Below are 57,671 nucleotides of genomic sequence, written 5' to 3' on the forward strand. Positions count from 1 at the left end.
TTCTAATAATAACTTATCAAATTCATCAGCTTTTGATTTTGCCAATCCTTCAATAGTGTCTTTTATTCTGAAATTCTCTTCTACTATATTCCAAATTTCTTTTGCAACTCTAATTTCTTTTTCATGCTTATTTAATTCTAATTGTTGCTCTACTTCTTCTTTCTTTTTATTAATAAGCTGAATTACTACATCTCCTACACTTTTTATTACCACTCCTATTACTCCAACAACTGCTGCAATAACAACTGGTCCTATTTGATTTAATAATACATCTGTCATTTTAATTACCTCTTTCTTTCTATAATTTATTTTAATTTTATTTTTTAATATCTCTAAGTTGTATTAAGGCATCTTTAAGCTTATCTGGAACTGGAGCTCCTAATGCTACACCATTTTCTAATAGACTTATACCTTCATTTGCAATGTAAAAATAGCAAGTTATTGTTCTAAATACCCAAGTTCCTGTATTTAAAAGTCTATCTAACATTACTGATAATATTAATATAAAAAATATCATAGCTTTTCTTGCTATTCCTTTAAAGCCTATATCACTACTTAACTCCTTATTTATATACCCCTTTAATACACCACTTATATAATCAAGTATAATTACTACTACTAATATCCTTAACGGGGTGTCCCATGCACCAATGAGCCAAGTAAACACTGTAGCTAATGTGATTACTAGCCATTTGAAACAATCAAATATTTTCTCCATTCATCAATCCTTCTTTCTTAATTTTCAACATAAAAATAGAGCTAACATTAAGTTAACTCTATTTAAGATTAGAAATCATACCTGGCATTATGTAATCAACTGTTATATCATATTGAATCTTCATTGTATTAGCTGATGTTTTAGTAACTGGAGAAGATAATTTACAATGAGAACCCCATGGAATTAACGTATATACATATAAACTTTTAGTCCAACCACCATTAGTCGAACCATTTCCTAGTATAAATATTTCCCCAGTTTTAGAATAAAAAAATTGATGGTTTATGTTAGATATTGATTTTAATAAACTAGGACTTTTTTCTTTTAAAACACCATTTTCAATTTTAAATACTTTTGCTATTCCAGTTGTTGAAGAAAAAATGTATTTTTCACCATTTATATATGCTAATGATAATTGAGCACAAGAAGAATAATTTTTATTATCTTTTGTTGATAGAGCTAAGACTTCACTAATTATCTCTCCACTATTGTTTATTGAACATATATAAGTTTCATAAATAATTTCTTTTTTTTCATTTGTTTTCTTAATCTTATAACTTAAATACAAATATTCATTATCCCCAGTAAAAAAATCATATCTATTATCCAAATATTGATAATTTGTATAATATGAAGTGTCATAATAACCTATAGCTCCGTTGCTACTAGATAAGTTTAAAATATTGCTATTAGCAAATTTATTTTTTATGGTTATTGTATCTTTATAACTTCCATCAAGATTATATCTACTTATAGTATAATCACTTTCTATTCTCCAAAACATTCCACATGCATAAATTATATATGCTGCTTTATTTTTTCTTTCTTCTGTAACATTTAATGTTATGTATTCTTTCGTCCATTCTGCAAAACTTAATTTAGCTATTTTATCCCAATGCTGTGTTTTGCCATCATCTTTATAATAAAGACATTGCATATATAAATGTGTATCAGAACTTGAAAGAGTTCCAATATCTCCTTGGTAACTGCTATCATCCTTATAATTATAATTTTCCTCATTAGAAAGAATTAATGAAGAAATGCTAACCTTTTGTCCCCTGTAATCATCTGGATTATAGTTATCATAAGGATTTGGAACTAGGTAGATATTATCAAAAGTACCGTTCCCTTTATCTGTTCCAAAGTCCCAAACAATATGCCTTGTTACACTTTTTGTTTTAGTGCCACCATCAAATTTATTTTCAATATTCGTAGTTTCATTTTGATTAAATATCCCTCTTTTTAAATCATTATATGAATTATTATCATTATACCTTGCATATCCAACCATGTCTCCAAATACAATTGGATTTTTATCATCATTTTCTGGAGCTTCTGGATCATTAGTAAGCATTAGCCAATTTATATATCCACTATACCATTTATATGTATCACTAAGGCTTGAATAATCTAATCCTAATCTATTGTCATTATAAATGAATCCTCTAAATATATGATTATAAAAAGCTGCTGAAAAAGGTATTTTACTTACAACGTTATGCTTCTCAACTTCTTGTACCATTTCACCAGTATCTTTATCAAATAGTTGTATCTTGTATTTTCCGTTTATATTTATACTTGGCTCTTGAAAATTAATAGAATCTTTCATTTTATCACCTGCCTATAAGTTTGTTTTATAATCTAGTTTTATTTGTTTTATAATTATATTTTCTTCTAAGCTTCCTCGCTTCATATACCATGCTAACTTTATCTTTCTTGTATCAGATATTAACTTTAATTGCTCTTCTGTTAAATTGTTTAAAGTATTTAAGTTTATTCCTTTAGTAGATATAGAAATGTTATCTAAGTTTATAGGTAACCATTTAGAATTTTCAAAAGTAATCCATGAGTTACCATCATCTTTAGAAAAAATAAATTTCAATATACTATTTTGTCCAAGTGTAGCATCGACATTTATATCTTTTATATATTGGATATAGTTTTTATCAAAAATAATACTATTTTTCATAGTTACTATTTCACCGTGTGGAGTACCTTTTTCAAATAAATCTAATTTAATTTCATTTGGATTATCTGTATATAATAAAATCTTAGGTTTATTACTTTGAAAGACTGTTCTATTTTTAATAATTTGATTTAGTTCTAATTTACTCAATCCATAATTAAAAAAATCTTCTTTAACTGGTTCTTTAGCTTCTATTATAGTTAATTCTTTATCTTTAAAGCCTTTTATTGAATCTCCATCTTTTATTAAAAACAATTCCTTATAAGGTATTTTATATCTAATCTGAAATATTTCTCCCCTGTCTCTGTTATATCCATTACTGCTATCTTTTGAATATTTGAAAGTTATCTTATGCTCTCCAAGCTTTAAATCTTCAACTAATGTTTGTTTATCTTGAGAACCACTTATACATACCTTTTGAACATCATCTATGAATATATAGAATTTATCATAATTGCTTTCTGAACTAACACCATAATCTATCTCTATTTTATTAGTAGTTAAGTTAAATTCTAATGTAGTAGTAGAGCTATTTCCTATGTGATTACTAACAAGAACTTTTTGGTTATCAAAGTCTACAATTTGCCAGTTTTTAATATTAAAAAAAGGACTTCCAGAAAAGTCCTCAATATACATTCCATTTTCAATTTTACTCATTATTTAACCTCACCAAATATATTTTCCATAGTAATACTATCAGTCATTTCTACCTCATAAATATCATTAACTTTTATAAAGCTAGTAGTATTTTGTAATGTTTTAATAGTCATACCAGTATTATCAACAGCTATAGTATTATGATCATATTCATAGTTTAATTTAGAGTAATCATTAATATCTGATATGTATCCAAATTCAACTATTCCAATATTAATCTTATCAGTAATATTTCCAAATGATTCACTTGTATAGCTTACTTTGTCATTAGCTTCTACATTAATAACATTCTCAAGAGTAACTGATACTTTATCAGTTAAATTACTTTGTAATGAATAGAAATCATCATATTTAATTTCTTCTTTAACCTCTGCATGAGGATATTCATCAGATAATGCTCCTGAAAGTTTATCTCCATAGATTGTTATTTGTCCCTGCTCTCTTTTAATAGTCATATTGCCACTTGCTTTAAGCATTATACTTAACCCATGTCCATTTGAACTCTTTAACTGAATCAATGGAATAGTAAAAGATAGCAATCCAAATTCATTAACTTTAATTTTTGGCATAAATCCTAATGTATTAGAATCTAAAGTTACTTTACATTCAAGAGTTCCAGTCCCCTCAACCTGTATTGCTACATTTAACAAAAGATTAGTAGATCCATTAAGAGAGAATCCTATAAAAGCAAATTGCCCCCATGCAGGTATTACATTAACATCATTATTATTACAATAATAGTACATACCATTTTCAGCTTCTTTTATTTTATTTTGAAGCCTTTGAACTTCTCTATTAGCTGTTTTAGAAATCTTTTTATTTAGCTTTGCTTCTGTTGTAGATTTAAGTCCACCAGAATAAGAAAGTTTATTAGTAGCAACAAATGATATATATTCTTTATTATTAATATCTGTTACTTTAATAGAATCCCCTACCTCTAATGAAAAATCTCCCTGCCAATCTGATTTAAATCCTGTATAAGTAAAATCTTTATATATTTCTAAAATACTTGAAGCAACCTGTTTAACTTCATCCTTACTATTTGAATCTAACATTGGAATATCCAGTTCTAACTTATTGCCACCTAATTTTCCTACGCTAAATCCATTTAAATCAATAAAAGAAACTTTTTCATAATTACTGGTTGTTGTAGTTTTTATATAATTACTAGGATTTATTTCTATATCTGTTGGCTGAATAGTTGTTATATCTAATAAGCCATTTCTTATTACAGCAAACCCACCAACTATAATTGCAATATCTCTTAAAACCTGTCTATAATTAATATCCTCTGGTCTAGCTTTAATTATTAAGTCAGAATTATTATATTTACCACTAGATAGTCTTTCTGTGAGCTTTAAATTAAACACCTTACTTATATCACTTATTATTGTATGTATTGTCATAGGATATTGTAGTGTTGTTTTATAAGGTACATCCATATCAATAAAACTATCATAACATTCAAGTTTTATTTTCTTTCCAGTTTCCTTTACTTCAAATACTTTATATTCTCCATATTCAACATATTCAAAACTTGTATTATCTAATTCAATTCCAAAGATTAATTTAAATTTTAAATTCTTAAATTTAAAATCTGTGTACTGGTTAAAGTAATTGCTTAATTCAATATCAACACTAGTTGCTATTGCTCCACCAAGTTTAAATTCTTCTCCGCTTAGAATAGATTCATTTATAGAAATAGAAATAATATCAGTGTCAGTTATAGTTAATTTTTCATTTTCAAATATAATCTTACTACATACAACCCTACTATTTTTTCTTATAGCTGCTTTATAATCATTAGATACATCTCTCATAAACTTCACCTATTTCTCGATGAAATTCATCTTTAAGCCTTTCCAACGAATTTCTCCATTTAAATAAGATAATGCTGGTGTGGTTCTATCACCAACGTAAAAATTTTTGGTTAACATTCTACCCTCCATTGGATCTGGATAAGTAACTTCAAAAAATATATCCTTAACAGCTTTAAGCAACTCAGAACATTCCTCTACTCCTAATGTTCCCCATTCACAATTAAGTTTTCTTTTCGTTGCTATTCTATCTCGCAACATTTCACCTCTTGCATTTCTATTAGTTTCACCATCTATATCATTTAAGCTAACTTCAAATACTTTAGGAGTGGCTATTTCCACTCCATTTACAATTAACATAAAACCACTCCTATATACTTATATATTTAATATTTGTTTTCCAGTTTGTCTTTCTAATCTTCTAAATGCTTTTATTATTAAGTCACCTATCTTATCATCTCCAACTTTTAATTCTAAGATTAAATCTCCACCACTATTATTCCCACTATTTACTTGCATTAAGTTTACTAATGAATTAGCTAATAAAGCTCCTACTTTATCAGTCCATCCAGTATTATTTTCAAGTGGTACTACTGCTTCTTGACCTGCTTCACCAATCATTGCTAATGTTGCTGAATTTACAACACCACCTTTTGCAAGGTATGGAACTTTAGGTAAATTAACACCAAAATGTGTTCCTCCAACCATTGGTACACCCTCTGGTATGTCTACACTTATTTTATTAAGTGCACCTATTGCACTATTAACTAAACCAATTACTCCATTAAGTGGTGCTTTAATAACAGAACCTAAACCATTCATAATTCCACCCAAAATATCAACAACACCTTGCCAAGCTAATCTCCAATTTCCAGTAAACACACCTCTAATAAATGATATTATACCGTTAAATATTCTCTTTATAGCATTCCAAATGTTGTTTATATTTCTACTTAATGCATTAAGTGGTTCACCTAAAAACCCTATTTTTTTAGTCCAATCTATACTAAATATAGATGATAACCAGGTGTTAAATGATGAAAATACAGTCTTTATATTTATAAAAGTTACTTTTATAAAAGATTTAAAATCATTATATTTACTTTCAATACTTTTAATAGAATTTGAAATAGAATTAACGATACTATCAACTATTGATACTACTATATTTGAAATTGTAGATAAAGCAAAATGTATTGAATCTCTTATAGCACTTAATACTAAGGAAATAGTGCCCCTTATAGTTTGCAATATAGCAGTTATATATGAACTTATATAATCTATAATTCCACATACTATTCCTTTAATAACTTCCCATATACCACCGAATATTTCTTTTACTCCTTCCCAAGCTCTTGACCAATTGCCAGTGAAAATACCTATTAAGAAGTCTATTATTCCGCTTAGTATATCTATAATACCACCAAGAATCTGTGCTATTCTTCCTACAAATGAAATTACTAAAGATACTATTGTTTCAATTATAGGAGCTAAAACCGGAACAACATTAGTTACTATCCAGTTAATTAATGGAACTATTACATTTTGCCATAATAAAGTTAAAGCATCTGCTATCTTTCCTATTAACTCTAACAATTTATTTATAGTTGGTTGAATATTTGTTGTCCAAACAGTAGCGAATTGAGTTGCTAATGTTTGAAGCAGTGGTGCAATATAAGTATTATAAGCATCAAGTATAGTACTAACTATTGAACTTAATCCTGCTGCTATGGCATCAAACATAGGTTTTAAGTGTTCGTCATATACTGAACTCATCTTATCAAAGGTATCTTTAACAGCATTGTTTAAAGTTGATAAAATAGTACTTAAAGGTGCTAGTGTATTTTCTATTGCAACTTTAAATTTATCAGCATTATCTATAATAGGCTGAGCAATACAATTAATTATATCTCTACCAAATTTCGATGCTATTTCCATGCTTCCTAAAAAGGCATTACTAAATATACCAATAATATCTGCTGTGCATTGTTTAGCTGTATCTCCTCTAAACACTTCAAAAATATTAGCTATAGAAACAACTAAATCTCCCATTATTTTTAATGTTTCTGATTCTACATTAAAAATTGAAATTATTTTTTTCTTAATATAATCTCCATCTTGTTGTAGATACTTATCTATTCCACCTAATAAATTTTCTGCTATAGTTGTTCCTATACTTACAGTACTACCAGCTAATTTTCCCCAATACAAAAAGATTGAATTAATATAATTATTAGCTGCTCCAATTACTTTTGGATCCAAAAATATATTTTTTAGACTTTCTTTTATACCTTTTATATGTCCATTTATTCTTTTTATGCTATTTTCAAAGTCATCACCTAATCCTATTTTGAAGCCTTCGTTAAATAAATTTTTTAATTCATTTAATTTTGCAATTAACCCGTTAGTAGAACCAGTTGCTTTATTAGTTTCATCTGATATTTTATTTAATCCTGAGGGAGAACTAATAGGACCTCCACCACCATCTGAGCTAGGTTCTTTCTTTTGTAGTTTATTGATTTCATCAAAACCCATTAAATTATTTAATTTCTTAGCTTTTTTACCTGTCTTATCTAGTTCTTTATTGTACTGTCCTTGTGCCTTAGCTCCATTCAATGCATTAGTACTTAATCCCTTCATACTATCTTTAGGAATTATTGGTTTTCTAGTGTTTTGACCAAATAATGTTTGCATGAAATTAGCAATATGTCCTGTTACTGTTCTTAATTCCATTGCAAAGTTTGTTAATATAGGTAACACTACATTTAATATAGGTAAAAATGCATTACCTATATTTAAAGCAACATCTTTTAATACTGCAACTAACTGTTGTAAGCTACTATTAGTATTATTAAATACCTCTCCACCAAACTTTTTAGTTGTTTGTTCTAATATTGCAAACAGTCTAATCTGTTGTTGGGTTTGAAAATCTAATTGATCCCATGACTTTCCATTAGCAAATCTTTTAAAAGCATCTGTAGATTGTAGCATAGCTACATTTACGTTAATACCTAAATCCTCAATCGCCTCTGTATTACCTAAAAGACCTGACCTTATTCTTTCCATAACATCACTCATGGTTCTTCCAGTTCCACTAGCTATAATACTAGATGCTTTTAATAAATCTGTTGTATACTTAAATGTTTGCTGAGTATCAGAAGTAAAACCACTAACTAGATTAGAATAAACAGCACCATAATTTAATGCATCTGATTTACTCATATTAAAAGCTAGAGCACTATCACTTGCCCATTTCAAAAATTGTTGAGAACTTTCTCCCATAGTTCTCTGAATTTGTTGAATAGCACTCTCTACTTTTAAAGCCATTGTAGTTGAGCTTTTAATATATTGAGCTAATTTAGATAATCCGTAACCAATAGATATTCCTGCAAATAAATTTTTAAAACTATTTCTTACACTATTTGTTTCTCTATTAACTACATTTGACATTCTTGTAATCTCTCTATTTACTCTTGCAACTTCTTGCCTTACTCCTTCTGTTTGAGCTTCTATAACAACTTGAAGCCTTTCTAAAGTCATTCCACCGCCTTCGCTCAATCTTATTCCTCCTTCCTTTTAAAACTTAAATTATGTCTTAAAGCAAAATCTTTCATTCTAGCTTTATTTAACTCTAATTCTTTTAATTTTTTCTTTTCATCTAGTAACTCTTTTTCAGTTTTAAATAGACTTGGGAATAAATCTTCTGGAGTGGATATTTTAGTATCTTTATTAAATAAAGAACTCATATATTCACCTATCTGTCTAGCTAGAATAGAATTTAAAACTATCTTTGTTTTTAAATCAGCTTCTCTTTTCTTCTCTTCAAGTTCTTGTTTTCTATAAGCACTCTCCATTAAATCGAATATTTCTTGTAGTGTAGAATCCCAAAATAAAGAAGGAGTATATCCTAAATCTAAAAACTTAGGATATAGCTCCTTAATTAAATCTGTATAACTTTCTATTCGTTCATTTTTTCTTGAACTTCCTGTTGTTTCTCTTCCATCTGTTCTGTCTGTGCTTCCGTAAAAAAACCACTTACTTTATAAACATCCATAATTACATTACTAAAGAATTCTAACTGGCTTCCACCTTCATCAATGTATTTATCAAACATATCTTGTACATCTTTATATTTTAAATTTGCATTATAATCTTTTAATGCATAATGTGCTATTGTAAGCATTATACTTAATGCAGGTATGCTACTAGTGTTAATTACATTTAACATACTTGTACCTAATTTCTCTTCTAAAGCACATAATGTGCTTGTTTTAAGTTTTAGCTTATATTCCTCTTCGCCTATTTTCCATGTTGCAAATTGTTTTCTTGCCATTTTAATTCATCCTTTCTATTCTTCTTACCTTCAATAAAATTAAGCGGGATCAGTAACTTTAATATCACTTTGTAATGCCATTTTTAAAGTGAAATCAATTGGATCATTAACTCCACCGCCTCCTAAAGTTACACTTACTTGTGCATCCCAATTGAACTTAGTTCCATCTGGGAAAGTTTCTTCAAAACTTAACTTTTCTTTTGAATCTGCTGCCTTTCTTAATATTCTATATGCACTTGAATCACTTGAATTATCATATTTAAATTTAAATTCTAAATCTCCTGGATCACCTATTCCATATTCATATTGCTTAACTGTATCTGATAAACAAGTATTTTCTACTTTTTCAGGTTCATTACCCATTTCTGGTACTTCCTTTAATCCTTTTAAAACTATATAAGAACTTCCACCACTCTGAGCTTTATAACCTAAAGTTATTCCATTAGCTAACATATTTCATCATCCTTTCGCACTATATACTCTCATGTTATTAACATCAATTATTCCTTCGTATCTCATTACTTTATGTCTTAATTGTTTCGGATCAGGAACATCAAGACATTGTATTCTTTCTAATCCTAATGAAGAAAGCACATCATCAATTGCTATAGCAATATCAGACGTGCTTTTATCATTCCATATATCTATTTTATATCTTATATAAGCTTGCTGCTCTTTATCATCAGTTTTTAGAGTTATTCTATTATCTTCTTCTATATACTGAATTATAGGAAACGTGGCCCAATTTGATGGATATGAATCATTAATATTTTTACATACTTTTTTTAATTCATTAAATATTAAAGGCTTAATATTTATCATCTTCTAGCCACCTCTCTAATTGCTTTTTTAACATCTTTTTCAATTTCATTTAATACTTTATCTTTATTATTTTTCAAAGCTGGATATAAATAAGGTTGTGCTTCCATACCACTCCAATCTTGCTTATATCTCACATTAACCTCAGTATTTGAATTAGAAGATTGTCCTCTAATTCCAGTTCCAAACTCAACGTAAGCTGCATGATCTGAATTAGTATAAACCATTCCTTTTATAGTTCCTTTTTTTATAGAAACACTACTTCTTATGCTTTTTCTTAAATCCCCATCTCTTGCAGGACATAGTAATTTAGCTTCATCCTTAACTAACTGTATATTCTTTCGCATTGACTTTTTTACTACTTCTTCAGCATTGACACCTAATTCATTTAATTTTTTCATTAAATTATCTATACCATTTATACTATTACTCATATCTTTTCTAATTCAATAGCCAAATGTGAGTATCTTTTAATGCTTATAACCTTATAATCAGGCTTACTTTCTTTAGATACATATACACAAATGCCATCTCCTTCATTTATTTCATATTCTCCATCGTAAAGCATATTTAATATATAGTTTAATCTTTCACCATAAATTTCTGCTTGTAACTTTCCAGTAGCAGGATATATATTAGCTTCTAATTCTATTGAAGTTTCATTAAAATCTAAATATATCCCTCCTTCAGAATCTTCAACATTTATTTTCTTTTTAAGATAATAAGTTTTTTTATTCTTTATTCTCATTGGCAATTCTCACCGCCTTTAAATTTTTAAAAGCATTTAATCTTAATCTTATATCTTCTGGAATTTCTGTAGAATAAGAAACTGATACTCCACCTTCACTCCTGGAACTTTCTCCTTCACTTCCAATACGATTATAATAAATAATAGCTAATTTTCTTTGTAAAGGTTCTGCTTTAAGTGGTAACTTATCTCTATTGGTACAATCCAGTATTTCTGCTTCTGCATCCTCTAAAATAGTAGTTAATAAAGCATCTTTTTTATTATCCTTTATATCTAACATTACTTTTAATTTATCTAACTGTTCCATAATAATACCTCGTTAAAAATAGAGAGAAAGGATTTTCCCTCTCTCTATTCTACTTTAGCTTTCTTTACACAAATTTGTATAGCAACCTCTCTCTCATCTAATATAAATACATCTTCAAAAGATTCTTCAAAATAAACATATTTACCCTGTGATAATGCTGATGGATCTTGTAATTGTGAAAAAGAATAAGATACTATTGGTAATACAGCACTAGGATGAACTAATATCATAGCCATATTTTCAGCATCTTCTTTCGCTGTTATTCCACCACTTTCTTGTCCAGAACTTTTACCATCATTAAATGTGTACTTTGTTTTCATTAATGATGTCGGAACACCAATTACATCTACTTCATCAAGTCTTGAAACACTTCTTGATAGAGTTTTATCTCCGTTAGTTCTTACTATAGCTACAGCATTATCAAGTAAAGTTTTAGTATAAGTATCAACATAAAGTATTCTTCCAGTAGGTGGTACTAAACCTTCATCCATAGCATCCATCATAGCATCAAATTTAGCTAAAGCAGTTTTAGAAGTTAACTCCGCTGTTTCTGCTACAATAGCTGTTTTAGCATTCTTTAATGTATATAAAGTTGAAAACATCATTGCGTCTAATTCTGGAAACTTTTGAGTTTCATTCATTGTCTGAGTTATGTTTGTTATAGATGCAACTTGATTAGTTTGATTAACGTCCTGCGGATGAACTAAAGTTTGCCAAATTCTATGATTTTTTAATTCTTTAGTTTCCCAATCATTAGAGAAATTCTGACTAAAATCACCAATCTTAGTTCTGTCTCCATTAACTCTACCTGTAGTTGATAAGACTGGTATTTTTACAGTCTTTGCATCAACAACTTTATATTTTTTACTATTATCTATGCTCCATAATCTTCCTGAATAAAGTACATAAGGATAAGCATTAGCTAATTCCTTTGCATATTGTGTTGCATAATTTACTGCCATATATATTCCTTCTTTCTTTTATTATTTTGTTGTTTTTGGTCTTACACCTTGAAAGTTAAATCCAAAAGTAGATGCCCCATTACTTTGTCCACCTTTAGGAATTTCACTTCCTCTTAATTTTTCATTTACAGCTTTTTCTACGGCACCTTGAAAAGCCTTTTCTACTGCTTCAATACTTTTATTACAAGATTCTGCGTCAGAATAGTTTAATATTTCTACTAATTCTTTAGGTAGATTCTTTTCTGCTAGAGTTTCATAAGCTTGTGCTTTTAATTCTCTAGTCGTAATATCTTTTTCTCTCTGCTCTAATTCTGATATTCTTTTTTCTTCTGCATACTTAGCTTTTTGCTCTGCATTCATCTTAGCTAATTTTTCAGCTTCTGTTTTAGCATTTTCTAGTTCAGTAGCCTTTTCTGTTTCCCATTTACCTTTTGCGGTTTCAAGAGCTTTAGCTACTCTCTTATCAAATTCACTTTGGTACTTCTTATCTTTTAATACATCATCAAAAGATTTATCACCTTCATTGCCTTCTGCTCCTTCACCAGTAGAACTACCAGTACTAGTTTCTTCAGCTCCACCGGTACCCCCGTTACCTGCTCCACCATCTGCATTTAAAAAAGGTCTAGATATTCCACCTAAACCAAATAACTGTAGATTCATTATTAAATTTCTTTTCATATTTTCCTCCTTGCCCCTAGTGTTCAAGCCCACTAGATTCATTTTTTTAAACCTTTTAAAGCCATGCTTAGGGCAAAATAAAAAAGCCTTATTTCTAAGACTTAATTAACTCCTTCATATGCTGTTTGTAATAAAAATCCTAATAGACACCATATTTTATCTTTAATCTTTTTTAAACAAATCTCTGTCCCTATTGCTTCGCTATAATTAGATTTGTCTACGCAACCAGTAGATTCAACTATTTCAAATCCATTAACTAAGATAACTCTTACTAACGTTGTCTTATCTCCTAAAGTAGATACATGAGTTTCTTTAATAAATTTATTTACCATATCAAAACCTATTGAAACTCCTGAAGGTAAATTTTTATTATCATCAACCTTTAAGTTATACTTTTCAAATTGCTCTTTAGGGCACCATGAAATATATCCATCTTGATACTCAATCAAATATCCTTCATCCGATGGATTTTCATTTGCTGGAATAGTCCATCCTCTATATTTATTATATTTACCTCTAGTCATTGGTTTAGCTTTAACTAATTTTGTACTAATATAACTTTGCATTTTTAATCACTCCTTTATTTTAAATTTATGCATACTTTATTTAAGTAAGTGCTTTTTAGCTTATATAATCTATACACTCTTTTATTTCACCATTTTGAATAAATCTTATTGCTTTAACTAATCCTCTCATCATACATTCGTTTGATAAAAATTTTGATTCTTTTAAAACTTCAAAATTTTTAGGGTTATCTAAAGGTATTTTCACTTTTCCATCTAAATTTTTTTCATCATTTCCAAAACTATAAATTAGATAATTCTTCGTTTTTTCTGATAAGTTCATTAAAACAATCATCTTAATTACCTCCTATTTCATAACTTTTAATATTAATCCGAATTTCATTTAATCACTCCTTTTAATTTATACATAATAAAAACACCTACATTAAGTAAGTGCTCTAACTATCTTCCTTTACCTGCTTTGAACTGTTTTCCACATTTTAAACAAGTAACTACTATTTTATTTTTACCCAACATTCCTGTTGCTACTCCTGTAATAGGATTAACTAAACAAGCACCTACTACACCCTTTACAAGACTAAATCCTTTTTTATTAGCTGTCAATTGAGTACTTCCACATCTAGGACACCTAACAACATCATTGTTACTTTGCATATGTCCATTATCATCATAAGTATTTATTGTGTTATTATTATTCTTTATATAACAATTACATCCCATAATACTATTTGGATTTATTATTAATTTTACAAGATCATAAAGCCACCCTATACCAAGTAATCCCCCAGTAAGTGTATATAAAACACCTTTTCCATAATTGCCTAAATAATATTGATGTGCTCCTAAAACACCTAATAATAAACATAATATAATTGCTGTACTTCTGTTTTTCATTATATTCCCTCCTTAAATTGTTAATAATTTAATAATATAACAATTTAAAGAAAAAGTAAAAGCACCTACTTATCAGTTTAAGTAAATGCTTTAATTATTATGGTATTCACATTTTTTACATATTTCTTTCCAATTTTCAACTTCTAATATTTCGTTAGATAATACTCTTTCTTTTATACATCCATCTACAACATCAGTTATTGCTACACAATCACCTATATCTATATCTTTATTCAAAATAGGACACCTAATCATCTTTTAAAACCTCCAATAACTTTTTAAATTTTTCATCATATTCAGAACTTCTATAAGCTGTTCTAACATTTTTGTCTTTTAAATTAATTAAAGTACACCCACTATCTGATATATATAAAACAACTTGACCATTCCAGCGACTATATGCAACTTTAGAATTATTTATAAATTCTTGTGCCATATCTTTTGTAACACCATGATTTCTCTCATTGTTAATATGGTTATAATCAAACTTATAGTCTTTCAAATCTATTCTATCTATATTCTTTATAGGAATACCTTTAATATTTAAGCTATCAGCTTCTTCAATAATTTTATTATATCTGTTTGTATCTCTAAAGTTACTTTTCAAAGAACTCCATTCTTTACTATTATTATACTTTATATATTGGAACTCTTTCAATGACTTAGGAGCTTCTCCACCTAAAATAGTTTTATATTTAGAATATTGTTTTTTATCATGAACTTTATTCTTCGAAATTTTTTCTAAAAATTCTACCTTATCTTTACCATACTTATTGACTACAAACTTATCATACCATTCATTATAGTTCATATTATCAATTACATAAGTCTTTCCAGTTACAGGATCTCTTGCCCTTCTCTTTAATCCACTTAATGTGCTTTCTCCTAAATATGCTATAGTTGTACTTCTACAAAAAGGATGTAGTGGTGGAAGATTAACCCTAGTTTTAGCATTTTCAACGATTAAAACTTTACCATCCATATGCCTGCATATTTTACTTGTCCTAGAATCTAATGTAGCTAAGAAAATACATTTGCTTATATCACACTCTTTATAACTTTCTATCTCTGCCATATTAGTTACGTATGTAGTTTCTGTCCTTATTATCCTTTCAGATGCAAACTTACCACAATTACTTAAATCATTCAGCTCTTTCGCCATTCTTTTTGAACTTTTACCACTCATTAAACCACTTGTTATTACTTCTTCCAATCTATTTGCCAATACATCTGTATTATTCCATATTCTTTGAGAATAGCTTTTCCCACTCCATTTATTTTTTAATACCTCTTCTATAAAATCTATAGGCATTTCAGAAAAACTAAATCCTATTCCTAATCCTCTTTGAACATCAAATATATTACGATAATATGCTTCTTTCATATTATCAATGTAGTCACTTGTGCTTAACTTTAATTCTTGTTCTCCTAATAGCTTAGTATTAGCATAAATACTCTCCTTTAAAGCTTCTAATCTAGTTATACGTGCTTTATAAGGAGAGTAATTCAACTTTGCCATTAAGTATTTTTTTATATCTTCATCCTGAATATATTTAATTTTATCTCTTATACTCTTTAAATCCTTTGCATTTATATAAGAGTTTAGTAATTTTCTTGCTTCTGTTTTGCTTAACCCATATTCTATTGCATATTTATTGAATATCTTATTTATATCGCTATTTATATCAGCTATAGCCTTATCATAAGCTTTATTAATCTTATATATAGTTTCATCACTATTCTTATGATAAGATTCCATTCTAGAGTTAGCTCTTTGCTCCCAATAGTGTTTACTTCTCTTCTTCATAGTCTTATAACCTTATAACATATATAGAAATAATACAGATTAATATGTAAAGAATAAAGCCAATAAACTGACAAACCCTATCTATGATAGTTTTACCCGTAAATACGTTTTTAAAGGTTACTAACGAAAATATACTAACTATTATTAGAACTATCCATGCTAGAATCTTCATCTTTATCATCTCCCTTATCATCTATATCATTCTTAAAGTTATAAGATCCAAAAGCTTTTTGATTTTCTTCTATAGTTCTTTCTCTATCTTCATCAAGTTTTTTTCTTTCTTCTTCAACATCTATTTCACTATCAAATCTTTGTACCCTAGTTTCCCAACTTAATAAGTCAGATGTTTCCTGAGATATTCTAGCTAATAATTCTTCATCTACTGGCAAACTTCTCTTCATGATAATATCTATTTTTGATGAATCAATGTGTTTTGCTCTTATATTTTCTATATTAGACATAAGTTTAAGTCTTTGCCTTAAGCCTTTTTTAAAGTATCTTTCCTTAGTCTTACCTAACTGTTCAAATCCTAATAGCTTATACTTCATAGCTATACCAGAAGCATTACCAACAAAATTTTCATCTGTTAAACATGGTACTTTAGAAAATTCATGTATATCATCTTTGAGTGATTTTTTTAATATTTCTGTTTGCTCTTCATTAAGCTGCTTAACTAACCACCTAGCATCACTTTTTTCATCTAACTCAATTATTTTATTTTCCATTAGATACTGAACTGTCTTACTTACTTCATCTTCATCATCCCCTAAGGATTGTCCTACTATAAGTAAGAATGCATCAACTAATTGTTCTTTGTCATTTACTCTATCACTTTGAAGTTTATTATAGGAATCTATTATAGTTATAACTCCCTCAAAATCCCCTATAAGCTTCTTGTTATTTTTATATTCAATTAAAGGAATTCCTTTAAAATAATGAGGTTCTCTATCTTCTTCGGTAGGTGCTTTACTGTTTAAGTCTACAAAAAAATAATGTATAACCTCTTCATCGGTATATACATTAACATCATATCCTTTTATTTGATTATCTATATCTAACCTAACATTATATGAAACTCCAAACATTGGTTTTTCCTTAACAGTATTATCTACTACTAGAAAACTATTTAATGGGCTTATTGTTGCTAATTCTGGATAAGGAACTTCATCATCATTCATATAAAGCAATTCATATCCTACACCTAATATACTTATATCTAAAGCTAACTCATTGTTATGACTATCTTCATCTATTTCAGTAAATATATTATTTATTTCCTCTGATCCTTCACCAGAATATAAAATAGGTACACCAAATACATATCCAGTAGCCATATCACTTATATACTGTGCATGGTTACAAACAAGTTTATTGTTAGGAATATTAGGATTATTAAACATTCTATTTAATATCTTATGCTTACCACCATAATAATTATTTAATACTTCATATCTATCTACTAATACTTTATGATCCTCTAAGCACTTACTTAAAAGTTCTACTGGTATACTTCCATCTTCATTCAATAAACTTCTATCTTTTACTATAGCCACTTTATCACCTACCTTATTCCTAATTTAGATTTACTTCTAATCTTAACTTTTCTATTTAACATTTCACTTTCCATACCGTATCTAACAGCATCTATTGTATGGTTATCTTTATCTGGGTATTCTCCTTTAAGATTTCCATTACTATCTTTTTCTATTTCATATCCTAAAAATTCTCTTTTTGTATTAGGACATCTTATTGGATCTATTATTATTTCTTCTATCTCTTCTGATAAAAATTTAATTCCATGCTCTACACTATCAGGTCCTTTTTTTGCACCTGCTATATTTAAACCTAGTGTTTTAAATTCATTTATTGTTCTAGGTTCAGCACTATCCGCAGTAATCTTTCTATTATCTTTATTTAATTTTCTTATTTCTTCAACTGCCTTACTATTACTCAACTGAACTTTGTACACTTCTCCAAATATATATAACTTTTTCCTAGTCTTATCGTAATGCATTAAAACATAAGCTAATGGATCTGCTGCGTAACCAAAGTCTAAACCATTTTTTAATCTATCAAATATTTTAATTTCATCATCACTTATCTGTCTTACAGTGACATTTCTAAATACTTCTCCACCAGTACCAGTTACAGCTCCTAAGTAATCATGTTCATACTTAGTTGGATTAACCTTCTTCATATGCTCTGCTTCAATTATGAACTGTTCACCTAACCATTCTCTCGGTACTGTTCTATAATCACTATGATGTACAAACTTATCTTTTCTTTCTTCTAATACTTCTTGATTGCACCAGTTTCTTTGGCTTTCTGGCGGGTTAAATGAATAAAATACTACAAACTTTGGACCACCTCTCATTAATGATTGGTTTATTGTATCAATTTTAGGCTTTCCCTCAAATTCATCTACTTCCTCATACCATATATATTTAATATATCCTTTAGGAACTTTAGTAGACTTTACCTTTTTAGGATTATCAGCCCCTTTAAATCTAATTACTTGTCCAGTAGGCTTATACGTTATAGTAAGCTTAGCTTCTGGTACATGCCAATCATTTTCTACACCTAATGTATCTATGGCCCATTTAATTTGGTCTCTAACTGATTCTGATAAAGTATCCTTAACTCTTCTAAGTATTAAAGCATTAGACATTATTCCCTTTGCTGCATCTCTCATCATCCCTAAAACAATTTCTATTGAAATAAAAGAAGATTTAGTACTCCCTCTTCCACCTTTAAACCAATAATGAGTATGTAGTTCTCGTTTTATATCTTTGTGAGATTCATAAAAACTTTTAGCTATAATACATTTTAACTTTACTTTAATCATCTATATCATCCACTATTTGAACCATTTCATTCTTACCTGATTCATCTTTATTTAATTTATCTTTTAATACTTCTATTCTAGCTTTTTGTTCTTCTGTAGCTAAATCCCAATTAGAGTGCAATAACTTTTCATAACTATTTATCAATCCTTCTAATGTTTTCATAGCTTTAGATTGAGCTTGTAAGAAGTTAGCTTGTTTATCCCAAGCAAATTGTAATTCATACTCATATTCTTCTTCAGAAGCATTTGATACAGTCTTACCATTATCTTTACTCTTAGTCTTTACTTTACTTTTCTTTAATTCTTTAGTTAAATCATTCTTACTTGTAACATGCATAATCCTTTGAGATCTAATTATTGCTGTTAATTGAGTAGTTATATTCATCCAAAGAATGTCTAAAGAACTTAATCCAGCATCTTCAATTTCACCAATTATATTTTTTGTTACAGCTGGAATATATTTAGCTAAGAATTGTTTAGATGAAAACTTAAAGTTATCTATATACAATCCATGTTTACAGTTATTTAAATTTCCAACATTACCACGATTACCTAATGCATTTTTATTTCCTTTTGGTGCTCCTCTTTCTCTATTAATTTTATCTTTCCATCTATCTTTACTTCTCCAATATTTAACTTTAGATAACTTAATGTTTAAAGTATCTGCTATTTTCTGTGATGATATATTTCCATTACTATCTTTAAATAACTCAAAAGCTTTTTCTCTTATTTCCATTAAAAATCCTCCTTTCTTAAAAAATAAAAAAGTAGATAATAAAAATCTACTTTTTTTCTTCTTCATATTCTTTTATTATTTTATCTAACGTCGGTCTACTTATATTTAACTCTTTAGCTAAAGCACTTTTACTTACTTCTCTTCTCATATATCTATTATAATGCTCTGAAAAGTTTTCTATATTTACTTCTTTTCTACCTTTATATTTCCCTTTAGATTTAGCTATGGCTATACCTTCTCTTTGTCTTTCAAGTAAATTGGCTCTCTCAAATTCATTTATGGCACCAATCATAGTTAACATTAATTTACCAGTTGGTGTAGATGTATCTAAATTTTCTTTAATACTCTTGAAATGTACTCCTTTAGCTTCCATGGTTTCAACTAATTCTAATAGATCTTTTGTACTTCTTGCTAACCTTGAAAAATCCCAAACAAAAATTGTATCTCCTTCTCTAGCAAATTCTAACATTTCTTTTAACTTTGGTCTATTGGTATCTTTAGCACTTATTTTTTCAGTAAACCATTTTTCTATGTTATATTTTTTTAATCCTTCTAATTGTCTTTCTTCATTTTGTTCTACTGTACTAACTCTTACATAAGCTATATTCATAATATAATCACCTCTTGACTATATTATAACTAATTGTAAATTTAAAATCAATAACTTTATTTGCATTTTGTAAAATAATTATTTTTTTAATTTTATTTTTACAATTATATATTAAAATGCAAAAGTAAATTTAAAGTGTACTTTATTTTTACAAAAATTATATTAAAAAATAGATAGTAGTCTAAAAATATATCTTACACGTTGATTTATCTACATTTTTTGAATTAATTGAGTTCTTCAAATATTTTTTTTGTCTAAATTTAATTTCCAGTAGATTTTTTATGATATTTTCCATTTTTTATGTTATTTTTCATTACTTATATATAATTCTGCGAAGTTATTAAATTTGAGTTTCTACTATATATACGCATTAAAAACTTTTAATCAATTTCGCTTATGCTTAAAAAGTAACATAAATTTTCAAAAAAAATTTTCAACTGGAAAATTAATTAAAATGAATTATCTAAATAATTAGTAGTTCCTTTTCTTTCTTCATCATGTAATCCTATATATCTTTTAGTAATTTCAGGAGTAGAATGACCTAAATCATCTTGAACAGAAAGTAAAGCATACATAGTATCTTTTTTATTTTTAAATATACTTTGATAAGTTAGATATCCATAAGTTTTTCTAAGTCCATGATTAGCAACACAGTAATTAATATCACATTCTTTAGCTGCATTATTAATTATTACTCCCATTCTCCTAATGCTTAAATGCTTTCTTCCTATACGTGAAGGAAAAATATATTCCCAGCTATTTTTATTTTTAATATATTCACTTAAAATTTCTATAGTGTTATCTCCTATTTCTACAACTCTTGGTTTATAATTTTTTCTTGTGCTATCTGTTTTTTTCTCTAAAATAGAAAATTTTCTTTGTTTAACAGCTTCTTTAACATCAGCTACAGTTAAATCAATAAGATCTGATGCTCTATAACCAGTTTTAGTTGCTAATATAAAATATATATAAGCTATTGGATAATTGCATTTTAAATAATTACTCATTTTTTTTAATTTTTGTATTTCTTTTATTGGCTTAGTAGTTTGTCCCATTCTTTCACCCCCTTCTTTGAAAAAATAAAAAGAACTATCATGACTTGATAGTTCTTAAACTTATAGTTAGTATTTAAAACGGTTATATAGTTGATGGCGGAAAGTAAGAGATTCGAACTCTTGCTAGACTTTAAGCCTACTAACAGATTAGCAATCTGCCCTCTTAACCAACTTGAGTAACTTTCCATAAAAACAGACTAATATATGTCTGTTTTTTTTAATTTTAATTTATAACAAAAGATTTTAAAAGAGGATAGTAGGAGAGTAAAGGAATCGAACCTTTGACTTATAATCTTATAGGAAAATGCTTTACCCATTAAGCTAACTCTCCATAATTTTAATAATTAATTTTTTTATTTAAAAGAATATCAGTTTCATAATTCTTTAATAAACGAGTAGTATTATTTTTATTGTTATTACTATAAAAACTATTTACACTAACTCTTATATTTTCATCGCCTTTTAATTTTTCTAATTTTAAAGCTTTATCAGCATTAATTAATTTTCTAGGCATATCACTAGCAAAAACATACTCACTTTCTTTTTTTAGAACAATATCTCCATTTATTTTAGTTTTATATGCACTTCTATTTTTTAATATTAAAGATTTATCACTAATAAACTTCTTTGATTCATAATCTAAAGCTCTTCTAACTTCTTTTCTTCCAGCCGCATTAATTTTATGCTCTTTCTTATACTCTTTAAAATTTCTTTGAATACATTTTTTTATAGATTCTGGAGTAGTTTTTTTATAAATGCCGTCTTTTAAATTTTCTTTAGTTATTATTTCAGCTATTTCTTTTGAGTTATATCCTGATTTATAAAGTTCTCTTATTATCTTTTTCTTTTTGCTGGACTTCATTTAAACTACTCTCCTTTCTCGTAAAAATGTATAGTTCACCCCAACCCATAAAAAGGGACATTTTTTTCATCGATACTTTTTCTAAATATTTTTATTTATGTAATATATATTAACATAAATCTACTAAAAAAAGAGTGCACAAATTCTGAACTATTTATGCACTCTTTAAGAAGTATGTTTGTTACTTTAAAATTACTTTTTCTAATTTAATTAATGCTGTTTTCTTTTTTTCATGACACCATCTTTCACTCAAAAACAAACTTTCAGCTATAAGTTTCCAACTCTGTCTACCCATACCTTCGAGATATCTTTCTTCTATTATTGCTCTTTCTTTTGTATCTAAGACATTCAGTGCATTATCTATTCTATTTATTTTTGATTGTAATCTTTTTATCTCACAATTTAAGCTAATGCCTTCCTCAATCTCTCTAAATTTTAGATCTTCTATATCTGCTTTCATAACTCTATAACTACTTAAAATTCTTTCCAATTCTTTTATCTTATGCATGTTTTCCCCCTAAATAATCTTTATCTGCCCAATTATATTTAATTCTAAGTTTTTAATATCAACTAACTTATAATACTTACTTGAGCCTTTCATTTCTTTAACTTCTATCAAACCAAGTTTTTCTAACTCTCTAAATACTCTATTTACATTTTGCTTTTTTAAACCAAGTAAACTTTTAATTTCTGATTGAGTATAATCTTTGCTTTTAAGTAAAAGTAGCACCTTATAGTGATACTTTCCAAGTTCTTTAATATTGGCTATATGTTCAAAATATTTCTTATCCATATCTTTTATTGAGTAATCAAATATAGTTACTTTAGTAATAATATTTGATTACTCTTAACTCCCACACTATTTTTCTATATCAATTTTCTCAAATTCAATAACCCATACCCAGTGATTAAATTCAAATAAGTTTGTCCAACCATTAAAAGTTTTAACATTTACTGTACTATTCCAAAGCTTTTCAAATGCTTCTCTAGGAGTTTTAGGCATCTTTTCCCATGTGTGCATATTAGGTTCAATATCATATTTCTTTACTAATCCCTCTTTAGTAAATTCTCTTATGCCCTCATTAAAACATTCTTGTTCTGTAATATCCTGCAATCTTTGAGCTCTTACAGATATTACTTTTAAAAATATTCTTGCTGCTTCTTTAGGCATATGAATACTAGGCATCCAAACCTCATGTTTACTGTGTTTTGCATTTCCCCAGTAAGGAAAATATTTTGGTTTACCATCCGCTATATATATAAATCCTTCTTCTCCATCTGGTGTCCAAGTATTAGCCCATGTTTCCCTAACATAAAGAATATCTCCAGCTTTGTAAGGTGGTTTAGCATAATGAACATTAGCTCCTTTTCCTCCAAAAGCAAGTTTTCCTAATTCCTTATCATCTGTTGGATATAAAACAAATCCTAAAGGTTTATATTCTTTTGGTATCTCCTCTTTGATAATTCTTCTAGTACAAGTCTTATTACCATCGAGGATTGCTCTTACCATTGCCGTGTTAAATAATATTGGTTTCATCCTTAATTTCTCCTCTCAATATTTCTACCAAATTTTAGCTATCACCTCTTTTAAAATGGAACACCTCCATCATCAATTAGTGTCATATCATCAGGCAATAAAAATGCTGAATTATTACTATTAGAGTTGTTACTTGAATCAATAAAATCAAAACCATCAACTACTACATAAGTTGTATATCTTCTTGTTCCATCTTGTGCATCATAACTTCCAGTTCTTATACTTCCTGATATACTAAATCTTTTACCTTTGGTTAAATACTGAGCTATAACCTCAGCTCTCTTTGAATAAGCTATGCAATTTATAAAATCTGCTTCTTGTGTACCATCTTCTTTCTTATAATCCCTATTTACTGCTAATGTAAATCTAGTAATCGCAGTTCCTGTTTTTGTGGTAAATCTCATTTCAGGATCTTTGGTTAGCCTACCAACTAAAACAACCTTATTCATTTTCTTGCTCCTTTTCTAAATTATTTTGCTAATTATTAAACACAAAAAAATTGTACATAAAATAAAAAATATTAAGTTCCAATTAATTTTTTTCATAAAATCACCTTAACCTCCTATAATTTTTAACTTGCTATATACATTTCCTTGACTTCTAGCTAATATATTAGATATTTCTTTTGCTTTTAATCCTTTAACATTCAATTCTCTTAAAAGCTTAATTTCTTTATCTTCCCATTCTATTCTCAATCTAGTTAATCCTAAAAATTTTACTCTTGCTTTAACACTTCCTTTACTTCTTCCAAGTCTTTCTCCAATTTCTTCATATGTTTCTTTTCTTAGTAACATCTTTAAAATTTCATCTTCTTTATTAGTCCATTTTTTAAATCTCTTTGCATTTGCTCTTCCTATTTTTCTTCTTTCATTAACCCACTTTGGTTCTTTTCCAAGTATATTTTTTTCAATGAAATAAAAATTTATATTTTCTTTATTTTTCTCAGCCCAATTCCAAAAATCTGATATTTTTATTAAATAATATTTTTGTTTCCTAAATATTATTTTTTCAGTAGCCTTTAATCCCTTTTTCTTAATCCAAGTTCTAACTACAGTAGCATGTGCTACATTGCAAACTTCAGCTAGTTCATTAGCTGTTAATTCCTCTCTACACTCTTTACTACTACCTAAATTCATCTTATTTTTTTTACTTATAATAGCTGCTGGACTTCTATTTAAATCAGCAGCTATGCTTTTAATTTTAATTTTTCCAAACCACTCTTTTAAAAACTCTTCTTCTTCTACACTCCATCTTTTCGCCATAACTATTAACCTCTTAAATCTTTAAATCTATAGTTATATTGCTCTCCTAGGAAAACAACCATATTTTTGTTAGAACGTTCAACTATTCTACCAGCTAGAGCACCATCTAATTGCTCTAGCATTTCAATGGTACATTCTGTAGAAATAATTGTAGTAAGGTTTTTGTAGTATCTATAATTTATCAATGGGTATATGTGCTTCATATCAATATCACTTAATGATGCTATGATTTGTCCATTTCTAACCTTATCTTTAAATAAATCATCTATTACCAATATTTCAGCTTCTTTGTATTTATCTAACAATGTAGTGTATTGTTCAAAATCTCTTGCTGAACCTTTTAACCCCATGATTGCTTCCGTATAAGGCATATAAATAACATGTCTTTTTTTATCTTTAAACAATGCAGCTCCAAGAGCAGTTGCCAAATGAGTTTTGCCTGATCCAGGTTGTCCCATAAATACAAACCAACTATGATCTTTAGTTTTATTAAAATTAAATATATAATCTATAACCTTATTCTTAGCATTTTCAGTTACCTTGTCATAAGGAGTGAATTCATTTATCTTTTTTACTTTACCTGGTTCTAAACCAAATTCTCTCCATGCTTTTTCAACATTATTCACAAGTCTACAACTACAAGGTCTTCCTATAGGTTGTAGATGCTCTCTATACTCTAATATAATTCCTGTGTCTTTACACTTAGAGCATTTATATTTAGATTTAGATTCCATTGATTTTGTTGTAGTCGTATTTAGGTTCTTTTCTTTCACACTGGCTAAAATTCTGTCTAGTGCTGCAAAAGTCATTTCTATTCACTCCTTTTTTATCTGTATAGTTTCCTTCCAATACCTTTATAAAATTGTTAGGCTTTACTAGCCAATCAAAATTTATTGTCCAATTTTTATCATTTTGTCCTTTAAGAAAACTACTGTTATTTATATTTTTAATAGCTTGTATAACTTTTTCTATTCCATACTCATTGATTCTTGCTTTTAAAGATTTATATCTATTTGTCCCTGCATTTACAGATATAATTTTTTGTAATCCTATAGAGTTCCATTCATCTATGACTCGTTGCACATAAGTGCTACTTAATATATCTTTAGATATATTAATAGAATCTCTTATAAGAGAATCTTTGTTAGGCGAATTTTGCCTAACCCTTAGGCTATTATTTCCTAACCTTAGGCAATTTTTGCCTAAGGTATTACTTATATTACTATTAACTAATTCATCTAATCTTATAGTTACATTTACATACGAAAATTTTCCCTTAACTCCATCTTTGTTAAAAATTAATCTTCTTTCTAAAAATCCATTATCACAATATGATTTTATTTTTGTTCTTAATTTTCTTGGTGATCCTATTATCGGTATTTGTTCTAATAAATATCCTTGATCTATCCATATAAAACGTTCTCCATCAATAATTTGAAACTGCATATTCTTACTGGAATACATATCTTTAATTACTGATAATATAAGAGCATCATCATTATCTAATCCTGCTTCTATCAACTTCTCCTGACTAAACCCATGTATTGTGTATTTCATTAATTAGACACCTCTTTTCTTAACTATTGCCCTAATTAATCTTCAATGTTAAAATTAAATTACAAATATTTTTTGTGTATTGATTGCTTTGGTCAGTATCAATACACACCCTTAGAGCTTCTTTATATGGCATACCATTTAGAGATAGCTCTATTATTTATTCATTTCAACTTTATCCATTAATTAGACCTTTCTAACTAGCATTTCTGCTTCATTTAAAATTTCTAAGAACTTACTTTGTGATGTTTTCTTTCCAAAACTAATTCTATTGAATCTTATATCATTCTCAACAATATTCAATATTACTTTAAAATCATAATTTGAATACTGTTCTTTTAATCTTTGAATAGCTTTTAATACCATATTCTTAATACTCCTTTTTAAAATTATGTTACATTGTATAGTAGGCTTTTCAGCCTAGAAGATTATTTCTTCTCTCTTGTTTCTCTAAATGCTCTTCTACAATTTTCTTCCCCATACATTTCAAAAAACTTCTTAACACAAAATTGAACATAAAACTTAACTATATAATCCTCAACTTCCTCAGGCATAGGTTTATCCAATACAAACTTAACTTCCTTAGCCATATCAATCCCTCCTTATAAAACTAAATTATGCTTGTCCTTTTTCTTTTGATACTAATAAGAGTTCAACTGTTTTTCAGCTATAACCCTTAGTTCAGCAGCTCTCTTCTCTAATTTTGAGAAAAATGAAACTATAACCTCTAATTCATCTTTTTCAGATTCATCAATTACTCCATCCTCAACTATTTTTAATAAAGTCTTTTGAATATTAGCACTATCATCTAATGTATTAGCTACTGAAATTGCAAATTTGTATAGATTATTAATATTCTCTGATTCAATAATTGGTGTAATCCTCTTTCCAATGGGACACTCATTACAACAATAATGATTTAAAAGTTCAGGTGCATTATATGCTTCTGACATAATAACAACTTTATCTACTGGTACTACTTTACAAAGGTCTAACTCATAATCAGTTAATGAATCTTTTGAAATTCCTAAAAATTCTGATGCTCCCTCCCTACTTGTAAACTTTGGATTAAATTCAGCTGCTTTCTTTCTTGCTATGCAATACATATTATTAGCTGCTTTTGTTGGTTGCTTTGCCATGTATTTTTTTCTCCTTTCTTGAGATAATATATTCAAGATACTTGAACTTAAATTATAAAAAATTTTTAATATCTATTTTATATAATTCAGATAGTATCTTTGCTTTTGATATTGAAAGATTTACCTTTCCATTTTCAAGCATTGAATATCCACTTTTACTACTATAGCCTAGCTTTAATGCTACTTCTTCCTGTGTATATCCATGTTTATTTCTTAAATCTTTTAATGAAAATTTCAAATCGCTACTCCCCTTTCAAGTTTCTTGAACTTTATATTTATATATTAGTCCAACTTTCTTGAACTGTCAACATTAATAATACAAAAAGTACAATTATTTTGAACTAAGTTTATTTAACTTTCTTTTTAAAGTACAATATAATTGGACTATTAATTAAGGAGATTTTACTATGGCTAATTTATCTACAAGAATAAGAGAATTGAGAACTGAAAAAAAAATTACACAATCTGAACTAGGAAATATTTTAGATGTTGGGAAAACAACTATTTCCATGTATGAAAATGGCAATAGCACTCCTGATGATGAATTAAAAAAGAAATTATCAATATTCTTTAATGTATCATTAGATTACTTAATGGGTACGTCAGATATAAAAGAATCTGCTGAACAACTACTTAAAGATAAATCAATGACTCTTGCTCTACATAATTCAAATGGTATAGATGATGAATTGCCTGATGAAGCAAGAAAAGAGATTGAAGATTTTATTGAATATGTTAAACATAAATATAAAAAATAAAAAGTGCTTATATCACTTTTATTTCGACAATACTATATGAATCTAAGTAATCAGGATGGTGAATATACTTGTTTGGAAATAGGTTAAAATCTTTAAGAAAAGAACTGAATTTAACACAAGCTCAACTAGCTAATATTTTAAAAATATCAGCTAGTACTATCGGTATGTATGAGCAAAATAGAAGAACACCTGATACAGAGACTTTACAAACATTTTCTAACTATTTCAATGTGTCAGTTGATTATTTAATAGGAAAAACAGATATAAAAGAATCTGCTGAACAACTACTTAAAGATAAATCAATTACAGTTACTCTACACAATTCAGATGGTATTGATGCTGAATTACCTGATAAAGCAAGAAAAGAAATTGAAGATTTTATTGAGTACGTTAAACATAAATATAAAAAATAAAGTGCTAATAGCACTTTTATTTTACCATCCTAATGTAATATTTTTGAATTAAATGAAAAGTATACAAAGAATATAATAATATTAAATTATGGAGTGATAATTTTATGAATAAATTCGGTGACAGATTGCGTCAACTTAGAATAGCTAAAGAACTTACTCAAGAAGAACTTGCCAACCAATTTGGTTTACATAAAACTAGAATTTCACAATATGAATTAAACAAACGTCAAGCTGATGATGAACTAAAAAAGAAATTCGCTAAATACTTTGATGTATCAGTAGACTATTTAATATATAACACTGAAATTAAAGAATCAGCTGATAAATTATTAAAATATAAATCAACACTAATTACTCTACATAATTCAAATGGTATAGACGATGAATTACCTGATGAAGCAAAAAAAGAAATTGAAGATTTTATTGAATATGTTAAACATAAATATAAAAAATAAAGTGCTAATATCATTTTTATTAAATTCAAGTAATGGATGGTGAGAATATAATTGTTAGGAAATAGAATTAAAAGCTTACGTGAAGAAAGAAACCTAAAGCAAATAGATTTAGCTTCTTATCTTAATATTGGAAGAAGTACACTCTCACAATACGAAAGTAATAAAAGAGTTCCAAGCGATGAAATAAAAAATAAATTAGCTGATTATTTTAATGTTTCTTTAGATTACTTAATGGGTAAATCAGATATAAAAGAATCTGTTGACCAATTATTAAAATATAAATCAACAACAATTGCTCTACATAATTCAAATGGTATAGATGATGAATTACCTGATGAAGCAAAAAAAGAAATTGAAGATTTTATTGAGTATGTTAAACATAAATATAAAAAATAAATGGGGGTAGATAGTTGAAATATTTAAAATTAAATATTAGACTAAAAGATTTAAGAAGTGAAAAAGGTGTGTTACAAAAAGATGTTGCACAAATTTTAAAAATATCTACAACTGCATATGGATATTATGAACAAGGAAAAAGATCGCCTGATCCTGAAACTCTTAATAAGTTATCTGATTATTTTAATGTATCTACAGATTATCTTTTAGGAAAGTCTGATATAAAGGAATCTGCTGACCAACTATTAAAAGATACATCAACACCAATTGCTCTACGTAATTCAAATAGTATAGATGATGAATTACCTGATGAAGCAAGAAAAGAAATTGAAGATTTTATAGAATTTATTAAACATAAATATAAGGTTTAATATAATGAAAGGATGTTATGCTATTGAATCATACTGAATTAAAAAATTTATTCAATAAATTTATAAATTATCAAAATATTAAATTTGATAAAGGAGATTTATTTGTTTTTAAATCTTTAAAAGATAAAAAAACTAAAAATCCAAATATCAATTTAAAATATAATATAATCAATGTTAAAATGTCTAAAAATGTAGTCATAGAAAATACTAAAAGATTATTATCTTATTTTTTGAGTAATATATTCAAAGATGACATTGAACTTCAACTTTATGATATAAATAATAGCAAAAAGGTTATTGATTATATGAATTTAGAAGATTTCGATTTTTCTGATACTAATATTGTCAATGGTATTTTAAATGATAATTCTAATGTAAATCATTATAAAATTTGTTATTTTATTAATGAATTAAAAAAAACTAAGGCTAATATAAAGAACACCTCTGATTTTGATACTATGCGTTATACATGTACTCATGCCCATACAAATGATGGCGATAATATATTTATTATAAATAAATGCAAGCCACTTATCAAAACCGAGAAAGCATATTACGTATATGAACCTAACGAGGATGATGATTGTGTTTCCGATTTTAAAATTATAAATAAAAATTTGTTTAAAATGCCCTATTACCCAAGTATGGTAATAATCAATGATTTATGTATTTTTATAGACGATAAAATCGAACTAATTTTTGGATTTGAAGATTTAAATAGAAAAGTTTGTGAAGAAACCTTAAGCTCAATAAAAAAAGACTTTATTCTTAGTGACACATCTACAACTAATATGGACAAACTAAGCAAGATAAAAAAACATTATAATCAATTTGCAGATTTTAACGATTCAAGACTTAAAGCACTATCTTTAAAAGAATCTAATGAAACAAAAGACTTTCTTATACATGAGTTAAAAATAAATCTTAATTTTAACGAAGAAGAAAAAAAACCTTATCTAGATCTTGATAAACCTGAAAAAGCTTCTATCTTTTTAGAATATATAACTGGTCATATAAAAAGAGAACCAGATTCTACCGAATTAGTATCTGTAGGTAAAAGTACGCCTTTAAATACATAAAATATTTTTGATATTCTCAATTATTTTAATATAATAAAATAAGAATAGAATATTTAGAATTAATTAAACTTATTGATTCTAAATATTCTATTCTTATATAAAATTATTAAATTTCATTTTTCTTTTTTATAAAAAATGAACCTTCCTGTTCGATTGCTATATAGCAATTATCTTTAAATTCAAATATATCTTCATTTGAAATTATAGTTGTATCATATTTATTTAGTATTAATGAGGTATTATCTAAATCTAATATTTCAACTGTACCTTCATATACTTTAACTCTTATAATATCGTAAATTGGATTGGTACTATATAAGTTGTTTTTTATATACATAAATCCCAATATAATCAATAAAAAAATTACAAATAATGCTTTTAACTCTGTATCCATACTTATTGTAGCTATTGGTAATACATTAGCTAATAAATAATTTGTAGTATTAGCTTTTTCTTTTTTTAAGTTACTAACACGAATATATTTTATTGAGCAGTCTATATTATTAATTATTTTTTTATAGAAAAAAATAACATAAATAGTTGAAATAACACAAATTCCTAAAGATATTTTTGACCATATGGATGGTGTTAAATATTTCATTCCCCAAAATCTATAATAATCATTATAATATTCAATAAACATATAAATACCAAATGGAAACATAGAAGATATAAATGAAGCTAATTTTAACATAGTTATATTAAACAATCTATATTCTCTTCTCATCGCTACCTCCTCATAATAAAGTATTTCATTTTATATTATATATTAAAATTCTTAAAAAATCAAGAACATATGTTCGACATTTTCATAAATAAATGCTACAATTATCCTATAAATAAATAAAATGGATGGTGAACTAATGAAAAGTTTAAGTGATATTTATAGTTTAATTGTAGATGAAAACATAGAATTAGAAGAAGTTTATTTTAAATCATCTAATATTGAAGGTATATATTTTAAAGTATCAGGAATGAATCCTATAATTGGAATCAATAAAGAACTACTTACTGATACTAGAAAATATATATCCGTATTAGCTGAGGAACTTGGTCACCACTTCACTTCCTCAGGGAATTTAACTTCTGAATGTATAACCTATACTGATAAGCTTAATAAAAGTAAACAAGAAAAGAAAGCTAGAATGTGGGCTGCTAACTTTTTAATTTCTGATGAAGAGATAATTGGAGCTTTACTCCACATATCAGGTACTTTAAGTGGATTGGCTTCCCATTTTTCTGTTACTGAGGAAATTATAAAATATAAGTTATTATCTATATATTTAAATGAAAATAAATATAATAGTACAAGGTTAATGCTTATGAGCAAGGAGGTAGCTTATGACTATTGCAATTTATAGTAGAAAATCAAAGTTTACTGGTAAAGGTGAATCTATTGAGAATCAAATAATTAAGTGTAAGAAGTTTATAGAATATAAATTCCATGATATCTGTGATGAAAATGATATTGAAATATATATTGATGAAGGCTTTTCAGGTAAGAATGAAAATAGACCTGAGTACCAAAAGATGATTTCAAGAGTTAAGAATAATGAAATTGATAAGATTATAATATATCAACTTAATAGACTTGGTAGAAATGCTAGGGATATACATAATACTATGGAGATGTGTACTGAGCTTGATTGTATTATATATAGTGCTACTGAGGGATTTGATTCTTCTACTTCATTTGGAAGAGCCGTAATAGGAATATTAGCTTCTCTTGCTCAACTTGAAAGAGATCAATTAGTAGAAAGAGTTAAGGATAATATGTACACTCTAGCTAAAACTGGTAGATGGTTAGGTGGTAATCCTCCCTTTGGATTTACTTCTACTAGAGAAGTTTATAAAGATGAAAATTTAAAAGAACGTTCTCTATCTATATTAAAGAAAGATCCTGAAGAATTTAAAATAGTAAAAATACTTTTTGATAAATATTTAGAATTAAAATCTCTATCAGCAGTCCACCATTGGGCATTAAAGAATAATGTTATTGGTAGATTTGGTGGTAAGTTTTCTAAAAGTATTCTTAAAAATATATTTGAAAATCCTGCCTATGTAAAAAGCACTCCTGAGGTAGTAAAGTATTTAGAATCTAAAAATTATGAAGTATGTGGCGAACCTAATGGTAATGGAATATTAAGATATGGTAAGGATAATAAAATAGCTGCAATATCTAGGCATAAGGGAATTATAGATGCTGATAAATGGTTAATGATTCAAGAAATATTTAAGGATAATTCAGAGAAAGCTCCTAGAATTGGCAAAACTAAAACTTCTCTACTCTCTGGAATATTAAGATGTAAATGTAGTGCTAGTATGAGAATAACTTATAGTTCTAGAGTTGTTGATGGTAAAAAACCTTATTACTATGTATGCTCTGCTAAAAATACATCAGCAGGAATTTTATGCAAGTCAAAAAATCTTAATGGCTTTAAAACTGACCAGGCTATAATTGAACAAGTAAGAAATATACCCTATGATAAAATTAAAAATGAATTTGATTTATTAATGCTTAATACTGATCCTAAAAACTTAGAGAAAGATATTGTTGATATAGAAAAACAAAGAACTAATATAAATGCTCAAATATCAAGACTTATTTCAAAACTTTCTTTAACTGATGATGAAGAAGTTTCAAAGATACTTTTAGATCAAGTTAAGGAGTTAAAAAATAAATTAAATGAGATAGATGAAAAGATACAAGCTACCAATGAATCTCAAGCTAATATATATGAATCACACCAGTTAATAAATGAAATGTATTCTAAACTTAAAGATTTTAATGAAAACTTTGATAATATGACTATAGAAGAAAAGAAGAATCTACTTAGAGAAATTTTTGAATATATTACATGGGATAGTGATACTAATACTATTAACTTTGGATTCAATCTAAAAAAAAACTTGATGAAGCTTTAGAGCCTATTTCATATATTCCTAGGTTTAAAAATTCTGTGTCGCATTTTAGTTCAAGTTGCCAAAGCAAAGATTGTTCAACCACTTACTGATACAATTACAATTCCTGAAGGTTTTTATGCTATAAAAAATATATCTAGAAGAGTTGTTCTAACTCAATGTTACGTTGTTCCTAATGAAATAAAATATCATGGTGGACATGGTGGCGGATATGGATATGATGCCCACCTTTTTGTAGAAGGATATATCTTAAAAAATGTAGAATATGCTACTCCAAGTAATAACCAACCACTTCCTGAGCCATGTACTGATTGTGTAGCAATGAGAAATGACTATAAAGATTTAACAGCTAAAATAGAATTTAGCTTATCAGTTCCAATTGAATTAATGAATGCTAAATATCCAGTTGATATAGACAAAGATGAAGCTGCTATATTAAAAGATTGCATGAAACCTTGTGATAAAGGATCAATGAGTGAATCTGATTGTGAAAGATTATATACTCAAGAAGTTAGATTACAAGAACCTTTTAAATGTGAACTAGATAAATATAAAATCTCAGAAGCTGTTATAAATAAAACTAACTGTTCTTTAACAAATCCTGAATTATATGATACTATAGTTGAAAAATTAACTTTAAAACTTGATATTGATATATTCCAACTTCAAGTTAAAAAATTACAATTAAAATAAATAACTAAATAAATAACTAAATAAAGAGTGTATAAATGCACTCTTTATTTATAATTTTTCTTTATTCTTTTGTTTTTTTAATTTTCCATTAGTTAAACGTCTCTTATTTCAATTTGCAATAATGTTATTACCCCCCTATAATTACAGATTTTATTCATACTATGATTCCGCATTTAAGAATTTTAATAAATTTAAATACTTACTTCCAAACATATCTACATCTCTTAACTGATCAATATTATATTCAAGTAACTTAATATAATATTTTTCATTGTTACCTTTTTTTTAATTAATATATCTCTCTATAAGAAACAAGTTTTCTGATGTAAATTTACTATCTATATCCATTCGAGTTATATTAAACATAAATTTATGTGTTTTTAAAGGATATAGTTTACTTAAATCTAATAATTTTTTTCAAATTTATATAATTCTATAAATTCATTCAAAATAGCTTCTCTATAATTAGAATCTTCAAACTGTACTTTATTAGTTAATTCAAAAAATCATTATTAGTTAATTCAAAAAAATCATTTTTTATATTTAAATCACAAAAATATATTTCAGGTATTTTGGTATTAAGTTTAGTAACAACATCATACATAATATATTTATCCCAATCTAAACTTTTATCATCATTTACCTCAATATAATATTAATCCATATTATTACTTACAGTTTCAAGCCAATCTTTTTTACTATCAGCATATTTATAGAACTAATATCTGATGTAATAATTAATAAAAAACTTGAAAATTCTATTATATTTTTAAAAAGATTATTACTATCTTGTATTCTTTTACTCATTTAACCACCCCAATGATTAATTATATATTATCGCAATATCAACCTCAACACATTGCAAATAATACATATTGTGTGTATGAAATTTTGGCTAGTATAAAGAAAGATTTTTACATTAAGCACGGTTATGAAGTATTTGGTGTATTAGATGATTGCCCCAAAGGACATAAAAGATATTTTTTTAATAAAATATTTAACTCTTTATCTTTACCTATATAATCATTTACATTTTATTTAAATTTATTTTAAAATATGATACAATTATTCAAAAGGAGGCTGATTTTATGGATTATTTTTATGGATTTGATTACATTTCAAGTAATTTTTTGATATTCTTAATTTTTTATTTAATAAGAGTTTATCCTTCTTATGTTATGGCTAAAAGAGCTAATTTGAAAAATTCTTGGATGATGCTTGTACCAATCCTTGGAGAATTACAAATACTTCATCTAGCAGGTATGTCTTATTGGTATTTTATTATTACATTTATACCTATTTTAAATATTATACTTGCTATAATTGTATTCTATAGAATTCTTAAGAATTTTGGATTTGGTTTATTGGCTACTATACTAGGTATAATTTTCTCATTTATAGCATTTATAACATTCTGGTATATAATCCTAGCTGATAAAAAGTTTGTAGGATCAATACCTAATGAATATCAAAAATCAATTTGGTAGGGTAACTTATACCCTACTCTTTTTATATGTGTAATTATAACCAAAATGCTTCTAATCTCATTTACTCTATTCTTTTTATACAAAATATTGACTAAAATCAAATTTTTTAATATAATTAAATTTATACAACTAATATATTTAGTATTATATTAGTTTTAAAACTAAATATAGCGAGGTGATTATATGTTTAGACAGTTAGACGAATGTTTAACTAAGCTAATAGTATTAGTATTAGCTTTATGTATATTAAAAAGCCTTTAATTTTTATATTAAAGATTATTAGGATAGATATAAGTTATCTATTCTATTGGTAATATACAAAGTAATTAAATAAACATATATTCTCACCATTTATTATAAAGAATTGTTTTTAACAATTCTTTTTTTATGCCCTAAAACTGCATATTCCATTAAAAAAAATACATTTTTTCCATTTTCAACTTATATAAATTGATTAAATAACATAAATTTTGCTATTTTTACTCTTTAATTATTTATTTTTAGATATATAAAATAATTAAATAAAGAGTGCATAAATGCACTCTTTACCTATTTATAATTTTTTCAAAAGCTATTCTCTTATCTCCATTTTCTAAATATATTATTCCACATCTTTTAAATCCATTATTTATAAGAGCTTTTTGCATAGATAAATTATCCTCATGGGTATCTATCTTTATACTATTAATATTATTCATAGTTGATAATTTAGAAGCTTCACAAAGAATTTTTCTAAAAATGCCTGTCCCCTTAAAATCATCATGAACAGCTACTCTATGCATTACAATATATTTATTTTTAGTAAGCCACTCCCCTCCAAATATGTTGTCATAAGTATTTTCTCCAGAAAAACAAATAGTGGAAGTACCAACAATTTTATCATTACTTATTAATATATAACTTTCTCCTTTAGCTATATCTTCCTTTATAACCTCTTCATTTGGATAGCCATCCTGCCATTGGTTAACACCCTTTAATTTTAAATATTCTTTAGCTTGATTAATTAAAATCATAATTTCTTTAATATCTTGATAATTAGATTTTCTAAACCTCATAAAATTCTCCTACACAATATGTATTTATGAATATTCTATATGAATACAAAAACACTGTCTAGTTTATTAAGGTATATTTTTTTATTTATCATATTTGTCTTTCTTTCAAAGAAGTTTTAATTTTAAAGACAAAATAACTTCCAAAAATAATTGTGTAAAATATTATCTTACTAAAATGTATATTTGGTTTATTAAATAATAAAACCATAACATGTAAGTAGATTAACAAATAAAAAAGATATGCCCACCTTTGTATTTTTCTCCATTTTCTTGCCATCATTTTCATCCTAATGTTTTTAAAAGATGTTATAAATAAGGGAATCATTATTATAAATGCTAATCCACCTAAAATATATCCTAAAATTAAAACTTTAACATTAGAACTATCTACAGGCATTTTATGAGAATAAAATTTAATATGTGGAATTATTAATAAAGATGCTAAAATTGAAAATTCTGGTCTTATTTTTAATAATAATTTAGTTAAATTCCATTTTTTATTTAATATTCCACCAATCATAACTAATATAAATAAAAACATACTTATATTTCCACTAATAAAAATTTTTTTGATTATGTCCATAACTTCCCTCTAAATTTAAATATTTTTGAAATTGAATTTACTCATATATATATGTATTTTCCCCCTGATTAAATGTTATTGAAATTCATTTTCATCAAAATATTACTATAATCTATTTTTAAAGTCAATTAAAATCTATTTACTTTTTATTTTTCTTAATATTATTTATAATCTTAAAAACTAAATAACTTCCGAATACCAATGTATAAATTATAACTTTACCAAATGGTATAACCTTTCTACTTAATAGTAAAACCATAATATGTACATAAATTAAAAAGTAAAAAAGATATGACCATCTTTGAAGTGATTTCCACTTTTTAGCTGTCATTTTTACTCTTATCTTTCTAAAAGAAGTTATAAATAAAGGAATCATTAATAAAAATGCTATTAATCCTAAGATCATAGATAAGAAATAAAATGGCGCTAACGCTTTTCCATCAATTAACTTTGATATAAATTTATATGTATATAATATGCAGTGAGGTAATATTAAAATAGACGCTATAATTGCCATTTCTGCTCTCACTCTTAATAAATTCTTAGTTACTTGCCATTTTTTACTTAATGCCCCTGCAAACATTACTAATATAAACAAGGCTGTGCTTACATACCCTTTTATAAAACTCCTCTCTAGTACATACATAAATCCTTCTAATTTAAAGCCTGTACTAATTTTAAAGAACTCATAAAATATTATTAATACAGCAATTATTGAAGATAATAAATAGAATTTTGTTGCTTTCTGTTTTAAAATTGAATTTAGTCCTAATACTAAAATTGTTGTTGCTATAAGTGAATAAATTATGTAATCCATATTTCCTCCTTAATTGTAATTGAAATTCATTTTCACTAAAATAATACTATAATATATTTTTAAAGTCAATTAGAATTTGTTTAATTTAGCTTTAATTTTTAAAAAAAATTAAAAGAAGTGAAAGAATTTTTACAATTCTTTCACTTCTTAAAAACTTAAACTAATTATATTTATTTACTATCTCATTTAAAGTCTCTAAAATAATAATTAAACTATCTATTTTTATAAGATTTTTCTGATATAGCTCTTAAGATTAATCCTAATATAGTAAGTATTATTGGTCCTCCATATGTTTTTATTATAAGTAAAATAGCTTCTTTCCCTGAACTTCCTACTATGTCTTGAAGTCCTGCTCCAAAGAAACCTGCACATGAAAGAAATAAAGCTATTCCAGCTACAGTATATGCTAAAATATCAGACTTAAAAAATTTAAATTCTAAGTCTTTATTGTGTTTTCTAAATGATATGAAAGCACATATTAAAACTACATATGGAACAACAACGGCTAATGATGATAAATCAGTTAATAATTTAAAAAAGTCGTTTACTGAACCTATTCCAAATAGAGGAATTGAAATTAATATTACTAATATAATACATTGAGTCCAAAGTGCATTAACAAGAGTTCCATCTTCTCTTTTTTTAGTTAAAATACTTGGAAATGTTCCTTCTGGAACTTCACTAAACATGGCTCTTATTGGTGACTCCATCCAAATTACATAGGCTGCAATTGATGTTATTAAATTTATTGCTGCATATATTTGTACAACAACCTTACCACTTATTCCAAAGTTGTTTGCTAATATATAATAAACAACATATCCTGCATCTTGTATTCCAGCTTTACTTAATACCTTAGGTGATGCAATAAGCTGTATTGCTACAGAGCCTAATATATATGATAAAGCTACTAATGCTGTAGCAATAACCATAGCCCTTGGAAATGTTTTTTTAGGATTATCAGTTTCCATTATATAAGTACCTGCAACTTCTGATCCTGAAACTGCTAATAATAGCCATGAGAATGTTGAAAAGTAACTCACATTAAAATCTGGCATTATATTCTGTGGTGTAAATTCTGTTGCAGATGGTGTTCCTAAAAAATATCCTACAATTGCCATAACTATAAATATTACAGTTGCTGCCAATGTGAATTTACCACCAAAATCGGCAAGTTTTGAAAATTTACTTACCCCTATTGTTGCTATATAAGTCATAGCTATACATATGAATATTGATAATAAAGGTAATAAATATGCATTTGAATCTGTAAATATATTTCTTCCTAATATAGCCCATGATGCAGCTACTGGTATTCTTGAAAATACCATTTGTAAATAAAATAATATTCCTATAAAATAAGTCCAAGTTCCAACAAATGCCCATTTTTCTCCCAAAGCTTTGTTTATCCAGGAATATATTCCCCCCTCTTTATCTTGGTTAGCTGATGCCATCTCAGCAATAATCCCACATAAAGGTAAAAAATATAATATTGAGACTATCACCCAAGAAGGAATAGCAGCAGGTCCTAAATAAACTGCATTACTTGATATATTTGTAAATCCAAAAGTTGGCACAAATATAAGCATTACCAATGCCCATAACTTTATTTTTTTATTCTTTCCCATTCATAATCCTCTCTTCTGTATCTTTAAACTTAATTAATCATTTGTTAACCATTCTTTAAACTTAATTAACTATTTGTTAATTATTCTTTCAAAAAGAAATTATATCATCTAAGAAATAAACATACAATATATTTTTGTATATTTATTCATAAAAATTTATTTTTATGAATTTTAATATAATTTCAAAAGTTAATTTTAAAGCTTATAAATAGCTAAAATACTTATTATACTTGCAATTTTAATACATACACCACAAATATAAAAATATACATATATGCATATTTTTATATAATAAATATGTTCAAGAGGCATTAAATTTTTTTAATATATTTCCTACTTTAAAATGTTTTATAGTTATATATTTTAAAGTCTCTTAATAATTTTGTATCAAAATCAATTTAGGTTTATTTTTCTTCAAGTTCTTTGCTTATTTTTTCTAAACTCTCCTCAATACTATACATACGCTTCCCAATATTTCTTAACCATTTAATAAATTTAATAATAAGTAAAAATATTCCTATTAACAATCCAAAATTTATTAATGTGGCAATAATTCTCATTATATCAAATTCCATTTTAAGTCCCCCTTTATCACTATTATATTAACTACTAATATAATAATTTATTTAAAATTGTTTTTCAAATAAATTTGTTAAATAATAAACCTTTTTAATTCGAATTTATTAATTAAATATAAAAAAACTCTAAATTATTTTATTTTTCACCATTAAAATTTATTATTTTTCATTTAAAAATTAATGCACACTCTAACTTTTTCCTAAACATTACACAGACTTTTTTCCACATTTGTTTTCCACTGATAAACCATTGTATTTAAAGACTTTTACTATCATTTGACATGATTCTTCCTTTGATATATAGTTAATTTTAATTGGATTTTAATTTATTTTTTGTTTATTTTTATTTTAATTTTTAATCTTGATAGAAAAATAACATAATAAACTATGAAAAACTATTTTTTAAATTGGGAGGATACAAAAAAAATGCATAGCTTAAAAAATGATTACAGTGAAGGAGCTCATCCTAGAATACTAGAAGCATTAGTTGAATCAAACTTTTCTCAAGAAGAAGGTTATGGATATGATGTTCATACTAAAAATGCTGTTTCTAAAATAAAAGAACTTTCAGAAAATGAAAATATAGATGTACATCTTATATCAGGTGGAACACAAACAAACTTAATTGCAATAGATGGATTCTTAAGATCTTATGAAGCTTGTATATCACCTAATACAGGACATATTGCAGTTAATGAATGTGGAGCTATAGAATACACGGGTCATAAAGTAATAACTATAGACTGTGAAGAAGGAAAACTTAATCCTGATTTAATTGAAAGTTTATTAGAAGAATATGATAGTGAGCATGTCCTAATTCCAAAGTTAGTTTATATATCAAATCCAACTGAACTTGGAACTGTTTATAATAAGGAAGAAATGAAAAACCTTTATGATTTTTGCAAATCAAAAAATCTTCTTTTATATGTAGATGGTGCAAGACTTGGCTCTGCACTTTGTCTTGAAAACTCTAACCTTTCACTTAGTGATATGGTTAAATATACTGATGCCTTTTCTATAGGTGGTACAAAAAATGGTGCTCTTTTAGGAGAAGCCTTAGTTATAAAAAACGATGATTTAAAACCTAATTTTAGACATAATATAAAACAAAAAGGTGCCCTTTTAGCTAAAGGAAGATTACTTGGAATTCAGTTTGAAGAATTATTTAAAGATGGATTATATTTTGACCTTGCATCTCATTCAAATAAAATGGGACAATATCTTGCTAAAGGTATTAAAAAATGTGGTTGTTCTCTTTTAATAGACTCTCCAACAAATCAAATATTCCCTATTCTTCCAAATGAAGTTATTGAAGAGCTAGAAAAAGATTATCTTTTTTACAGATGGACAAAAGTTAGTCCTACTCATTCTTCTATAAGACTTATAACATCATGGGCAACTAAAGAAGAAGAAATAGACAAATTCCTAGAAAAACTTAATTTACTTATGAATGAATTTTAATATAAATAAAAAGGTGATGCCATTAAGCATCACCTTTTTTTTTATAAATCTACTATTTTACCTGTTGATATATAATCTATTTTGTCTCCTAATTTTCTTTTTAATATTTTATAAGGGCTCATACCTGTGCAATGACATGTATAAAACTTAGTATCTCTTTTATCTAAAACCTCTGCTAGTTCATCAATAAAAGTTTCACTTTCACATCTTCCTGTTGATTGATTTACCAAGTGGAATCCACTTATTACACAGTCTAAATCTTTCCCAATTATATTTTGGGCTTTATCTAATATATTTCTTATATCATTGTGAGCACATCCACTAAATAATAAGGATTTATTCCCCTCTTTTACAATTAGATTTTGTTCATGTGAAAAATCATCTTCTAAATAAAGTCCATCAACTCTTTTATATAGATCCTCATTAAATTTAGAAATATTATGGTTTCTCTCTATTTTTGAGAAAATATACAATTCATCATCAATTTCTAAATCTCCATCAACTAAAACTATTCTTTTATTATTCTTTAATTCTCTATCTAATCCTATATACTTTTTAAATGATCCTAAAACACTATAGTATTCATTAAAAGCCTCTTTATTTACATATATACTAGCTTTATGGTTTACACTTAAAAATTCTTCTAAAGCTCCACCATGATCAGAATGTCCATGTGATATTATTACAATATCTACTTCTTTTAAATCTACTCCTAATTTTTTTGCATTATCTAAAAGCACTCCTTTAGGACCTAAATCAAATAAAATACTATGTTTATCTGTTTTTATATGAAATGATAATCCATGTTTATTCTCTAAATCACTAGATATTTTTGTGTTTTCTACTAAAGTTGTTATTCTCAAAATTCCCATCTCCTTTTGTTAAGTTGACCGCTTTTTTGTTTAATACCTTTTTAAAATTATATTACCTTGATTACTCCTTTATATTATACCACTTTTTCTGTAAATTTAAATATTGTAACAACATTGTAAAAATTTATTTATTTTGTCAATATATTAGTTACTTTTTAATTAAATATATAATTCATACAAAAAGGTATAAATTTATATCTATATCTTTTTTATTATAAACTATCTTCTTCTCATAAAGCTCAGTTTATAATAGTCTCATCAATTTAAATAATACAGTAATTTCTTTATATGTAATATAACTTCTAATAATTAGACTATATACTATTAAAATGATATAATATTAAGATATTTTATAAATACTAATGAAAAAAATAGTTCTATTTATGAACAAATACTAAGGAGGATTTTATGTTTAAAGTTAATAAGGAAAAATGTATTGCATGTTCTCAATGTATAAAAGATTGTCCAGTAAATGACATAAAACTAGTTGATGAAAAAGCGAATATAAAAAATAAAAACTGTATTAAATGTGGACACTGCATTGCTATTTGTCCTACAAAAGCAGTTTCAACAGATGATTATGATATGGATGAAGTTAAAGAATTTGATAAAGAAAGCTTCTCTTTAGAACCAGAAAATTTACTAAACTTTATAAAATTTAGAAGAAGTGTAAGAAGATTTAAAGATAAAAAAGTTGAAAAAGAAAAAATTGAAAAAATAATAGAAGCTGGTAGATTTACTCAAACTGCTGTAAATAGCCAAGATGTTTCATATGTTGTTATTACTGAAAATTTAGATAAATTAAAAGATATGGCTTACGAAAGCTTAAAAGCTAAGGGAGAATATATACTTAATCAAAAAGAAGAAAATAAACAACTAAGAAGATACGCTTTGATATGGACTAAGATGTATAAAGCCTATAAAAATGATCCAATAAAAAATGATAGATTATTCTATAATGCACCTCTTGTTATATTAGCCTTTTCTAACCATGACTTAAATGGAGAGCTTGCTTCCTCTAATATGGAACTTATGACTAATGCTTTAGGTCTTGGAACATTCTTTAGTGGTTTTTTACAAATAGCTGCTGAAGGTAATAAAGAAATGATGAATCTATTTGGAATTAAAGACAAAAAACTAAAATCTTGTATGGTTATAGGATATCCTGCTGTTACTTATAAGAGAACAGCTCCAAGAAAAGAAGCTGAAACAAATTGGATTTAGCAAAAAAATAATAAACTTGACGATTCTATTGTAAATCATATAACCACTGCTTTTTCTTAAAAATAGTCACTCTAAAATAATTTATGAGTGACTATTTTTTGTTTAAGCTTTCTTTTTCAATCTTTGTTTTAGTTCCTTAAGTTTTTCAAAGGATGGATATGGATTTTCAGAACTCATTACTTTATTTAAAATAGCTAAAGCTTTCTTATACTCTCCTCTTTTTTCATATGCTAATGCCAAATAATAAAGATATATTGTATCTTCTTCATAAGAATTTATTAATCCTTTATAATAATCAACTACATGTTTATAATATTTTTTATCATATTTATCAGTCTTTTTAAGTCCACTATTTTTAATATTATATATATCAACTCTATAAGCTTTATCCACATCTTTTATCCAAAGTATTAACTCAAAGTTAGAACCATTATTTATATCTTCTAAATACATCTTAGAATAGAAGTACTCATTATTCTCAAAAGCTTTACAAAGTTTACCCCCTCTTAAAGTTAGAATATATAATTTGTTTATATCCTCTTCAACCTTAAAACCCGCAAACACATAAATATTAAGGTCAATTTTCTTAATCATAAGATCATTTAAGTATTTTAGATTTTCTCTAAAACTAGATTTTAAAGAATATCCAAACTCCCCCTTCTCCATGAAAGATATATAACTATTTTCACCTAAAGTATAAGGAACCAACACCCCCTTGCAATTTTTACCCAAATCAACTTTTCTTATAATAGCTTTATTACTATTTTCCTCTTTAACAAAATTAACCTCTTTTGGAAGTTTATTAGCTATATCTCTTGGTATTTCAACTTCATTTAACATTTCCTCTTTTAAGCTTCTTCCCTCATTAAATCCTCTTTCTATTAAATCATGTTCATAATCCTCTTTATTATTTTTATAAAAATCTATAAATAGTGAATCCCCTGTTTTGCTTGTTTTTTTAATTCTAAAGTCTTTACTATTTTCTTCTATTAAATTTTTATTTTTCATATCATTTAATTCTTTACTATTCCCTCTAAAATTAAAATTTCTATTCTCCTCTTCCCTTTCTTTATTTATATTCTTTATATTTTCTCCAAATTCAAAGGAGCCAATTGTAGCTATATTAATTTTATTATCTAAAAGAGTAATAAGACTTTCAATAAATCCAATAGTATCCGCATTAGATACTCCAACTACTCTTTGTCTAATTAATAAATAATAAAATTTATTATAAACAGTCTTTATGGGAAAAGCATTGTTTATTGCAGAAACTGTTGGAAGATTATTTTCTTTTACTCTTCCATTTTCATCATAGATTATGTCTAAATAAACTTTAGGCTTATTTCCTATATAAAAGTTAAACTTCTCATTTATTGATTCAGAATATACCTCTACCATAGTGTTTTCTAAATATCTGGCTTTAAAATCATATTTCTCAAAAAACATATTGGGATTAAAAATCTCATTTAATTTTCCATCCTTATAATTATATATAGAGGCAATAGCAAATCCTCCTGTTCCTCCATATGCACCTCTAACCATTATTTCATCAATTTCATCCCCATTAAAATCGCCTAAAAACAATTCTAAGTTATATCCTCTATAAGGTATTTCACTTTTAATTTCAGCACCACCCTCTCCAGGGCTTATAACTACCTCAATGTTTTCTATATACTCACTTCCTTTTTGATAATATTCACCTAATAAAATAACCTTATCTGTACTATACTTCTTTATTACATTACCCACTTTAACATCCAATATGGTTTTATTATTTAAATTAGTCATAAAATTTTCTCCATTATTATTGTTTACTATATAATATTTTTCTTAAAGTAAAAGGTTATAGCCTAAGGAAATTTTTAATATATTTTACTTTTCTAAAATAAAAAATACCCTATATACTTAGGGTATTTAGAAATTTTATATCAATTAATCTTGTTTTTTCTTTTTAAATTTTTTAATTATTATTTTCTTTATACTCATTTAATGCCTTTTCAACAAATTTTTGTCTTTCCTTAGCTAACTTTAATCCACTTTTAGTTTTTAAATCATATCTACTTGGTGCTTGTGGAAGACCTGCAAGAAGTGTTGCTTCATTATATGTTAAGTTTTTAGGGCTTCTATTAAAATATCCATTTGAAGCTTCCTTTATTCCTGTATATCCTGAACCAAAATATATTGAGTTTACATATAATTCTAATATTTCTTCCTTTGAATACTCTCTTTCTAGCTGAAAACTAAGAAAAATTTCCTTAATTTTTCTAGATAAACTTCTTTCATTGCTTAAGCAAAGATTCTTTGCAGTTTGTTGGGTAATTGTGCTTCCACCTTCTCTAAGTTCCAAAGCTTTTATGTCATTCACTATAGCTCTTGCTATCCCTTTAAAATCTAATGCTCCATGATTATAAAACCTATTATCCTCTGTTGCTACTACTGCATCTAAAAACTCTTTATTTACATCTTCTATCTTTACATAATTTGGATTTTCTCTTAACACTTCTACTTTTTCATTTAATATGTCTTGTCTATAATCCTTTTTAAATATTGAACATCCTACAAAAAAAGTTGAAAATAAAATAGTTGTTATAATTATCAAAAAAACGTTTATTCTTTTTCCTATAATAGGTTTCATAAATTCCTCCTATTAGATTCATATAACTAATACTAGTTTTACAAATCTTTTATTTAATTATAATTATACATAATTAATACTAAAAGTATTATTCAAACGCCTTACTTTTTCCTTTCAATTTTGTAATAAAAACTTCAATAATGCTACTCAATTTAATTTAAAATAATAATTATTGTCACATTTCGTTTGATTTTTAAACTCTAAAATAATAAGACATTGATAATCTTAATTACCAATGCCTTAAGTTTTATTTTATATATTCATTCAAAAATTTATTAATAGTTTCCCAGTAAAGCTTCGGATTAACTTTACTTGATTTAGCATGTCCAGCACCCTGAATTATTAACTTTTCCTTTGGTGAAGCTTTAGAGTTATAAAGTTCATTTATCATATATGCTGGCACAAATGTATCCTTTGACCCCTGTATAAATAATGTAGGTGTTTTTGATTTCTCAACTTGTTTTATTGAAGAATCATCTGTTATCCAATATCCAGCTCTTATTCTTGTTACAATGTTAGCTACATATAAAATAGGAAATGCTGGTAATCCAAACAATCTCTTAATCTGATAAGAAAATTCATCCCAAGCACTTGTATATCCACAGTCTGCTATAATAGCCTTAACATTGCTTGGTAATTTTTCTCCTGAAACATTCATCACAGTTGATGCTCCCATAGATACTCCAAAAAGTACAATCTCAGCATTTTTATTTTCTTTTATTATGTAATTTATAAGATCTATTATATCAAAACGTTCGTCCCATCCCATTCCAATATAATCACCTTCACTTTTTCCATGCCCTCTTAAATCAGGAATTATAACATTATATCCCATATCAGAAAATTTCTTAGCATATGAAGCTGTTTTCTTCCCTTCTGATGAATAACCATGAACAGTTATTACCCACTTGTTAGAATCTGGTTTTTTTATAAGATAATTATGAAGTTTTAATCCATCTTTTGATGTTATATAAAGATTTTTATATCCACTTTGTTCTTCTAACCACTTTTCACTTGAAATACTTATTGGACCGCTTGTCCCTTCCACAGTAACAACATCATTACTTTTTTTTGTAGATGCAAAAACCATGTCTTTTGAAGTATTTGGATTTATAGCTAAGTTATATAGGTAATTGCCACCAAAGCCTAAAGCTAAAGTTAAAAACACTAGTATTCCAACTAATATTCCACATATCCACTTTTTTCTCTTACTCCACTTATTTTTCTTTTGTTCTTCTACTATTAAATTTGTATTACTCATATACTCTCCTTTTTTATAAAAGTTAATAAGTCACATTTTACCATAATTTATTTTGATTTTCAAATATTTTGTATTGAAAACATTTAAACCAATAAAATCAGTTTAAATATAAAACTAAAAAATTATAGTATAAGAAAAAATTTAAATGTTAAAAGTGGTTTTAAATTTATTGTAATGTTAAAATATAAAAGCACATAATTTACGAAAGATGGTGTTTTTATGAAAGCAAATTTTTTTATACCTAAGTATATGATTGATTTTAGATGTATAGGTCCTGATTGTACTGATACTTGTTGTGCAGGTTGGGATGTAAATATAGATGAAACTACTTTTAATAAATATGAAAATAGTAGTGGAAAACTTAAATACTTGGTTAAAGGGAAATACTTTAAAAATCCTAACTCAGAAGACCCTTTTAACTATGGTTTTATGAAAATCACAGAGGATAAAAAATGTCCTTTTCTTAATGAAGATCTTCTTTGTGATATTCATGGAGGATGTGGGGAAGATAATCTTTCAATAACTTGCAAGAGATATCCTAGAGTTTTCAATATTATTGATGATATTTATGAAAAAAGTGGAATTACTTCCTGTGAAGAGGTATGTAGGCTTGCTCTTTTAAATAAAGATAAAATGGAATTTGTTGAAGTTGAAGAAGAGTTAGCTGAAGAGACAATTGAAATAAGAAGAGTTATTGACACAGAAGCCTTTGAAGGAACAGATAGCTTACTTCAATATTTTTGGGATATAAGAGTTATTTCCATTGGAATTATGCAAAACAGGGAGTTTTCTATTGAAGATAGATTGCTAATCCTTAAAGGATGTTATTCAGAATTAGAGTCTCTAAAAAGACAAGAAAAATTTGATGAAATCGAAGAAATCTTAGACTTAATTTCAAGTGATAAATTTGAACTAACAAAATATATTAATAACAAAAACTTATTTACTCTTTCAAATTCATATTTCAATAAAATACTTAGTAAAGAGCTTTGTGATAATCTTATAGGAAACAGAATAAAGTCTTTAGTTACAAATTTAAGAGAAATTATCACTGATGATTTCAAAAACATAAGTAATCCCAATATAATAGAAAAGTTAGAATATAATTTTTCAAATTATTCTTACATAATTGAAAATTACTTAGTAAATCAAATTTTTAAAGATATAATACCTTTTAATAAAGGAGAAAATATAACTAAAAGTATAGACTACTTAATAAACCTTTATAAATTAATTAAATCTTATATAATATTATACTCTGCCTATGCTAAGATAGCTATTTCAGAGAAAGAAATATTAAAAGTTATTCAAGCTTTAAGTAAGGATACAGAACATACTAAGGTTTTTAAAAACATATTAAAAGATTAAATATAAAGTTCTGTTTTAACAGAGCGTTGATTTTAGCCATCTAGTAAAACCTAATTAATTTTAACCAAAAATCAAAATTTAAAAAATAAAGCTAAATATAAAAAGATAACTAGAATTTTTGAGAATTTAAGTGAATTTTTTTACGCTTATTAAAACTTCTCTTCTAGTTATCTTATTTTTATATTAATTTTTATTTTCAACTTATATTTTCTTTATAATATGTAGTTACTGTAAATTTTACTCTATTAAAGTTGACCTTTGTTTTTAACTTATATATTCTATATCTTTAGCTTACTAACTTCTTCTACAGAGGTTATGTTATTATTATTTATTAAATTAATAGCTATATCATTTAAATCAATAGTCTGAGGAACATCAATCTTATATAAATAATCACTATTAGATAGTGATTTAATATTAATTATTCTTATCCTTTCTTTATCAAAGTACTCTTTTATATAATTAGCCGCCTGAATATTGTCTACCATTGATATTTTAATATTAAAAAATTTATTATTTATAATAAACCTATTTTCAAACTTTTTAAGTGCAACAAGCACAATAACTATGCTTATCCCACTTAATATACTTACTCCATAAAAACCCATACCAATTGCAATACCAACACATCCAACAGCCCATATTGAGGCTGCTGTTGTCAATCCTTTAACAGACCCTTTGGTTTGAATTATTGTTCCTGCACCTAGAAATCCAATTCCTGATATTACTTGACATATAACCCTTCCTGAATCAACTGCCAAAACTCCCTTTAATGCTTCATTTGCTAAAACTCTATTTCCAATATAGTATCCTAATTGAACTTGTATAAGACCTGCAACAGTAGCACCTAAACAAACTAATACGTGAGTTCTAAATCCTGCTGGTCTGTTCTCATACTCTCTGTTATATCCTACTATACCACCAATTAAGATTGCTAAAATCAATCTAATACCTATATCTGATAGTCCCATTTTTATCCCCTCACTTTTTAATCATTTATATAATTGTTTGCATATTTATACTAATAACTTGCAATATCAGAAGCTAAAAATAAAAATGCATCAGGCAATCTCATAAGCTTCTCCAAATCGTCCTAAAAGAACTAGTTTAAAGCATAGCCTTAACTAAAATGAAAAATCTACTTTATATTATTTTTAAATCATCTTATTAAGCTTTCTAATTCTTCAATTTCTTTTTTATCTATATATCTCCATTTTCCATATTCTAAGTTATCTAATTCAATATTAACTATTCTAACTCTCTCTAACTTAACAACATTATACCCAAAAACCTTGCTCATTCTTCTAATCTGCCTATTTAATCCTTGTGTTAAGATTATTGAATATGTGTTTTCATTTATTCTTTTAACTTTGCAAGACCTTGTAACTTGTCCTAGTATTTCAACTCCACTTTCCATTTTTTCTATGAAGTCATCATAAAAAGGTTGATCTAATGTTACTATATATTCTTTCTCATGGTTATTTTCTGAAGCTAAAACCTCATTTGCTAAATCACCATCATTAGTTAAAATAATAAGTCCTTGTGAATCTTTATCAAGTCTTCCTATAGGAAAAATATAATCCTCAAATCCTAAATAATCTATTATGTTATTTTTAACCTCCTCAGCTGATGTGCAAACCACTCCAACTGGCTTATTTAAAGCAATATAAATCTTTTCCTTCTCTTTTATAGGTTCTCCATCTAGTAGTATTTCATCTTCTAACTCAACCCATTGTCCTTCTATACAGAGTTTTCCATTAACAGTAACTCTTCCTTCTCTTATTATTTTGTTAGTCTCTTTTCTAGAACATATTCCAAAATTACTAAAAAGTTTATTTATTCTCATTAAATATAATTTAATTCCTTTCTTATTAAGATGATTAAAGGAAATTAGAACATAAACTCCCCTTTAACATCTAAAATGTTTTTATATTTATTTTATTCATACTCAAGCTTTAATCTTTTTAGATTACATAAATATATTATAACCTAAAACACCTATTTTTCTATATATTTATAATCTTAAGATTAAATAATAGGCTCTATTTCAAACTAGTGTTTATTTTAGATAAACTTTTGGACCATATTAATAAACAGTTTAGAGTTTCATCGAATATGGAGTAAAAAATATTTTCTTAACACTTTTTAGAAAATTTGTTTATATATTAACAATATTAGTTTATAATAGAATTATAGTATATTAAAATTTATTCCATACAAACCAATGTATGGTTATACTATAAAAATTTTTAGGCTTCTGTTATCTAACTTTTATATTGTATTTCTAACAAATAACCTTCTTTGCTTTAAAACTAACTTAGATGATTTTCATGGATTATTAGTTATAAGTGCCATTTTCTCTACGCACTTATTTCTTTTAAACTCTCTGACTTAGTTTGCCACCAAATACAGATAATTGGTATGATTAAAAAAGAAAAACTAGGATTATTAATTTATCCTAGTTTTTTCTTTATGCAAAAAGCTTTTTTATTTCGTCTTCCGTAAGACCTTTTAATCCTTTACCATCCATAGCCTTTCCATCCATTAAGCTTTGAATAAGCTCTCTTTTATCTTCCTGCATCAATATTATTTTTTCTTCCACAGTATCTTTAGCAACAAGTTTTATTACTTCTACTTTGTTTTCTTGTCCAAATCTATGAGCCCTATCTGTTGCTTGATCTTCAACGGCTGGATTCCACCATGGATCAAAATGAATTACAACACTTGCTGATGTTAGATTTAAACCTACGCCCCCAGCTTTTAATGATATTAAAAACACCTTTATATTTTCATCTTCATTAAACCTTTTAACCATTTCAACTCTTTCTTTAGCAGATGTCCCTCCATCTAAATAAAGAGTAGGTATTTTTTCTTTTTCAAAGTCTTTTTCTATATTTTTAAGTACAGAAGTAAATTGAGAAAATAGTAGAATTTTCTTTCCAGCTTCACTTGTATTTTTAACAAGTTCTTTAAGAACCTCCATCTTTCCACTTCCACCTTTATATTCCTCTAAAACTAAAGATGGATCTAAACATATCTCCCTAAGCTTAGTTAAATAAGCAAATAAGTTTATCTTTTCCTTTGAACCAGAGTTTTTATCATTTATATATTCCTTTATCTTTTTAAGGTAAGATTTATAAACCCTATTTTGTTTAGGTTTCATTTCAACTAAATATTTCTTTTCAACCTTTTCTGGAAGTTCACTTAAAACCTCTTCTTTTAGCCTTCTTAAAATAAATGGAGTAATTAATGTCTTTAACTCTTCTAAATTATTTTCATCCTGAATAAACCTCTCTTTAAACCTTTCCTTAGAGAATAAATATCCAGGCATTACAAAATCAAATATAGACCAAAGTTCAAGCAAATTATTTTCTATTGGTGTCCCTGTTAATGCAATATTACATCCAGACTTTATCTCCTTAACTGATAAAGTAGCCTGAGCATCTGGATTCTTTATATTTTGTGCTTCATCAATTATAAAATAATCAAATTTTAAATCCTTATAAAACTCTTCATCATTTTTTAAAGTTCCATAGGTAGTTAATAATACATCATACTTTTCATATTTCTTTAACTTTTTACTATTCTCAGAGGACTCTTCATAAACTTTTATTCCTAAAGATTTTTTAAAATCATTTAATACCTTTTCTCTTTTTGCCTTGCTTCCATGAACCATACCAATTTTTAATGATGGTGAAAACTTTTCAAATTCATCCATCCAATTGTATATTACTGAGGTTGGCACCACAATTAAGCTTTTTTTCTTTTTTTGAGAAAGCAAAAAGGCTATTATTTGAAGTGTTTTTCCAAGTCCCATATCATCAGCTAAAACCCCTCCAAAGCCTAAGGATGTAATTTCATTAATCCACTTAAATCCATCCTTTTGATAGTTTCTAAGATCTGCATTTAAGGCCTTTGGAACAAGTTTTCTTTTAAACTCCTTATTTAAAAGTTTCTTCACTATTTCTCTTAAAACATTTCCCCCTTTTATAAAGGATAGATTTCTATTTTTAAGCTTCTCTTGTAAATAAATAACCTTATTTTTATCAATTTCAATTTCCTTATCTTTTATATTATGAAGTCCTAAATCATCTAAAAAGTTTAAAAATTGAACTACGCCCTCATCTTCTAAGTCTAAGTAAGTTTTCTTAGTTTTGTAAAACTTATCTCCTCTTTTTAAAGCTTCCATTCCACTTCCAATCTCTTCCACATCAAAATCACCAAAATCAAATTTAAGCTTATAAAAATTTGAAAACTCCTCTAAACTTGATTTAATCTTAGAGGAATCTATAATATTAAACTCTTCAAGTTCAGAAGATAATTTAACTTCTCCAAGGTCCCTAAAACTTTTTAACCCCTTTGATAAAAGAAGATACTCATCCTCTTCCGCCCCTATAAAGCCAAAGTCTTTTTCTCTTTTTATGAACTTAAATCTTTCAAGCTGAAATTCTAAATACTTTTCTTTTCCAAAATCTCTTAAAAAGCTTTTATCCGATTCATTCTTTATTAAATCAATTATATATCCGCAATAATCTATTTTCACATTACAATAAAGATTTCCTTTATTCATATAAAAATAGAATGTAGGCTTCATAATCTTTTCTTTATAAGTTCTAACTCCCTCATCTAAAACAATATTCCTACTTATATTTTTAAGCTCCTCTAATAGATTTTGTAATACATTTAAGTCTTTTTTATACACTATAGTATTATTTCTCAAGAACTTATTGTATATAGGAAGGTAGTATTCTAACTGTCTTTTCCTAGGAAGATATATATTTCTATCAAAAAGCATAACATCTCCTGTGTTATTTAAAACTACTGGAAACTTCTTATGATGACTTAAAATAAATCCCTCTTTATTTTCTTTAAGTGTTAATGAAACTGGTACATTTTCATTTTTTACCTTAACTTCATAATTTATTGAGTTATAGTTAAAATTAAACTTCTTCTTTTCATCAATAAGCTTAAAGAAATCCCTTATATCATTTTGTCTAAGACTTAAATATCTCCCCTTTATCTTATCTCTATTATTCACAATAAACCTAATTATCTTTTTATCTTCAGGTAAAAAATCATCTTTTAATGGATTATAAGTAAAATTATCATTAAACTTCAAATCCTTTTTAAGACTACTTTTACATAAAAAATCCTTAAGATCTAAAATCAAATTAGGATTATCAACTCCAATTCTAAACTCGCAATTAAAGAACCTAATTCCCTCATTTTTTAAATGCCTTACATTTATATCTAAAGTAAGAAATCTTTTAGTTTCTTTTTTCCTATCCTCTTTAGGTTTAAGAACTTTCTCTTCCTTACTACTTACCTTTCTATTTCCCTGCTTTTTCTTAGCCACATTATAAAAAGAATCTCCTGTTGCAGAAAGATGCTTGCACATATAATTTCTTATAAGCTTATTATTTTCTTTAAAAGTATCACAAGTACATTTAACCCAAGTTATTTGGCTACTTTTAATATCAATCTTTAAATGAGTGTCATACTCCCCATTCTTATCATCATTTAATATTCTTCCATATATATTATAAGTTCCTTCTACACTTTTCCCCTTTAAATCTTTTATATATTTATTCCTAATCAAAACTTTTCCTTGCTCTCTTGTAAAGCTAGAAGTTCGCCTAATCAAGTTTTTCATTAAAATTTCTAATTCCAAAGGCATACCCCTCCTTACTTTTTAATAAAGCTATTCTAACATATTTAAATAGTTCTCTACAATTTTCACAAAATAAAATGGGCATATATCAAAATATAATAATAAAACTTATTTTGATACATGCCCTTAAACATTACTTTCTAAAAAAGTTAACCTTATCTATTGTTTTTCCATCTGGATTTTCTATTTCTAAAGTAAATTCATCAACATTATCAAAGGATGATATTCCTTCAAAAGTTCCCTTTACTCTATCTCCTCCATTATCTAATGACTCCATATTACAACCATTCATCTTATAAATATTACCATTTTTATCCTTAATTTTCATTTTTAATAATAAATTTTCATAATATCCTCTTGGTAAGTAGTCTAAATCAATAAATAATCCTGTAGGAACTGCCTTAGCTTCATGAATCACTATATTATTAGGTGATTCATTTTTATATGAGTAAATAATATCTTTATGTTGTTTAAACTTTTCATCTAAATTAACATTAAAGTTCCAATTTAGATTTTTCTCATAAATTAAATTACCTTTTTCATTTCTAAAAGATAAGGATTTAAATTTAACCTTCATCTTATTCATAGTTGGAATTTTCCCTCTATTAGAATTAAACATAGTTATTAAATTAATTTTATTATCCTCTAAATTATCTTTAGATATACTATATTCTAAATCTGATATAGGTCCTAAGACACCGTCTTTTTCAATAACGTCCCCCTTTTCATCATATAATTCTAAGTTACATTCAGTATCTATTTTATCTTGATCTAAGTTTAAGAGTTTCTTAGCATCTTTGACTTCAATTTCAAAATCTAATATTATTTTACTACTATCTACTAAAACCTTTTTTAGATTAATATTAAAGTCATTATATGAAATACCTTTATCTGATATTTTTTGAATATAATTATTGTTTATCGCACTTTCAATACCTGAATTATTGAAAAACAACTTATTTATAGCCCCTCTAACAGGAGTTGATAACCCAACTAAAGTAACTAAAGCTAATCCTGAAGCTATTCCTACATATCTTCTTTTGTTAGGTTTTCTTCTTTCTATATTCTCTTGTTTCTTTTTCTTATCTGAACTATTAACTAAATTTCCACCCACTATATTATACGCCTTAAATCCTGCACCTAAATTTTCTTTATCTTTACTCCATCTTTCTAATTTATCATCTAAATTTAAATTTCTATTTAATTCATACTTACTATTTTTTTTATTTTCTAAATTAATTCCATAATCTCCTCTTTCATCAAATGAATTTTTATCCTCATTGCCACTTCTTTTTCTTATTTCATCAAAGGCTAAATTAACCTTATTTAAAACACATTTTGGAACTTCTATATTTTCATTTTTTAAGTTTAATAAGTCTTTTTCTAAATTATCCATCTATTTTGCCCCCTTACTAACCTCATAAAAAACTCTCAAATCATTTCTAGCTCTGAAAAGCCTTGACTTTATTGTGCCTTCCTTCTCATCTAATATTGAACATATTTCCTTTATACTAAATCCCATAATATAATGAAGATTTATAACTACTCTATAATCTTCTTTCAATTCATTTATTGCCTCATTTAACTCTAAATCTTTAAATCCTCCATCTTTATAAGATAATATATTACCCTCATCTAATGATATAACCTTCTTATTTCTACTTAATATATAATTACATCTATTTATTAGAATCCTAACAAGCCATGTTCTAAAATACTTTGGCTCTTTAAGAGTATGTAATTTTTCATAAGCTATCATTATGGTTTCCTGCAATGCATCTCCAATATCTTCATCATTTTTAAGAATAGATTTTCCAACTCTATATAACTGTCCCGTTGAACTTTCTATAATCTCAATAAAAGCTTCATGATCTCCATTTAAAGCTCTTTTTATAAGAATATCCATTTCCTTAAGACTTCCCCCTTAATACTTTAATATAAAATAATTATTTTATTAGACCTTATACTTTTTGATTTTAATCTATATAAAAATTTTAAAATAGTTATTAATTAATTTAATTCAGTAACTTTAATTAGTATTTACTTGAAATATACAAAATTTTAATAACTACTAAAAAACCTTTTTCACTTATTAGAGAAGTCATCTCTCAAAA

General features: G+C 26.4%; 66 protein-coding genes, 2 tRNA genes and 1 pseudogene (1 of these 69 only partly in view). 14 read left to right on the forward strand and 55 right to left on the reverse strand.

What is annotated here, in order from left to right:
• The 40 genes from Q1K13_RS02640 to Q1K13_RS02835 all read right to left on the reverse strand — a co-directional run.
• Positions 1-279 carry the 5' portion of a cobalt ABC transporter permease gene (locus tag Q1K13_RS02640; RefSeq protein ID WP_300347554.1) on the reverse strand. 222 nt of this gene lie to the left of the window's left edge, so only the first 279 of its 501 coding nucleotides appear in the window; the start codon lies at positions 277-279; the stop codon falls past the left edge of the window.
• Positions 280-316: 37 nt separating this feature from the next.
• Entirely contained in the window at positions 317-718 is a 402-nt protein-coding gene (locus Q1K13_RS02645) for a phage holin family protein (RefSeq protein WP_300347555.1), read from the reverse strand.
• Between the two features lie 58 nt (positions 719-776).
• Positions 777-2,327 (reverse strand): hypothetical protein, encoded by a 1,551-nt coding sequence (locus Q1K13_RS02650; protein WP_300347557.1) that lies wholly within the window; start codon positions 2,325-2,327, stop codon positions 777-779.
• Between the two features lie 12 nt (positions 2,328-2,339).
• The gene (locus Q1K13_RS02655; RefSeq protein ID WP_300347558.1) at positions 2,340-3,341 is read right to left on the reverse strand and encodes a hypothetical protein; all 1,002 of its coding nucleotides are present in this window, start codon (positions 3,339-3,341) and stop codon (positions 2,340-2,342) included.
• Positions 3,341-5,161: a hypothetical protein gene (locus Q1K13_RS02660; RefSeq protein WP_300347559.1), complete on the reverse strand. Its 1,821-nt coding sequence runs from the start codon at positions 5,159-5,161 to the stop codon at positions 3,341-3,343. The genes Q1K13_RS02655 and Q1K13_RS02660 overlap by 1 nt, the downstream gene beginning before the upstream one ends.
• Positions 5,162-5,170: 9 nt before the next feature.
• Entirely contained in the window at positions 5,171-5,518 is a 348-nt protein-coding gene (locus Q1K13_RS02665; RefSeq protein WP_300347560.1) for a DUF6711 family protein, read from the reverse strand.
• A gap of 18 nt (positions 5,519-5,536) precedes the next feature.
• Positions 5,537-8,716 carry a phage tail protein gene (locus Q1K13_RS02670; protein WP_300347561.1) on the reverse strand — a complete coding sequence of 1,060 codons (3,180 nt, stop codon included), beginning with the start codon at positions 8,714-8,716 and terminating at the stop codon, positions 5,537-5,539.
• Between the two features lie 2 nt (positions 8,717-8,718).
• Positions 8,719-9,012: a hypothetical protein gene (locus Q1K13_RS02675; protein ID WP_300347563.1), complete on the reverse strand. Its 294-nt coding sequence runs from the start codon at positions 9,010-9,012 to the stop codon at positions 8,719-8,721.
• A 104-nt stretch (positions 9,013-9,116) separates the two neighbouring features.
• Positions 9,117-9,491, reverse strand: a complete 375-nt coding sequence (locus Q1K13_RS02680) for a DUF6096 family protein (protein WP_300347564.1) — start codon at positions 9,489-9,491, stop codon at positions 9,117-9,119.
• A 39-nt stretch (positions 9,492-9,530) separates the two neighbouring features.
• The gene (locus Q1K13_RS02685) at positions 9,531-9,944 is read right to left on the reverse strand and encodes a phage tail tube protein (RefSeq protein WP_300347566.1); all 414 of its coding nucleotides are present in this window, start codon (positions 9,942-9,944) and stop codon (positions 9,531-9,533) included.
• Between the two features lie 6 nt (positions 9,945-9,950).
• On the reverse strand, positions 9,951-10,313 hold the full coding sequence (locus tag Q1K13_RS02690; RefSeq protein WP_300347567.1) for a hypothetical protein: 363 nt from the start codon (positions 10,311-10,313) through the stop codon (positions 9,951-9,953).
• Positions 10,310-10,744 carry an HK97-gp10 family putative phage morphogenesis protein gene (locus Q1K13_RS02695; RefSeq protein WP_300347568.1) on the reverse strand — a complete coding sequence of 145 codons (435 nt, stop codon included), beginning with the start codon at positions 10,742-10,744 and terminating at the stop codon, positions 10,310-10,312. Before Q1K13_RS02695 ends, Q1K13_RS02690 begins: the two co-directional genes overlap by 4 nt.
• Positions 10,741-11,058: a hypothetical protein gene (locus Q1K13_RS02700; protein WP_300347569.1), complete on the reverse strand. Its 318-nt coding sequence runs from the start codon at positions 11,056-11,058 to the stop codon at positions 10,741-10,743. The genes Q1K13_RS02695 and Q1K13_RS02700 overlap by 4 nt, the downstream gene beginning before the upstream one ends.
• Entirely contained in the window at positions 11,042-11,365 is a 324-nt protein-coding gene (locus Q1K13_RS02705) for a phage head-tail connector protein (RefSeq protein ID WP_300347570.1), read from the reverse strand. Before Q1K13_RS02705 ends, Q1K13_RS02700 begins: the two co-directional genes overlap by 17 nt.
• 44 nt (positions 11,366-11,409) lie before the next feature.
• Complete coding sequence (locus Q1K13_RS02710) at positions 11,410-12,327, reverse strand: capsid protein (RefSeq protein WP_300347571.1); 918 nt, start codon at positions 12,325-12,327, stop codon at positions 11,410-11,412.
• 21 nt (positions 12,328-12,348) lie between these two features.
• Complete coding sequence (locus tag Q1K13_RS02715; RefSeq protein WP_300347573.1) at positions 12,349-13,005, reverse strand: DUF4355 domain-containing protein; 657 nt, start codon at positions 13,003-13,005, stop codon at positions 12,349-12,351.
• Positions 13,006-13,106: 101 nt separating this feature from the next.
• Positions 13,107-13,571: a Gp49 family protein gene (locus Q1K13_RS02720; protein ID WP_300347574.1), complete on the reverse strand. Its 465-nt coding sequence runs from the start codon at positions 13,569-13,571 to the stop codon at positions 13,107-13,109.
• A 55-nt stretch (positions 13,572-13,626) separates the two neighbouring features.
• Positions 13,627-13,863, reverse strand: coding sequence for a hypothetical protein (locus Q1K13_RS02725; RefSeq protein ID WP_300259442.1), 237 nt, complete (start codon positions 13,861-13,863; stop codon positions 13,627-13,629).
• Positions 13,864-13,970: 107 nt separating this feature from the next.
• Positions 13,971-14,423 carry a TM2 domain-containing protein gene (locus Q1K13_RS02730; RefSeq protein ID WP_300347575.1) on the reverse strand — a complete coding sequence of 151 codons (453 nt, stop codon included), beginning with the start codon at positions 14,421-14,423 and terminating at the stop codon, positions 13,971-13,973.
• 90 nt (positions 14,424-14,513) lie between these two features.
• Entirely contained in the window at positions 14,514-14,660 is a 147-nt protein-coding gene (locus Q1K13_RS02735; protein ID WP_300347576.1) for a hypothetical protein, read from the reverse strand.
• A 10-nt stretch (positions 14,661-14,670) separates the two neighbouring features.
• Positions 14,671-16,230: a minor capsid protein gene (locus tag Q1K13_RS02740; RefSeq protein ID WP_300347577.1), complete on the reverse strand. Its 1,560-nt coding sequence runs from the start codon at positions 16,228-16,230 to the stop codon at positions 14,671-14,673.
• 134 nt (positions 16,231-16,364) lie between these two features.
• A complete protein-coding gene (locus Q1K13_RS02745; protein WP_300347579.1) occupies positions 16,365-17,783 on the reverse strand; it encodes a phage portal protein in 1,419 nt (472 codons plus the stop codon).
• Positions 17,784-17,791: 8 nt separating this feature from the next.
• Positions 17,792-19,075, reverse strand: a complete 1,284-nt coding sequence (locus tag Q1K13_RS02750) for a PBSX family phage terminase large subunit (protein ID WP_300347580.1) — start codon at positions 19,073-19,075, stop codon at positions 17,792-17,794.
• A complete protein-coding gene (gene terS, locus Q1K13_RS02755; RefSeq protein ID WP_300347581.1) occupies positions 19,068-19,811 on the reverse strand; it encodes a phage terminase small subunit in 744 nt (247 codons plus the stop codon). Before terS ends, Q1K13_RS02750 begins: the two co-directional genes overlap by 8 nt.
• A 46-nt stretch (positions 19,812-19,857) precedes the next feature.
• Positions 19,858-20,421 carry a recombinase family protein gene (locus tag Q1K13_RS02760; protein ID WP_300347582.1) on the reverse strand — a complete coding sequence of 188 codons (564 nt, stop codon included), beginning with the start codon at positions 20,419-20,421 and terminating at the stop codon, positions 19,858-19,860.
• A 449-nt stretch (positions 20,422-20,870) separates the two neighbouring features.
• A complete protein-coding gene (locus Q1K13_RS02765) occupies positions 20,871-21,476 on the reverse strand; it encodes a tyrosine-type recombinase/integrase (protein ID WP_300347583.1) in 606 nt (201 codons plus the stop codon).
• 94 nt (positions 21,477-21,570) lie between these two features.
• A tRNA-Ser gene (locus tag Q1K13_RS02770) sits at positions 21,571-21,662 on the reverse strand.
• 72 nt (positions 21,663-21,734) lie between these two features.
• Positions 21,735-21,807, reverse strand: a tRNA-Arg gene (locus Q1K13_RS02775).
• A gap of 6 nt (positions 21,808-21,813) precedes the next feature.
• Positions 21,814-22,338: a hypothetical protein gene (locus tag Q1K13_RS02780; protein WP_300347585.1), complete on the reverse strand. Its 525-nt coding sequence runs from the start codon at positions 22,336-22,338 to the stop codon at positions 21,814-21,816.
• Positions 22,339-22,519: 181 nt separating this feature from the next.
• Positions 22,520-22,846 carry a DUF722 domain-containing protein gene (locus Q1K13_RS02785; RefSeq protein ID WP_300347586.1) on the reverse strand — a complete coding sequence of 109 codons (327 nt, stop codon included), beginning with the start codon at positions 22,844-22,846 and terminating at the stop codon, positions 22,520-22,522.
• A 9-nt stretch (positions 22,847-22,855) separates the two neighbouring features.
• Complete coding sequence (locus tag Q1K13_RS02790; RefSeq protein ID WP_300347587.1) at positions 22,856-23,131, reverse strand: winged helix-turn-helix domain-containing protein; 276 nt, start codon at positions 23,129-23,131, stop codon at positions 22,856-22,858.
• A 66-nt stretch (positions 23,132-23,197) separates the two neighbouring features.
• Positions 23,198-23,875 carry a hypothetical protein gene (locus Q1K13_RS02795; RefSeq protein WP_300347588.1) on the reverse strand — a complete coding sequence of 226 codons (678 nt, stop codon included), beginning with the start codon at positions 23,873-23,875 and terminating at the stop codon, positions 23,198-23,200.
• A 50-nt stretch (positions 23,876-23,925) separates the two neighbouring features.
• On the reverse strand, positions 23,926-24,324 hold the full coding sequence (locus tag Q1K13_RS02800; protein WP_300347589.1) for a single-stranded DNA-binding protein: 399 nt from the start codon (positions 24,322-24,324) through the stop codon (positions 23,926-23,928).
• 105 nt (positions 24,325-24,429) lie between these two features.
• Entirely contained in the window at positions 24,430-25,137 is a 708-nt protein-coding gene (locus Q1K13_RS02805) for a helix-turn-helix domain-containing protein (RefSeq protein ID WP_300347591.1), read from the reverse strand.
• Positions 25,138-25,142: 5 nt separating this feature from the next.
• A complete protein-coding gene (locus tag Q1K13_RS02810; protein WP_300347592.1) occupies positions 25,143-25,946 on the reverse strand; it encodes an ATP-binding protein in 804 nt (267 codons plus the stop codon).
• The gene (locus Q1K13_RS02815; RefSeq protein ID WP_300347593.1) at positions 25,861-26,694 is read right to left on the reverse strand and encodes a hypothetical protein; all 834 of its coding nucleotides are present in this window, start codon (positions 26,692-26,694) and stop codon (positions 25,861-25,863) included. The genes Q1K13_RS02810 and Q1K13_RS02815 overlap by 86 nt, the downstream gene beginning before the upstream one ends.
• 183 nt (positions 26,695-26,877) lie before the next feature.
• Positions 26,878-27,057, reverse strand: coding sequence for a hypothetical protein (locus Q1K13_RS02820; RefSeq protein WP_300347594.1), 180 nt, complete (start codon positions 27,055-27,057; stop codon positions 26,878-26,880).
• A gap of 62 nt (positions 27,058-27,119) precedes the next feature.
• Positions 27,120-27,281: a hypothetical protein gene (locus Q1K13_RS02825; protein WP_300347596.1), complete on the reverse strand. Its 162-nt coding sequence runs from the start codon at positions 27,279-27,281 to the stop codon at positions 27,120-27,122.
• A 51-nt stretch (positions 27,282-27,332) separates the two neighbouring features.
• Positions 27,333-27,830, reverse strand: coding sequence for a phage regulatory CII family protein (locus Q1K13_RS02830; RefSeq protein ID WP_300347597.1), 498 nt, complete (start codon positions 27,828-27,830; stop codon positions 27,333-27,335).
• Between the two features lie 52 nt (positions 27,831-27,882).
• Positions 27,883-28,068 carry a helix-turn-helix transcriptional regulator gene (locus tag Q1K13_RS02835; RefSeq protein ID WP_300347598.1) on the reverse strand — a complete coding sequence of 62 codons (186 nt, stop codon included), beginning with the start codon at positions 28,066-28,068 and terminating at the stop codon, positions 27,883-27,885.
• Between the two features lie 169 nt (positions 28,069-28,237).
• Between Q1K13_RS02835 and Q1K13_RS02840 the strand changes: the two genes are divergently transcribed.
• The 6 genes from Q1K13_RS02840 to Q1K13_RS02865 all read left to right on the forward strand — a co-directional run bounded on the left by Q1K13_RS02840 (position 28,238) and on the right by Q1K13_RS02865 (position 31,302).
• The gene (locus tag Q1K13_RS02840) at positions 28,238-28,588 is read left to right on the forward strand and encodes a helix-turn-helix domain-containing protein (RefSeq protein WP_300347599.1); all 351 of its coding nucleotides are present in this window, start codon (positions 28,238-28,240) and stop codon (positions 28,586-28,588) included.
• A 68-nt stretch (positions 28,589-28,656) separates the two neighbouring features.
• Positions 28,657-29,001, forward strand: a complete 345-nt coding sequence (locus Q1K13_RS02845; RefSeq protein WP_300347601.1) for a helix-turn-helix domain-containing protein — start codon at positions 28,657-28,659, stop codon at positions 28,999-29,001.
• Between the two features lie 104 nt (positions 29,002-29,105).
• Positions 29,106-29,456 (forward strand): helix-turn-helix domain-containing protein, encoded by a 351-nt coding sequence (locus Q1K13_RS02850; protein ID WP_300347602.1) that lies wholly within the window; start codon positions 29,106-29,108, stop codon positions 29,454-29,456.
• A 51-nt stretch (positions 29,457-29,507) separates the two neighbouring features.
• The gene (locus Q1K13_RS02855; RefSeq protein ID WP_300347603.1) at positions 29,508-29,852 is read left to right on the forward strand and encodes a helix-turn-helix domain-containing protein; all 345 of its coding nucleotides are present in this window, start codon (positions 29,508-29,510) and stop codon (positions 29,850-29,852) included.
• Positions 29,853-29,866: 14 nt separating this feature from the next.
• Positions 29,867-30,223 (forward strand): helix-turn-helix domain-containing protein, encoded by a 357-nt coding sequence (locus tag Q1K13_RS02860; protein ID WP_300347604.1) that lies wholly within the window; start codon positions 29,867-29,869, stop codon positions 30,221-30,223.
• 23 nt (positions 30,224-30,246) lie between these two features.
• A complete protein-coding gene (locus Q1K13_RS02865) occupies positions 30,247-31,302 on the forward strand; it encodes a hypothetical protein (protein WP_300347606.1) in 1,056 nt (351 codons plus the stop codon).
• A gap of 106 nt (positions 31,303-31,408) precedes the next feature.
• Here Q1K13_RS02865 and Q1K13_RS02870 read toward each other — a convergent pair whose 3' ends face one another.
• Entirely contained in the window at positions 31,409-32,029 is a 621-nt protein-coding gene (locus tag Q1K13_RS02870; RefSeq protein WP_300347607.1) for a KwaA family protein, read from the reverse strand.
• Between the two features lie 136 nt (positions 32,030-32,165).
• Here Q1K13_RS02870 and Q1K13_RS02875 point away from each other — a divergent pair, with 136 nt between their 5' ends.
• The 5 genes and pseudogenes from Q1K13_RS02875 (at position 32,166) to Q1K13_RS02890 (ending at position 36,404) form a co-directional block, all read left to right on the forward strand.
• Positions 32,166-32,663, forward strand: coding sequence for an ImmA/IrrE family metallo-endopeptidase (locus Q1K13_RS02875; protein WP_300347608.1), 498 nt, complete (start codon positions 32,166-32,168; stop codon positions 32,661-32,663).
• Positions 32,644-34,227: a recombinase family protein gene (locus tag Q1K13_RS02880; RefSeq protein ID WP_300347609.1), complete on the forward strand. Its 1,584-nt coding sequence runs from the start codon at positions 32,644-32,646 to the stop codon at positions 34,225-34,227. Before Q1K13_RS02875 ends, Q1K13_RS02880 begins: the two co-directional genes overlap by 20 nt.
• Positions 34,228-34,269: 42 nt before the next feature.
• A pseudogene (locus Q1K13_RS13060) lies at positions 34,270-34,500 on the forward strand (DUF7852 domain-containing protein); the annotation flags it as partial.
• A 45-nt stretch (positions 34,501-34,545) separates the two neighbouring features.
• Positions 34,546-34,917, forward strand: coding sequence for a hypothetical protein (locus Q1K13_RS02885; RefSeq protein WP_300347610.1), 372 nt, complete (start codon positions 34,546-34,548; stop codon positions 34,915-34,917).
• 1,088 nt (positions 34,918-36,005) lie between these two features.
• The gene (locus tag Q1K13_RS02890; protein ID WP_300347612.1) at positions 36,006-36,404 is read left to right on the forward strand and encodes a DUF5684 domain-containing protein; all 399 of its coding nucleotides are present in this window, start codon (positions 36,006-36,008) and stop codon (positions 36,402-36,404) included.
• 545 nt (positions 36,405-36,949) lie between these two features.
• Here the strand turns inward: Q1K13_RS02890 and Q1K13_RS02895 are convergent.
• From Q1K13_RS02895 to Q1K13_RS02915, 5 genes are all read right to left on the reverse strand, one after another.
• Positions 36,950-37,459, reverse strand: coding sequence for a GNAT family N-acetyltransferase (locus tag Q1K13_RS02895; protein WP_300347613.1), 510 nt, complete (start codon positions 37,457-37,459; stop codon positions 36,950-36,952).
• 88 nt (positions 37,460-37,547) lie between these two features.
• Positions 37,548-38,042 carry a ferric reductase-like transmembrane domain-containing protein gene (locus Q1K13_RS02900; protein WP_300347614.1) on the reverse strand — a complete coding sequence of 165 codons (495 nt, stop codon included), beginning with the start codon at positions 38,040-38,042 and terminating at the stop codon, positions 37,548-37,550.
• A 139-nt stretch (positions 38,043-38,181) separates the two neighbouring features.
• A complete protein-coding gene (locus Q1K13_RS02905) occupies positions 38,182-38,859 on the reverse strand; it encodes a ferric reductase-like transmembrane domain-containing protein (RefSeq protein WP_300347616.1) in 678 nt (225 codons plus the stop codon).
• A 212-nt stretch (positions 38,860-39,071) separates the two neighbouring features.
• Positions 39,072-40,487 (reverse strand): amino acid permease, encoded by a 1,416-nt coding sequence (locus tag Q1K13_RS02910; RefSeq protein WP_300347617.1) that lies wholly within the window; start codon positions 40,485-40,487, stop codon positions 39,072-39,074.
• Positions 40,488-40,891: 404 nt separating this feature from the next.
• Positions 40,892-41,062 carry a hypothetical protein gene (locus tag Q1K13_RS02915; protein WP_300347618.1) on the reverse strand — a complete coding sequence of 57 codons (171 nt, stop codon included), beginning with the start codon at positions 41,060-41,062 and terminating at the stop codon, positions 40,892-40,894.
• Between the two features lie 429 nt (positions 41,063-41,491).
• Here Q1K13_RS02915 and Q1K13_RS02920 point away from each other — a divergent pair, with 429 nt between their 5' ends.
• Positions 41,492-42,526 carry a threonine aldolase family protein gene (locus Q1K13_RS02920; RefSeq protein ID WP_300347619.1) on the forward strand — a complete coding sequence of 345 codons (1,035 nt, stop codon included), beginning with the start codon at positions 41,492-41,494 and terminating at the stop codon, positions 42,524-42,526.
• A 41-nt stretch (positions 42,527-42,567) separates the two neighbouring features.
• On the opposite strand, the gene Q1K13_RS02925 is transcribed toward Q1K13_RS02920, so the two are convergent.
• Positions 42,568-43,398, reverse strand: a complete 831-nt coding sequence (locus tag Q1K13_RS02925) for an MBL fold metallo-hydrolase (protein ID WP_300347621.1) — start codon at positions 43,396-43,398, stop codon at positions 42,568-42,570.
• A gap of 408 nt (positions 43,399-43,806) precedes the next feature.
• Here Q1K13_RS02925 and Q1K13_RS02930 point away from each other — a divergent pair, with 408 nt between their 5' ends.
• Positions 43,807-44,622, forward strand: a complete 816-nt coding sequence (locus Q1K13_RS02930; RefSeq protein ID WP_300347622.1) for a nitroreductase family protein — start codon at positions 43,807-43,809, stop codon at positions 44,620-44,622.
• Between the two features lie 102 nt (positions 44,623-44,724).
• On the opposite strand, the gene Q1K13_RS02935 is transcribed toward Q1K13_RS02930, so the two are convergent.
• From Q1K13_RS02935 to Q1K13_RS02945, 3 genes are all read right to left on the reverse strand, one after another.
• Positions 44,725-46,410, reverse strand: a complete 1,686-nt coding sequence (locus Q1K13_RS02935; protein WP_300347623.1) for a YybI family spore inner coat protein — start codon at positions 46,408-46,410, stop codon at positions 44,725-44,727.
• A 172-nt stretch (positions 46,411-46,582) separates the two neighbouring features.
• Complete coding sequence (locus tag Q1K13_RS02940; protein ID WP_300347625.1) at positions 46,583-47,257, reverse strand: biosynthetic peptidoglycan transglycosylase; 675 nt, start codon at positions 47,255-47,257, stop codon at positions 46,583-46,585.
• A gap of 247 nt (positions 47,258-47,504) precedes the next feature.
• The gene (locus Q1K13_RS02945; protein WP_300347626.1) at positions 47,505-48,518 is read right to left on the reverse strand and encodes an alpha/beta hydrolase; all 1,014 of its coding nucleotides are present in this window, start codon (positions 48,516-48,518) and stop codon (positions 47,505-47,507) included.
• A gap of 219 nt (positions 48,519-48,737) precedes the next feature.
• Here Q1K13_RS02945 and fliB point away from each other — a divergent pair, with 219 nt between their 5' ends.
• Positions 48,738-49,886 carry a flagellin lysine-N-methylase gene (fliB, locus tag Q1K13_RS02950; RefSeq protein WP_300347627.1) on the forward strand — a complete coding sequence of 383 codons (1,149 nt, stop codon included), beginning with the start codon at positions 48,738-48,740 and terminating at the stop codon, positions 49,884-49,886.
• Between the two features lie 278 nt (positions 49,887-50,164).
• Here fliB and Q1K13_RS02955 read toward each other — a convergent pair whose 3' ends face one another.
• The 5 genes from Q1K13_RS02955 to Q1K13_RS02975 form a co-directional block, all read right to left on the reverse strand.
• Positions 50,165-50,857 (reverse strand): MgtC/SapB family protein, encoded by a 693-nt coding sequence (locus Q1K13_RS02955; protein WP_300347628.1) that lies wholly within the window; start codon positions 50,855-50,857, stop codon positions 50,165-50,167.
• Between the two features lie 188 nt (positions 50,858-51,045).
• Entirely contained in the window at positions 51,046-51,732 is a 687-nt protein-coding gene (locus Q1K13_RS02960; RefSeq protein WP_300347630.1) for a pseudouridine synthase, read from the reverse strand.
• Positions 51,733-52,356: 624 nt separating this feature from the next.
• Positions 52,357-55,557, reverse strand: coding sequence for a DEAD/DEAH box helicase (locus Q1K13_RS02965; RefSeq protein WP_366522604.1), 3,201 nt, complete (start codon positions 55,555-55,557; stop codon positions 52,357-52,359).
• A gap of 133 nt (positions 55,558-55,690) precedes the next feature.
• The gene (locus tag Q1K13_RS02970) at positions 55,691-56,953 is read right to left on the reverse strand and encodes a hypothetical protein (RefSeq protein WP_300347632.1); all 1,263 of its coding nucleotides are present in this window, start codon (positions 56,951-56,953) and stop codon (positions 55,691-55,693) included.
• The gene (locus Q1K13_RS02975) at positions 56,954-57,463 is read right to left on the reverse strand and encodes an RNA polymerase sigma factor (RefSeq protein WP_300347633.1); all 510 of its coding nucleotides are present in this window, start codon (positions 57,461-57,463) and stop codon (positions 56,954-56,956) included.
• Positions 57,464-57,671 lie beyond the last annotated feature (208 nt).

It is taken from the genome of Clostridium sp. (assembly GCF_029267215.1).
In the GTDB taxonomy this organism is placed as follows: Bacteria; Bacillota; Clostridia; order Clostridiales; family Clostridiaceae; genus Sarcina.

Excerpts from the sequence above, each read along its gene's own strand:
- Q1K13_RS02645 (WP_300347555.1), bottom strand. The coding sequence starts at position 718 with ATGGAGAAAATATTTGATTGTTTCAAATGGCTAGTAATCACATTAGCT.
- Q1K13_RS02650 (WP_300347557.1), bottom strand. The coding sequence starts at position 2,327 with ATGAAAGATTCTATTAATTTTCAAGAGCCAAGTATAAATATAAACGGA.
- Q1K13_RS02655 (WP_300347558.1), bottom strand. The coding sequence starts at position 3,341 with ATGAGTAAAATTGAAAATGGAATGTATATTGAGGACTTTTCTGGAAGT.
- Q1K13_RS02660 (WP_300347559.1), bottom strand. The coding sequence starts at position 5,161 with ATGAGAGATGTATCTAATGATTATAAAGCAGCTATAAGAAAAAATAGT.
- Q1K13_RS02665 (WP_300347560.1), bottom strand. The coding sequence starts at position 5,518 with ATGTTAATTGTAAATGGAGTGGAAATAGCCACTCCTAAAGTATTTGAA.
- Q1K13_RS02675 (WP_300347563.1), bottom strand. The coding sequence starts at position 9,012 with ATGGAGAGTGCTTATAGAAAACAAGAACTTGAAGAGAAGAAAAGAGAA.
- Q1K13_RS02680 (WP_300347564.1), bottom strand. The coding sequence starts at position 9,491 with ATGGCAAGAAAACAATTTGCAACATGGAAAATAGGCGAAGAGGAATAT.
- Q1K13_RS02685 (WP_300347566.1), bottom strand. The coding sequence starts at position 9,944 with ATGTTAGCTAATGGAATAACTTTAGGTTATAAAGCTCAGAGTGGTGGA.
- Q1K13_RS02690 (WP_300347567.1), bottom strand. The coding sequence starts at position 10,313 with ATGATAAATATTAAGCCTTTAATATTTAATGAATTAAAAAAAGTATGT.
- Q1K13_RS02695 (WP_300347568.1), bottom strand. The coding sequence starts at position 10,744 with ATGAGTAATAGTATAAATGGTATAGATAATTTAATGAAAAAATTAAAT.
- Q1K13_RS02700 (WP_300347569.1), bottom strand. The coding sequence starts at position 11,058 with ATGAGAATAAAGAATAAAAAAACTTATTATCTTAAAAAGAAAATAAAT.
- Q1K13_RS02705 (WP_300347570.1), bottom strand. The coding sequence starts at position 11,365 with ATGGAACAGTTAGATAAATTAAAAGTAATGTTAGATATAAAGGATAAT.
- Q1K13_RS02710 (WP_300347571.1), bottom strand. The coding sequence starts at position 12,327 with ATGGCAGTAAATTATGCAACACAATATGCAAAGGAATTAGCTAATGCT.
- Q1K13_RS02715 (WP_300347573.1), bottom strand. The coding sequence starts at position 13,005 with ATGAAAAGAAATTTAATAATGAATCTACAGTTATTTGGTTTAGGTGGA.
- Q1K13_RS02720 (WP_300347574.1), bottom strand. The coding sequence starts at position 13,571 with ATGCAAAGTTATATTAGTACAAAATTAGTTAAAGCTAAACCAATGACT.
- Q1K13_RS02725 (WP_300259442.1), bottom strand. The coding sequence starts at position 13,863 with ATGATTGTTTTAATGAACTTATCAGAAAAAACGAAGAATTATCTAATT.
- Q1K13_RS02730 (WP_300347575.1), bottom strand. The coding sequence starts at position 14,423 with ATGAAAAACAGAAGTACAGCAATTATATTATGTTTATTATTAGGTGTT.
- Q1K13_RS02740 (WP_300347577.1), bottom strand. The coding sequence starts at position 16,230 with ATGAAGAAGAGAAGTAAACACTATTGGGAGCAAAGAGCTAACTCTAGA.
- Q1K13_RS02750 (WP_300347580.1), bottom strand. The coding sequence starts at position 19,075 with ATGATTAAAGTAAAGTTAAAATGTATTATAGCTAAAAGTTTTTATGAA.
- terS (WP_300347581.1), bottom strand. The coding sequence starts at position 19,811 with ATGGAAATAAGAGAAAAAGCTTTTGAGTTATTTAAAGATAGTAATGGA.
- Q1K13_RS02760 (WP_300347582.1), bottom strand. The coding sequence starts at position 20,421 with ATGAATATAGCTTATGTAAGAGTTAGTACAGTAGAACAAAATGAAGAA.
- Q1K13_RS02765 (WP_300347583.1), bottom strand. The coding sequence starts at position 21,476 with ATGGGACAAACTACTAAGCCAATAAAAGAAATACAAAAATTAAAAAAA.
- Q1K13_RS02780 (WP_300347585.1), bottom strand. The coding sequence starts at position 22,338 with ATGAAGTCCAGCAAAAAGAAAAAGATAATAAGAGAACTTTATAAATCA.
- Q1K13_RS02785 (WP_300347586.1), bottom strand. The coding sequence starts at position 22,846 with ATGCATAAGATAAAAGAATTGGAAAGAATTTTAAGTAGTTATAGAGTT.
- Q1K13_RS02790 (WP_300347587.1), bottom strand. The coding sequence starts at position 23,131 with ATGGATAAGAAATATTTTGAACATATAGCCAATATTAAAGAACTTGGA.
- Q1K13_RS02795 (WP_300347588.1), bottom strand. The coding sequence starts at position 23,875 with ATGAAACCAATATTATTTAACACGGCAATGGTAAGAGCAATCCTCGAT.
- Q1K13_RS02800 (WP_300347589.1), bottom strand. The coding sequence starts at position 24,324 with ATGAATAAGGTTGTTTTAGTTGGTAGGCTAACCAAAGATCCTGAAATG.
- Q1K13_RS02805 (WP_300347591.1), bottom strand. The coding sequence starts at position 25,137 with ATGGCGAAAAGATGGAGTGTAGAAGAAGAAGAGTTTTTAAAAGAGTGG.
- Q1K13_RS02810 (WP_300347592.1), bottom strand. The coding sequence starts at position 25,946 with ATGACTTTTGCAGCACTAGACAGAATTTTAGCCAGTGTGAAAGAAAAG.
- Q1K13_RS02815 (WP_300347593.1), bottom strand. The coding sequence starts at position 26,694 with ATGAAATACACAATACATGGGTTTAGTCAGGAGAAGTTGATAGAAGCA.
- Q1K13_RS02820 (WP_300347594.1), bottom strand. The coding sequence starts at position 27,057 with ATGGTATTAAAAGCTATTCAAAGATTAAAAGAACAGTATTCAAATTAT.
- Q1K13_RS02825 (WP_300347596.1), bottom strand. The coding sequence starts at position 27,281 with ATGGCTAAGGAAGTTAAGTTTGTATTGGATAAACCTATGCCTGAGGAA.
- Q1K13_RS02830 (WP_300347597.1), bottom strand. The coding sequence starts at position 27,830 with ATGGCAAAGCAACCAACAAAAGCAGCTAATAATATGTATTGCATAGCA.
- Q1K13_RS02840 (WP_300347599.1), top strand. The coding sequence starts at position 28,238 with ATGGCTAATTTATCTACAAGAATAAGAGAATTGAGAACTGAAAAAAAA.
- Q1K13_RS02850 (WP_300347602.1), top strand. The coding sequence starts at position 29,106 with ATGAATAAATTCGGTGACAGATTGCGTCAACTTAGAATAGCTAAAGAA.
- Q1K13_RS02870 (WP_300347607.1), bottom strand. The coding sequence starts at position 32,029 with ATGAGAAGAGAATATAGATTGTTTAATATAACTATGTTAAAATTAGCT.
- Q1K13_RS02875 (WP_300347608.1), top strand. The coding sequence starts at position 32,166 with ATGAAAAGTTTAAGTGATATTTATAGTTTAATTGTAGATGAAAACATA.
- Q1K13_RS02880 (WP_300347609.1), top strand. The coding sequence starts at position 32,644 with ATGACTATTGCAATTTATAGTAGAAAATCAAAGTTTACTGGTAAAGGT.
- Q1K13_RS02885 (WP_300347610.1), top strand. The coding sequence starts at position 34,546 with ATGAGAAATGACTATAAAGATTTAACAGCTAAAATAGAATTTAGCTTA.
- Q1K13_RS02890 (WP_300347612.1), top strand. The coding sequence starts at position 36,006 with ATGGATTATTTTTATGGATTTGATTACATTTCAAGTAATTTTTTGATA.
- Q1K13_RS02895 (WP_300347613.1), bottom strand. The coding sequence starts at position 37,459 with ATGAGGTTTAGAAAATCTAATTATCAAGATATTAAAGAAATTATGATT.
- Q1K13_RS02900 (WP_300347614.1), bottom strand. The coding sequence starts at position 38,042 with ATGGACATAATCAAAAAAATTTTTATTAGTGGAAATATAAGTATGTTT.
- Q1K13_RS02905 (WP_300347616.1), bottom strand. The coding sequence starts at position 38,859 with ATGGATTACATAATTTATTCACTTATAGCAACAACAATTTTAGTATTA.
- Q1K13_RS02910 (WP_300347617.1), bottom strand. The coding sequence starts at position 40,487 with ATGGGAAAGAATAAAAAAATAAAGTTATGGGCATTGGTAATGCTTATA.
- Q1K13_RS02915 (WP_300347618.1), bottom strand. The coding sequence starts at position 41,062 with ATGGAATTTGATATAATGAGAATTATTGCCACATTAATAAATTTTGGA.
- Q1K13_RS02920 (WP_300347619.1), top strand. The coding sequence starts at position 41,492 with ATGCATAGCTTAAAAAATGATTACAGTGAAGGAGCTCATCCTAGAATA.
- Q1K13_RS02925 (WP_300347621.1), bottom strand. The coding sequence starts at position 43,398 with ATGGGAATTTTGAGAATAACAACTTTAGTAGAAAACACAAAAATATCT.
- Q1K13_RS02930 (WP_300347622.1), top strand. The coding sequence starts at position 43,807 with ATGTTTAAAGTTAATAAGGAAAAATGTATTGCATGTTCTCAATGTATA.
- Q1K13_RS02935 (WP_300347623.1), bottom strand. The coding sequence starts at position 46,410 with ATGACTAATTTAAATAATAAAACCATATTGGATGTTAAAGTGGGTAAT.
- Q1K13_RS02940 (WP_300347625.1), bottom strand. The coding sequence starts at position 47,257 with ATGAAACCTATTATAGGAAAAAGAATAAACGTTTTTTTGATAATTATA.
- Q1K13_RS02945 (WP_300347626.1), bottom strand. The coding sequence starts at position 48,518 with ATGAGTAATACAAATTTAATAGTAGAAGAACAAAAGAAAAATAAGTGG.
- fliB (WP_300347627.1), top strand. The coding sequence starts at position 48,738 with ATGAAAGCAAATTTTTTTATACCTAAGTATATGATTGATTTTAGATGT.
- Q1K13_RS02955 (WP_300347628.1), bottom strand. The coding sequence starts at position 50,857 with ATGGGACTATCAGATATAGGTATTAGATTGATTTTAGCAATCTTAATT.
- Q1K13_RS02960 (WP_300347630.1), bottom strand. The coding sequence starts at position 51,732 with ATGAGAATAAATAAACTTTTTAGTAATTTTGGAATATGTTCTAGAAAA.
- Q1K13_RS02970 (WP_300347632.1), bottom strand. The coding sequence starts at position 56,953 with ATGGATAATTTAGAAAAAGACTTATTAAACTTAAAAAATGAAAATATA.
- Q1K13_RS02975 (WP_300347633.1), bottom strand. The coding sequence starts at position 57,463 with ATGGATATTCTTATAAAAAGAGCTTTAAATGGAGATCATGAAGCTTTT.